Genomic DNA, 57,671 nt, shown 5'->3' on the forward strand with positions numbered 1-57,671 from the left:
GATCCCTCCAGTCAAAGCATTCAATCTGAAGTCTATATCGAAGGTTGCCTTAACTAAGGTGGCAACATCCATTAAGCAGAAAAATCCGATCACAACAGAAGGGAAGTTTGCAAGCATCTCAATTGCAGGTTTTACTATCTCTCTTACTCTCGGAGATACAAAAAACGTAATATTCAAGGCGGCTAAAATAGCTAAAGGCGCTCCGATTAAAATTGCTATGATTGTAGTCTTTGCAGTTCCTATGATCAAAGGTAGAATACCAAATTTAGGAACAGAAGAAACGGGCTGCCATATTTTGCTGAAAAGATTTTCGAAAAGAGAAAGTTTTTCAGGTTCTGGGGCAGTTACAGCAACAGGTTTATTTAATTCTAAAGTATCTCCATCAGGATTATATTCTGCAGGAGCATCCGAACTGGAGTCAGGATTGTATTCCGTTGGCGCTCCGGAGCTTTGGATAGTAGAAGTGGCTTGCGGAGAATCCGAGAAGAATAAGGAAGAAGCTTCTCTAAAGACAAAGAAAAAAATAAGAAGAATGATAAGGATGGAAGTTGCAGCGGTTCCTTTTACTAAGGTTTCCGCGAAAACGTCTATTTTTCTTCTGCTCGGATGTAATAGATATCTCAGCAGAGGATCGAGTTTGCTCATTGATTATTCCGAATTCTGGATTTAAGAACGGCTCCCATTACTGAGAGCCGATCACACAATATTACTTTTTCTTAAGAGGGAAGTAACCTACGTCCTTCACAACTTTTTGTCCGTCTTTTCCGATTACCCAATCGATAAACTTTTTAGTTTGGTCTTTAGGTGCTTCTCTCAGATAAAAATATAGATATCTGGAGATCGGATATTTATTGGTCAAAATATTCGCTTCAGTTGGAAGTTCTGCTTTAGAGTTTGCGTCAGCAGCAACTGCAACGTCTTTTACTCCGGAAGCGTAAGCTGCTCCACCATAACCGATTCCCCATTTATCTTTGGAGATTGCGTTTACTAGTGCTGCAGTTCCTACCATATGTTGTGCAGAAGGATCAAAATCTTGTTTTTCCAAAGCGTGTTCTTTGAAATACTCATAAGTTCCGGAGTTATTCTCACGGCTATAAAGTACGATTTTATGATCTTCTCCGCCAACTTCTTTCCAATTGGTGATCTTTCCAGTGAAAATCTTGCGGATTTCTTCCAGAGTTAGTTTTGCAACTGGATTCTTTTTGTTTACATAAAGAGAAATACCGTCGATTGCAACTTTGATTTCCACACCGTTGGAATTGTATTTTTCCTTTAATTGTTGGATTTCTTGAGGTTTTAGAGGGCGAGAAGCGGAACAAATATCTGTAGTTCCGTTGATTAGAGCAGCAATCCCAGTTCCAGATCCTCCTCCAGTAACTTGGAATTGAACGGATTTATCCGGGAAGGTTTCGGTCCATTTTTGAACCAGGATAACCATTGTATCGGATCCTTTAATGGTGATTGTCTTTTTCTCTTCCCCGGATACGGAAAATGAAGAAAGAGCGAATGCTAATAAGACAATAAGTCTTAAACCTATCTTTTTCATCTGTTTGATATTTCTCCTGAAATATTTTTGAATCATAAATGAGAACCGTTACGAACGGATTTCTCGAATATTACAATCCTGATACACTCTATTCTGCTGCATAGATTTGGCATTTTAGCGCATTCTATGAAATAAGCCCCTGGCCGCAAGAAAGTACAGGGGCTTTTTATTGTTAGTCGGTAGGAAATCCTACCGCCGATTTAATCTTAGTCCCACAATCTCCCCCTGCTTGCCCCAGGTTTGGATCACAGGTATAATATTTAAAATTCACAGGACTTGCATTTGTAGGAATTCCTGAACCCAAAAATCCCAAGGCACCACAAGTTTGCTTGGAAAGAGCGGATTTCCTCAGTTCTGTATCGAGAGAATGTCCAAACATTATATAAAGATAATAATTGGTCGGAGAGATTGTAGAATTAGAAGTTCCCAAAACGGTGAAATGGTCGTAACATTCTCCCGTATAATCAGTGAAATTTCCTGCAACCTCTACCACTACGATTGAGTTGTTTCCGTCGTCAGGAGTTCCGATCAAGGCTCCTAGTAGTGCCGAATCTTCCTTTGTATTGGAAGAGCAAGAAATTGCTAAAAGTCCCAAAAGTGGAAGTATGAATTTAAGTTTAGATTTCATAATTTGCTTTCTCCTCTTCTTAATCTAATCTGCTGTTCAATTGGTCAGGTGTAACCATTCCGGTCCAGAAAGTTGCCTGAAGTTGGAAGTAGAGGGTTTGATTATTGATAGTTTCAGGTTCTCTTGTTATAGGATCTATTCCCAATTTAAGAACTGGGATTTGATAGAATAATTGTGCCTTAAACAAGTGTTTGTCCCCGAAAAGATTCAGACCGACCCAATAATATCTTTTAAGATCGTTATCTTCAATCTTACCGTTACGATTGAAATCTCCTTTTAGGAAATCGTATCTGAAAACAGGCATAATATAATATTTATCGAATATTTGGATATTATATCCAACTGTTGCCTGCCATCCTGAAAGATTGTTGGAAGCCGCTCCAGTATAAGTAGTGTAAGCACCACTTAGATAAATACCATTCCAAGTCATGGTCCCGTCGTAGGTATAACCCCTTAGGTCCAGATTTTTTTGGCAATAACTGGTTTGGTAGCTTGGAACAGTACAATCTGCAGTACTATTATCAGCAGTAGTTTGAGTTGTAAGAAGATACTGAGTAGGAGCGCCTCTTGGGATCGCGCCGTCCACAGCCAGAGTGGAAGCAGGGCCAGAACTAAAGCTTACATTCTTAGTTTGCATAGTAGCAGCACCTAAGGAGATTTTCAGATCTTTTTGGAAGATCTCCTCTCCTTCTTGCCAGCCAACGTTACTACCGTTTTCCTTAACTAAACCACCTAAAACGTTCCATTGAACTCTCGCAAAATATAAAGGAGAATTCAGAATAGGTTGGTTCGGTCTACCAGCAACGGTAAGATCCTGGCGTCTACCAGTTCCGTAGTCACCGCCACCACCATGTCCGTTACCTGCCATCAAGTCGACAGTCAGATATTTTTCATACTTTCCTTCGAAAAAATCTTTTAAAGGAGAAAGTCTCAGGTTTACACCCATATCGAACTGAGGATAAGCATTTGTCATATAAGAACGTTCTAATGCGATGAAGTTTGCAGAAGACATCAAATACTCTCTATGGAATTGAGTCGGTAATTGGCCGAAACTCAATCTTGCTCCTAAGATAGGAATATTCACAAAAAGGAATGCTTCTTGGATATAACCTCTTCCTTCTTTCAAAGAAACGTTCGTTACTTCTCCAGTAGAATTTTTGGTTTGGGTAACATAAGGAGCGTTCAGCATGTTCTCTCCCCTTAAGTTCAGGGCCATTCCCCACCAGGAATTACCTTGGTATTGTAATCCTAAACGAAGACGTCTAAAGTTCCAATCCACGGAATTGAAATCTTCGTTTCCGTTATTATAATTGGATCCAGTCTGAGCGGAGACTCCTCTAAATTGTATCCTACCTGTGATGGTAAGTCTTTCTTTTTGGAGTTCATCCGGTCTACTAGTGAAATGGTTTGGATAAGGATTGAACTTAGGCTCGTTCTTGTTGATGGCCTTATCCATCTTACTCTTAAAACGACCTGGACCAGGTTTGGTATATAATTGCCCATCCTGATCTTCATATATAGTGAATTCTTCTTGTTTTGGCTTTTCCATTTTAGGAGGCTCACCTGCTTGCGCAAGTTCTGCTCCTGGTGGAGTTCCTTGGGAGAAAATCGTCTGGGAACAGACGATAAGCCCTAGAATAAGAAACTGAGATCTTATCCCCTCTAAGTTCTTTCTATTTTTAGATTTCTGCTTCATTCAGAGTTACCTTTTCGATTCGCTTTCTGGGTTTTTTCCCCAGCGAATTCTGTTTTACGTTCAGGTAACAGAATGGCTTCTTTTGGTTACAAAATGATTACAGTATGGAGATGATTTGGTTACAGGCCTCCTTTGGAGAAGTTTTATGCAATATTGGTATCATTTAAGTTACAGAAATAAGACTAAATAATCTAATCATATGATTAGTTTCAGGCTTTTCCCTCTAAACTTTTCTTCATCGCAGATGCATCCTGGGCAAAACTTCTGGAAGCTAAGAATACAAATAGGGAAGTTAATAACACTGTCACAGGAATCAGATAGAGAGAATCATGCAAACCGATTGCCTTAAATTGTTCGGTCATCTCCGAAGCACCCGAGCGTAACATTGCAGATCTGGTTAAATAATCCGAAAACCAGCCGACAACTGCGGGACCAGCCGCTCCGCCTAACAGATACATTGCTGCAAAATAGATCGCCATTGCAGTTGCTCTTAATCTAGGTTCTATCACGTCTTGTATCGCAGGGTAAACGCAGGTATAATAATTATACGAAAGTAACCATCCAAAGCCGAGTAGAAGTGAGAAGAATAAAACTAATTGTTCAGACTGGAGCAATGCTAAAAAAATCAGGATCCCGGAAACGAACAAATTGAATGCACCGAAAAGAAGACGACCTCTTTCTGATCTTTGGTGGATCTTATCTGCAATCCAACCTCCGACTGTTAGTCCGATTAGACCTGTGATCCCTACTATAAATCCAGTGGTGATTGCAGCTTTTACCAAAGTGAAATGATAATATCTTTGTAATAAAGAAACTAGGAAACTATTCACTGCATAGGCTGCAAAATTGAAAGTAAGACCAGATAGGATGATCCACCACATAGTAGGGATCCTTAATACTTTTTTGATGGGTTGGGAAGGTGGGACTTTCGATACCTGGATAGATTCTGCAGCTCCTCTTTCAGGTTCTCTGATAAAAAAGAAAAATATGGAAAGAAGAATTCCTGGCAATGCTGCTATGAAGAATGGAGCTCTCCAAGATCCGAAAGCTTTTACCATTGCTCCCACAGTGAAGAATGCAAGGACAAGACCTAAAGGAAGTCCCAACATAAAAATACCAACTGCTCTTGCTCTTTTATGAGAAGGAAAAAGATCTCCTATAAGAGAGTTCGCAGCAGGTGCATAACTTGCTTCTCCAATTCCAACTCCCATACGAACGGAAACAAAAGATAAATAATTCCAAGCGTATCCATTTAAAGCAGTAAACGCGCTCCAGATCGCGAGTCCCCAACCTATAATCTTTTTGCGGCTCCAAGAATCTGCGAGTCTTCCTAATGGTAAACCGGCGATGGCATATATTACAGTGAATGCAGAACCTACGATACCTAATTGGAGATCACTTAAATCCCATTCATGTCGAATAGGCTCTATGATGATTGCTGGGATCGTTCTATCGAAGAAGTTGAGAAGGTTTGCCAAGAATAGAAGGATTAAGATCCTCCATGCATGTTTGGCTTGATTCGAGTTGGATTCCATCGCTTTGTATCTCCCGAGGGCCGTAATTACCCCTGGCCAGGAAGAAAAAGCAAATCATAAATTTATAATTCGAACGATTGTTCTGAGATAAAAATATAAAGAATAGTTAATGAACTGGTGTTAGGTGAGTAATTAGAACCTCTTCTTCTTCCAAACGGAAGAAGAAGATTATATCAATAGAGAGAGAAACGAACTGGAACGTAAACTTTTACAGTAATCTTTTTTCCATCCAGGACAGAAGGAGAGTAACGTTTTTTATAGAAGGCTTGGATTGCGGATTCTTCTAATCCATATCCTAAGGTTTTACCAATATTACGTACTCTTAAAACTTCTCCTGAGTCGGCGATGATCACTTCTAAAGTAAGAGTTCCGCCTATACCTGCAGACTGAGCGTCTTTGGTGTATTCAGGTTGAACGTTCGGAGAAAGGTCGATCGGCGCAGTGGCACCAGATACGATCGCATCCTGAGCTCCTGCAATTCTAGAGTCCTCTTTCTTTTTTAGAGTGTCTGTAACTTCGAATTCTCCGTCGTCAGGAGCTTCTCCCACGTTTGGATCTTGGATCACTAAATTATCCACGAAGGCGACTTCATCGATGAGTTTGTCCAGATGGTCATAAGTAGTTGGAGGAGTGTACCAGAAAAGAAGTGCTGCGATCTGAAGAAAAGCAGAAGAACCTAAGAAGGTTTCCATTCTGTAACGATCAACAAACCTACGAAGACCAGAACGTTTTTTGGAAGAAGGAGGAGAAGCAACTTGGTTCATTTCAATCCTCCTCCTTGAGTGGTTTTAGTCACGAGGGAAACTTTTAAGGCTCCCGCTTCTTTTAATAATTCGAATACATCGTCGAGACTTGCATAATCCACATCCTTATCCGCATGGATAAGCACCTTAAGGTCTGGTGTAGTGGCAAGCTTTGCTCTTACGTTATTAATCGCTTCATTAAGAGGCATACGGATCTGGTTGAAATATATTGCCTTATCAGCACCTATATACAAGTTCGCGATCTTTTTGTTGAGCTGCTCACCTCCCGGAACATCCGGAAGAGCAAGTGGAAGATCTGGATCCGTATCAAGGACCGAGGTCACCATAAAGAATACCAAAAGAAGAAAGGCGATATCGGCCATAGAGCTGACCGGAATGGAAGGTGGAGCTTTTTTCTTTTTAAGTGCCATAACTTATTTTAATCTTTTTACGGAGACTTGTTTAAATCCTCTCAACTGCACTGCAGAAAGAGCATCTAACATATTTCCGTACTTCGTTTCGCCGGTCGTTTTGATCAAAGCAACTTTTTCATCGAGATTCGGGATTTCCAGATCATTCAGATCTTTTCTGAACTCTGCCAAATCTTTGTAATCACGAGTGCCGAGGACTTTGTTCCTCATCTTGATCGTTTCGCCAGCCACCAGTATCTCGTAGATATTCTCTCTTAAGATTAAGGTGGGGTTGGAGTTTTTGCGGGGAAGTTGGATATTCAAACCCTCCTTCACGAAAAACACCGCGGTCACCATAAAAAATACGAGAAGAAGAAACGCGATATCCGACATAGAAGAGGCTGAAATCTCTTCCAAACCTCTTTTTTTCTTAAGCTGAATCATATTCCGAATTCCTAATAAATGGAAGAGCTAAGATTAAGCTCTTGCGTTACGTTTCAGGAATTCTTTGTAAATTCTGTTTGCAGCTTCTTCCACTTCGGATGTGAATCCGTCAATTCTGGAAGTCAGATATTGGTGGAAAGTCATTGCAGGAATTGCGATAATCAAACCAGCAGCAGTAGTGATAAGAGCTTCTTTAATACCACCCGCTACCACTTTCGCGTTAACTTGGTCAGCATTTGCGATCGCGTCGAACGCGTTGATCATACCGGAAACCGTTCCTAAGAACCCGATCAAAGGTGCGATAGTAGATACAGCAGCTAAGATCACAAGTCCTCTTTCCAGAACTACGATCACTTCTGCAGCTTCTCTTTCGATACCTTTTGCAAAAATTTCAGCGTTACCAGCAGATACATCGATACCGTTTTTCAAAATATCAGAAATTTTATAAGAAGGGTTTGCATCGATGAATTCTTTCGCTCCATCAAAACCTTTCTCATCAACCTTCTCTCCTAGATCGATATTAAAACCTTTAGGAAGAAGTTTGGAAGTAGTAAGGAAGTAGATCCTTTCAAAAATAATTGCAAGAGCAATGATAGAAGAAAGAGCCAATGGATACATTGTCCATCCACCCTTATTGAACAGATCTACAAATCCCCAAGTCCCACTTTTTTCAGCAGGAGCCGGAGCAGGTTGTTCTGCAGGTGCAGTTTGTTCGGTTTTATTTGCGTCGGTGGGTGCCGCATCTTGAGAAAAAGTAGGTAAAGTTGCAGTTAGAACGAATCCTCCTACAAGTGCAATGGCGATCCATTGGCGTAGAGAGAGATTAGTATATCGATTATGCATAGCTTTCGAAAGCTCCATAAGAAGTAATGAGACATTTTTACGAGATTTGAGTTACATATTTATTACGAAGTAGTTACGGGTTGGTTAGTTTGGGGAGGCATTCGGAGAGTGGGAAGGAAGGGTATGGTGTAACTAGCGGAGGATGATGCGGGATTGTAATAGTAGGGGGAGGGGAATATTGAAAGAAATAGCATCGAAACAAGTTTAGAATCCTTGTTTCGATGCCATCTGTTTAGCATTAATTCTTTGTATAAGCAGTCGTGGTATTTGTCCACCAAGACCATTCTACCTTCCAGATGAACGCATAAGAGGTCGCAGTAAACGTTCGAATAATCCCTGAATTTGAATAAATTGGAGTCGGGGGAGTTTCGTTTTTACAAAAATTCATAGCGTCTTCATACAACGAAGCGGAAGGAGATTGGCAATACATAGTCGTGAGCCATGGCGAAATTAACGTTTCCTTCTGTCTTAAATAGAATTTAGCGTATCCATATGGTTTATATCCATTTCCATAACAACGTGGGTCCCAGGGATTTGTAAGCAGATTTCCTGTGCAATCACTTGTATATGCCCCTGCATCTATTACGGGTTTTTGTATCCAATTAGCAGCTGCAGTAGAAGGGACCCCAGGTAATTCGGAGCTTGTTGGATTCGGTTTGTATTTTGCAGCGTCTTTCATTGGCACGAGTAATTTTCCAGATTCTAAAACTTGGTTAAAATACTTAGCACTGACTGTAAGTTGTGTTGTGTCAGTTCTAGAGGAACCTTGGCATGTGCCAGGCGAATCTGTAATGGAAAATTCTATCGTGTAATTTCCCGGAACATCAGGAGTGAATTTTATAACGCTAGATGTAGAATCTGTAATTTGAAAATTTGCATTTGATCCTACAGGTTTACTGATCCATCTCCAACTTCTAACGTATGTATTCGGATTCACCGAACAAGAAGTCATATTTGGATCGAAACTTCCCCTTGATGAAATTGTGGTTTCTCGATTCACTCGAATATTTTGAGGCAAATTATTATCAGAAGAATTTGTAATTTCTAATAATGCAACAGGAGGATCGTTTGAATTTTGTTCTGCAACCGTTGCAAAAGAAGTAACTGTTTCTGGGAGCGAGATTGTTTGTACGCTTGATGAGTTTAACTGGCCCGTCCCTGGATCTATCAGGAATGAATTTATTTTTGATCCAACTGAGTATAAATATCTTCCTGATTTTTCTGCGAAAACACCTATGTTCCAATCGGTAACAGAAAGTCTTTGCAAGACAGTTCCAGCTGCCGAGGGGTTCGGTAAATTCAAAACGGTGATTTCATTCTGGTTTTCTATTTCAGCCCAGCCCGACACATAAACGGCTTTTCCAGTTGCAGATCCACTTACTCCGAGTGCAAAAGTATTAACGGTTGGTGCTTGATTGAATCCGCTGACGGATTGTCCAGTTAGTGGAGCAAACACTACTGAAGAAGCTGATTTTAATCCAGTTTCCGACTCGGTTGAAAGAGAGTTTGGACTTACAATGAACATTGTATTTCCATTGCCCAGGTAATCAAAGGCATAAGGGGCAGCAGAATTTAGTAATGAAAAAACAGTTTGTGTTGTTGAAATTCTACCATTTAAAGGGTTTATTAAGAAATTTTTAATGCTTCCGTAGGTAGATTGTGAATCTCCCGTTGCCCAAATATAGCTAATCATACTACCATTTGGGCTCACTTTTAATCTAGAACCTGTATCCCCTATGCTTGGCGTTGGAAGGAATGTTTGATCAAGAACAATTGTCTCCAGAGTTCTGTTTAAATTCCATTTTAAGATACTGAAAGCAGATGGATTACTTTTATATCCTGCAGCATATATATAAGATCCGGTAGGATCCATTGTCAATCCATACACTGAATCTAAGAGTGTGCTTGAAACATAATATGAATATACTGTTACCAAACTTCCGTTGGCTCGGTTTATTTTTGCCAATACTAGATTTTTTGTCTGCGTATAGTATATTAAAACGTAACTTCCCAATGGATCGGCTGTTAAAATAGTCGGTATATTTCCTGAAATAAATGTATTACTATTTTCTAAAGCACCAGTGAAAGGATTTATTGAATATGATAAAACCTTGTTTGCACTGGTTTGAGTTGCGTAAACAAATTTTGCGAGTTTAATTCCATCTAACTGGTATGATGCTGGAGTATATGGATCGCTAACGTTTCCTGCGGCATCTTTGGTCCAAAGATATAAATTGTAAGAACCACTTTTTGAAAATTCTTTGAAATTTGGTTTTATCGCAGACCATTCACTAAAGTAAGAAAGTGGTTTTTCATTTGTTGATGTAAGCGCCCAGCCGGTAACGGATACGTTATCGGTAGCATTTGCATCGAAAGTCATATATGGATATGTTGTAGGAGTTGATCCAGTATATTGAAATTGTGTAACAATCGGTTTTTGAGAGTCTGCGTTACTTGGATCAGTTCCATTAATTAATTCGATTGCATCCGATAGACCATCTCCATCCGTATCCGCAGCTGTCTCAAGAGAAACTCTAGAAACACCACCAAACAAATCGGACAGGTCCGTACTTATTTCAGTCAGATCTGAAAGTCCGTCTCCGTCTGTATCTGTTCCGGTTTGCAATTGTACGGTAGCTAAGCCATCGTAATTGCCATTATTATCCAAAGCAAAAACAGAATAGTAATAACTGGCTCCGTTTATTAATCCTGTATCAGTGAATGCTTGATTATGGGGAGAGGAGCCGGATGGAGCTTCGCCAGATCCAGGTGTTAAAGGAGGAAATAGAGGACTTCTTCGAACAAGTATATTTGTCGCTTTTGGATTATCCGGATTTTGCCAAACCAGTGTTGCTGAATTTTGACCTGGTAGAATTTTCAAATTTGTTACCTTTTTAGGAAGATTAAAACTACCTGGATTCGAGCATAATAATGAGGAAGGTACGGATCTTCCTTCTGTTCCAATAGGTTTTATAATTACCCAATAATTGGATTGAATTGCATTACTTGTTGCGCCTTTCCAATTTCCTCCTAAAGACACTTCGCTTCCTTTTAGATAGGAAGTATTATTTCGATATACTTTGTATCCGTTACCTGCTGAAGGAGGATCCGGATCTAGACCAATATCAGTCGTATAAATATAAGCATCTTGGATTTGAGTAAATCCAGCCTGTAGCCAATCGGCATCTTGGCTGGAATCTGCGGCAGAGCTGCCTCCTCTGGTGTCATAAAGAACGTAAACATCTATATCAGTCCAAGCAGTAAATCTAATATACTCTGAGGAAGTAGAATATTTATGATTTGCATTCGCCCCACAATCTCCTCCTCCTTGGCAGGTTGCAATTGCAAGAGCACCTTCGAAACCTAAAGATTGAAAGCTTCCTGCATCTCGTTTAACATAATACGCTCTATCCTTTAAATATAAGAATCCTTCGCCAGTTGTAGTGAATACTGCTTGAGAAATTCCATTATCGTCTCGAACCCCCTCTAAGTTTATGAATGGAAGGTCAGCATTTAAGCAGGCAGGAATAGTCGCCAAATCAGTACCATCAATTTTTGGCATGGCAGTTAATATAAATGAAGTGAAGTGCGAGGTATATGCTTTAACTTGAGAATTAGCTTCATCATATAAAACCTTTTCCACTTTTCTCCATCTCTGCTCTAGTAAATCGAAATACCAAACTTGGAATTCTTGGTTAAAACCTTCGCTCTCTAATTCCGCTTTATCGATGTTAAACGTTAATTCAGCTAGGTCATTTCCCGGAAAATAGACTTGAGTGTATTCTATTGTTTCAGGATTAAAGGGGGTAATTTCAAAACCGTCTATGTTAACTTCATATACTTCACCGATCGCCACGAAATTAGAAGGGAAGGTATCAGGTATAGTGATCTCTTCGGAAGAGGTAATAGAAACCTTGGAACCATCAAATCCTTCGGGAAGTTTTGCGCTTGGGGGAAATGATATATTTTTAGGACTAGGCAACCCATTTCCAATTCCTAGAAAATATAACATTGAATTATATGAATTAGCTTTCGGAAGTAAATGCATATCTTTAAGGGAAGAGCATTGTTGGGAAAGTAATATGGCAATCAATACAAAGAGATACTTAACGTTGCGCATGATTTGGCCTCCGGATCGTTAGGCCTTAGATTTGATATTTTGTATTTGTTGTATTTTTAAAAACGATTTAATCTGTTACGAAACGGTTAAATTTTGAAAAGAAGAATATTTTAACGTTATGCGAAATATATTTATTAATATATTATAAATGGGTAATGAGTGGTTAAATTTTCTGATTTTATTAAGATTTTTTTTGTCAGGATCTTTTTTGATTCGATTTTATATCTAACTTTGGGTATAAAATTTTATTGTTTTACTGAAAGGCTTGTGGCACCACAAGAACTGTAATGTTAGAAATATGGGGTTTGTAGAAGCTGCTTTGAGACAGGTCCCCTAATCAGGAAAAAGTTTTTTTTCCGAGGTCTCGATTGCCCCTTTATAACGAATCATATCTCATTTGGGGAAGGTGGAGTTAACGGCGAGAGATCGCATGGAAAGGGGCGGCAAATAATTACGAAGCGTTTAAAAATAAGGCAAGGAGAATGCGTGGCAAAAAAGGGATAAAAGATCCTGAAGTTCTTAATATAATTAATATACCTGCTGAAAAATATCTGAAACAGGTTGGAAAATTTTAATAGTGGTTTTAATATTATAGTTTATTTTAAGAATCGAACACTTTTGAGGACTTAAAAATTTTGAAAATTTCTGTAGATGATTGGGGAGGATTTAAGTTTGTTAATCTTGATTCATCGAATATCGATGAGTGTATGAAGTATTATTTTAATGGTCAAGCAGATGGCATTATGGTCCATCCTTATGGTAAGTATAAAAAGAACGACTTGGCTTTTTTGAAAAAATACAAAAATATTAAACGCTTCATTATAAGTTATGGAGATAAGATTGATATATCTTTGCTTCCATTGTTGCAAGAGGTTGAATATCTTGGGGTCTTTGATAAACAGCAAGCAATAGATTATCGAATTTTCAAAAATCTAAAAGAGCTTCGAATTACTTGGCATAAACGAGTTGATCTTCCGGAAAAATCAAATCTTTTAACAAGCCTTTATTTACATGCTTATTCTCCTGCTAATAAATCTTTAGCAGCGCTTCCGGATTATCGAAATTTAGAAAGTTTAGAATTTCTTGGCGGCAGCATAGAAACTTTAAGCGGATTTAAACGATTTCAAAAGTTGCAGAATCTTACTATTATCCGATTATTGAAACTGAGGAAAATATTTAAGATAGAGAAACTTTCTGGGTTTATAAATCTACATCTCGAGTTATGTAAAAAAATTCAAGATGCAAATTGCATTGCTAAATTGGAAACGTTATTTTATGTAGATAATGGAGAATTATCGTCGATAAAGTTTCTTTCCAAAATGAAATCTTTGGAAAAGGTTTTCTTAAGGGACGCTAACGTTTTAGACGGAAATGTTTTACCTTTATCAAAACTGAAGATAGCTGGCTTCTCGAACAAGAGACATTATTCTCATACTTCAGAGCAGATCGATGCTCTGATAGAATCTAATAAAATCATCTGATGAAAAATATTCGAAAGAAGATAGAGAATAGTAACTTCTATTTGCATCTTTGAAAGAATACAAATGCCAAAAAGATATATGTCTTGGATTATGGGAAGGTGTAATTGAAAGTCTCTACAACGAATTGGGGTGATTATACATTTGTTATTATCCGTTCTGGAAATATTGACGAATGTATGGATCATTATTTTAATAAAGGTGGGGATGGTATCTTCGTTAATCCATTCACTGGATATAAAAAGGCAGATCTTTCCTTTTTACTTAAGAATAAAAATGTTAAACGTATTGTAATAACTTACGCTGATAAGATTGATATAAGTCATTTGGCGGCCTTGGAAGGGGTGGAGTATTTAGGAGTCTTTGACTCGAAACAGAAATTTGATTTTGGGATCTTTCCTAGTTTATTGAATCTAAGATTAAGCTGGCATAAAGGCTTAAGTTTACCTAAAAATTCAACCATATTGAAACATTTGTTTCTGCGAGAATATTCTCCGCATGATAAATCATTAGAGTCTCTCCCTAATTATGGGAATTTGGCTACTTTAGAGCTTGCTTTGGGTAATTTGCAGACTTTGAACGGAGTTGAAAAATATTCGAAATTAAAAGAGCTGGAAGTAGTTAGAATGTTGAAATTAAAGAGTATATCTTCTATACAAAGCCTTTCTAAATTACAGAGCCTTCATCTTGAGCTTTGTAAGTCGATTGTTGATATAGAAATAGGGATTGAGGGATTATCTAATTTAGAAAAATTTAAGTATATAGATAATGGACAAGTAGCTTCTTTGAGCTTTTTGCAAAATTTTAAAAAGTTAAAAACAATACTATTGGGCGATACAGTTGTTACTGATGGCGATTTGTCTCTCCTTTTAAAAATGAAAGCGGCAGGATTTCATAATAGAAAACATTATTCTCATACGACTGCGGAAATCGATGCCATACTTGGCAGAAAGGAGTTAATAGTGGGAAATAAAAATTGGCCTTTTAAAGATAAGAAAAATGTTATGTGCATTACAACGGATAGGATTTTGGCAGGCCGTAAAAAAATTCTATCAATTTGGCATGATGAAGAAGATGGAATGTGGCAATTTTTAGATGATATGGAATTATCTGAAGAAGATGCAGAGATTGTGAGTTTGGAGGAGATGTGGCAATTAGACCCTTCCGTTGGTGATATTGCGGATCTTCCTCTGGGATGGATGGCTTGGCGAAAAAAGGTTGGTGGTAATTGGACTCGGGAAATGCAATAAATCAATGTAAGCCGATTAATAGAGAACGCACATTTTACCAAGAAAGAATTGGAAGTGTTTCGACCTGATTACCGTTAAGGATAAAAGAGATTTTCGTTCCCTATGATCGTTAATATGAAGAAGCTGAAAGTATGAAATCTATGAGGACACAATTTCATGCTGACCGGAATGAGCTATTTGATTTTGCAAAGATGGTAATTGCGAAGTTTAGTCTTCACTTTGTTCTCGTTAAACATCGACCGTTTGCGGTTTTTTATGAAGATGAGTTTGAAGATATTCTCGCATCGGATAGCTTGAAGAACGATATTAATTCCATTTTGTTTACTTATAAAAAGATTCAAAGAAAGAAAAATAACGACCATTTTATCGATAAGGTTAATAATTATATCGAATTGGAAATAGGAAAACAATCTAAGGATTCTTTATTGGAATCTTTTTTCGGATTTATGTCTGAGGATTTGAAGTTAATTGAGATCGGAAATAAAGTTGGAAGAGAATTAAAAAAGATAACGGTGGCCGGTGTAATCGGTGTGAAGCCTAAATCTGGAGCTACCGCTTTTTATAGTGAGCATCGATATACGCAAACTGCGAAGGAATTGGAATTGAAAGGAGTTAAGATTCTTCCGTTTGCTGGGATCGCAATTATAAAACTCAATTTTAATAAGGAAAAGTAGTTTTCGAATATTTTATTGTGTCTTTATTTCTGCTTCTTATGCATGAAGGTTTTCTCGAGACCGTAAGATAAAAAATCCCCCAGAAGACTTTCTTCTGAGGGATTTTTTGTAAGCAGCAAATTAACTATTAATCTTAAAGCTTATAAGTAGCTTGGAACGAGTAACTCACACCAGTTCTGTATGAAAGGAAGAGTTCTTTTTCACCAGTTAACTCGTTCTTTTGATATACTCTATATCGAGTGTCAAAAATATTCTGAGCGGAAACTTTAAATTCTAAATGATCTCCTCTTTTTGTCGTAAAGACAACATCAGTCAAACCGACCGCTCTTTCATACGCATCAGGCAATCCATTTGCACCCACTGAATAAAGACGATCGCCAAAGTAATTGTAATAGAAACCTAAATTGTGTCTCTTTTTTTCATCTAAATGGAAATCTAATTTGATGTTAAATACGAATGGAGATTGTCCTTGTAGGGGGCGAGATAGATTTGTCGGGTTATAAGTTGCCGCTTTAGATAAAGGATCCAGTATCCCTGTTTTTGCAGCAATGTATTGCTCCCAAGGAATAACGTCAACTCTCGACTGAATGAAGAACATATTTGTCTCGAAACGAATACGATCTGTGATCTCTTTCCTAAAGTCGAATTCTATCCCCCGGATAGTACCTTGCTCAGCATTTACATAAGTGAAACGTTGGCTAATACTTCCTGCAACAGGTTGACCAATCATTTCGATCGGACTTGATATCTGTTTGAAGAAAGCTCCGACTCCGATATAATCCGAAGATGACAGATAGTATTCGTATCGGATATCATAGTTGTGTATGTAAGATCTTCTTAGGTCAGCGTTACCAAATACACGATTCGCTCCGAAATAAGGAGTAAATCCGAAAGGAGATAATTCTCTTAGATCGGGACGAGTTAATGTCTGGGTAGCTGCGATACGTAGAATTTGATTTTCCTTAAATTCCCAGTTAAGGTTAAAGGAAGGAAGTGTGTCTTTTGTCCTTAATTCACCAATACCGTTATTTGTTGGGTCACAAGCATTGTTTTTCACTAAAGCAAGACGAACGTCTTCATTGCGGACACCGCATCCATAATCTGCTGCAAATAGAGGATTATTGACATCTCTAGTTACATAAGTTCTTACTTTTTGATAACTGTCTTCGTAACGAGCACCAAAAAGAATTTTTAATTTTGGAAGTATTGGTAGTTCTACCTGAGAATAGTAAGCTTGCAATCTTTGGAATGCATCGTAAGCGTTCGATTCAACCTGTCTTTCCGAGAACGTATATGTGTTCTGTTGGAAAAGAAGAGGATTTGAATAAATTTCTCCAGGGATTGGATAATATTCCAGAGAAGAGATAGGTACATTGGTTTTTTGTCCATATTCATGGAATCTAAAGTTCTTATCTCTTTCTAATGTATAACTTCCGAGCTTGAAAGTTGACTTTAGACCGCTCCATTGGTCAAAAGGAATCTCGTAGTTAAATTTAGCGGTGCGGCTATTATCTATCGAGTCAGAGAAGAATCTAGAAGCATCCGGGTTGTTCCCTAAACGTGTATAATTTAGAGGATTAGGATCCGAAAAGGACTTTCTCCACACTTGTTGTTGTAAATCCGGTTGTTCTCTAACTGCTTGCGCAAAGTTTATTCTCCAATCGAATTTATGAGCTCTATCTCCAAACCAATTTAAAGCATGGTCCCCCCCAAATGTATTATGGAAGACTCGACTACTTGTGTATTGTGTAGTTAAAGATTTAAAATCAGCAGAATTGATATTGTCCTGACCTACTGCATTTCGAACTACTCCTTCTCCTTGTTGTGAGAAAAGGGTTTTCATAAATATCTGTTGGCCTTTGGTAATTTCGTATGCCAAGTTTAAGTTATTTCCCCAGTTCCTTTCCTCAATGTAAAGATCTGCATCCTGCTTTTGTTGCTGGATCAATCTAGTCCCGGCAGGAGTGAGTTCTGAAATTTGGCTTGCTTGGTAGGTTCTGGAGCTTTCTTCTCTGAATCTATAGTTTCTATTATAGGTAGTCCCCACTAAAATTCCTAATCTAGAAGTACTTCCTATTTTGAATGTATCTCCGTAATTTAGAGAGAAGTTCTTATCAAAGGGAGCAGGACCTGAATTTGGAGTCCATTTTTGATTAAATAACGCTGGTCCAGCCTGCGTAACTTCAGGAGGAATTCCGCCAAATATACTTCCTGGCTCAAAGACTAGTCCTTGGTTTCCTGAATCGGCAAGAGGGTTTCTTTGGTTAGAATTGACACCACCTAACATAGTCCCTTGGTTCATATTCATGAATTTGTGACCAGTAGTGTTATAATTTCCACCTGCACCGACTGATACGCTTAGCTGTTTTTCTTCAGGATATTCTTGGGTTTCAATTTTAACTAGACCTCCCGAAAACTCAGCGGGAAGTTCAGGAATAAATGTTTTAATAATCCTTACATTCTTTAGAACTCCAGACGGAAAGATATCCAGAGCAACAACTCGTTTATCTGGTTCTGTAGAAGGTACTAAGGTATCGTTTAATTCTGTGTTAGAATAACGTTCTCCAAGACCGCGAACGAATACGAACTTACCGCCTACTAAGGTAATACCGGTAACTCTTCGTACAACTTCTCCAGCAGATGAATCCGGACTTTTCTTAATAGCTTCTTTAGAGATTCCGTCTGAAACTGCGGAAGACTTTTTCTGTAATGATAAGAGGGCAGCTTCTGCATCGTTTAAAGCTCTACCTTTTACATCCACTGTCTCAAGAGTTTGCAAACCGAAAGTAATATTTACAACTTGCGGTTTTCCTGCGGTTACAGTTACCGAACGTTTTTGTGCAGAATATCCTAACATTTGAAACTCAACTTCATGAGTTCCTAAAGGAAGTTCTAGATCATACGCACCGTCAAAATCTGATTTGGCGAATTTTTTGATGGATCGAACAACAATAGTTGCACCAAAAACGGCTTCTCCATTGTCTCCATCTACGATTTTTCCTCGGATTTTTCCTACTCCTTGCCCCCATGCAGGTGCAGAAAGAGAAGTCAGTAGGAAGAATATGATAATCTTTTTAATTTTCATACGTTTATCTTTCATTTTTTTATAAATTAAGCTCCAATAACGCACAGCTTGAACTTTCCTTTATGTTCGATTACTAATCGTATTTGTTCCAATGAAATGGATCTATTTCCGACTCGTATAACTAGGTTTCCAACTCTATGGCCTTTTAAGACGTTAAGTTGACGTACCTGGTCTCTCCAGGTTAAGGTTTCGATCTTGATCGGTTTATTTTTTTCTTTTTTTAAAACATCTTGAAGTTGTTCAAGTGCTACCTTTCTGCGAAGCTCAGTAATTTCCCAAGCTTGCTCTAACGGCATATTGGATGTAAGAGTGCTTTCTTCTAAAGTATTAGGTAAGAATACATCTAAATACTCTTGTTTTGTGCAGAGATACTTATCTGTTTCTCCACGGTTTACAGCATCTAAATAATTTGAAACTGCAGCATCCCTTGTTGGGCTTGTTTCGCTTATATCATAGCTTTCTTTGATATGAGCTTTTAGGTAGTTACGGGCTTCTTCCACTTTTTTCTGATATTCTGGATCGCCCTCTGGTTTTTCTTTTTTGCAATTATAGGATATTATGATTAATAAAAACGTTATAAACAAAAGTTTGTATATACGGTTCATTCAGACTTTTTCCGGAAATTTTATTTTTTGTATAATTTGTATAAAAAGACCTCCCGCTTCGGGGAGGTCTTTTTAATTCACAATTGTATTAAACTTAGCTTAGCGAGCTCTCCAAACGGTCCATCCAGCTGGCCAGTTTACCGGCACGCTTACTGAATCTACTGTTGCACTCAGGTTCAAAGGCACACCACCGGTGTTACCACTTGAAACAGAAGCTGAAGTTCTTAGATCTGGTTTTGTACCAAAGCCACATCCTACAGCATCTTGAACAGATCCAATATCAGTTACTGGGATAGAAGTAAGTGATGCAGTTGCTGATAAAGTCAGAGATGCACTTGCTGCTAATGTATCTGGGGCACTGTCAGAAATCACTGTAATGTTTGAGATAGTATTTGAGAAACCAGATGCCTCTCCTGCGTTTATTCTTGTAGCAAAGCCGTAGATTAAACCTTCAGTAAAAGTTCCTAATAATCCTTCTCTTGCACGCATACCAGCTCCACCGCTGATTCCTAAACCTAATGTAGTAAAGTTAGCTACAGTTGGGTTGGAACAATCGGTAGTTGCAGGGTTTTGGGTATTTGTACAGGTGCTGGAATGTCTTCCGTCCATCTCAAATCCGTGAGGATCTGTAGAAGCAGAACCACCGCAAGCTTTAGGGTATTTGATTGATACAAGATACTGCAAGTTTCCAGAGAAACCTTCATCCATATCGAAGTCATCATCCATAGAGCCTGAACCGATCATGAATTTCATGTCATGAGTACTTGGAGATTTACCGCCACCCCACCATTCGAAGGAGTCATCCAATCCTCTATGAGCTTGAACGAACTTATAGTCGATTGTGTTAACTGCGTATTGAGAAAGTGAGTTTAACTCGTCTCCAGGTGCTACCTCATTTCCTGCAAATTCTACGATAGTATATCTAAGTTTTACACTCATAGAGTTCGCGCCAGGATATGTTTGCGGAGTAGTTCCTTCAGTAGTAGAAGTACGTGTTGCGTTTCCGTTTCCGATGAACACGATTCCACCCCAGTCTCCAGGGAATCTGGATCCATGTCTCTGAGCAGAAGTGAAACATACTGGTTCAGCAGCAGTTCCTTTTGTTTCTAATTCTCCACCTTTGAAGAAGAGGGAAGATCCTCTTTCTCCGTAGATTACGGAACCTTTTGGAACAGTAACTTTTACGTTATTAACAAAAACAGTTCCTCTTAATAGAGTATATTTACCTAAAGTAATTGGGCTGTTGATGTTTCCTTGGATAATTGTAGGGCTTCCTACTGAATCACAAACGTCTTCTCCAACAGTCGCGTTAGGATTAGAATATACACCAGTAACAGTTACAAGAGCGAACGGAACAGAAGTTTGTCCGTTTGCAGCAACTATATGCACTCCAGCTTCGTTTGCGATAGTAACAGTTCCTACTGCATTTGGATCAGAAGAGTCGATACTAAATGCAAAATCAAATGTTCCAAGTGGAACGGTGTAATTTGCAGGATTGTCTAAAATTGCATTGTATTCAGCAATTCTGGCAGAAGAAGCAGCAACTCCACTATCAAATAATCCACAGCGACCAGCAGTTGGGTCAGAAGTCCAAGCAGCCGCAGAGGTTCCTGTTCTGGATTTGTCTAATTCATCGCAAGTAAGTTCGCGCAAAGTATATACTGTTGCAGATACTGTCGCATTAGCAGATGGAACACTTAAAACAAAACCGAAATCACCATTATCGGCCGGAGCAGAACTGCCCGCGCCAGATGCAGTAGTAGTAAAGTCTTTAGAGATACCTGCTCTAACAAGAACAACTTCTCTACGTGTTTCAGGAGTTGTAGCAGTTGCTGCCGTTCCTGTAGAAAGAGCTACATCGGAACCGACATCTCCTTTTCTAACTTTTGCGGCGATAGATGCTTTAGCGTAAGCAGTATCTCCACCGCCTAACCCTGCTAGAGCAAGCGCCGCGCCGTTGCTTCCTCCGCCGGAATCACAGCCTACAAGAGCAATAGCAACTACAAGAGCGCTAACTGCTTTCGAGACTTTTTTATTTAAAGATTTCATGGATCGAATTTCTCCTATTCATTCTGAAAGAGGCCGAAATCCGATCGACCTCGTGGATTATGTTAGATAAAATACTTTACGACTTGATTACGTACCTGTTAAGGTTTTGGTTCTTTAGGGTAAAAGTAGTATTACCAAGAAGATCCCACCGAAAATTGCATAATCAGTATATCGTTCTTTATCAGGATAGCTTTCCTGATCCTTTTGTTTCCACTCTACAGGTTTTGCTTCAACAGTAACGGACGTTCTGTCAAAACCTCTACGGGAGCCGTCTTCGAACTCAACGATTACACCCTGTTCTGTCTGAGTGGTTTTTACGTTCTCTATCACTTCTTTAGTTTTTGTATTGGTGACCGTGTCCGCAGAAAGGGTTCCCAAGCATATTAGAAAAATTGAAATTGTAACAATAGTTCTCGTAATCATAATGTAATACTTCCGATTTACTGTATCCTCCTTATGGAAAGTATGGATACTCGCGCAATTCGATTAAGCCGAGAACTGTTACAAACAGATTAAATGTAATAAAGTAAAAGGTAGGAAAGAGTAGGGACTAATCGAATCAGATTAGTCTGAGATATAGTGAAAGAAGTTTTAGGTTTGAACGAACTCTTCCAATTCTTTTAAAAGGATTGGTTTGCTTAAGAAAAATCCCTGTGCTTCATCGCAGCCTAAGTCTTTGATCTTTCGCATTTGTGTTTCGGTTTCTACACCTTCCGCTGTGATGCGTAGTCCTAAACTTTTTCCTAATGCAACGATCGTTTTGGAAATCGCCAGAGAATTCGGGTCTGTTAGGATTTTGCGTACAAAGGATTGATCCACTTTTAAGGTTTTGAGCGGGATTTTACTTAAATAAGAAAGGCTGGAATATCCTGTTCCGAAATCGTCCAAAGCTAGAGAAATCCCCCAGGAATGCAATTCTCCCAAGATTTCCAAAGCGGACTGTATATTAGTAATTAAGCTGGATTCTGTGATCTCAAGCTCCAGATCCTCTACACTTAAGCTATTTTTCTCTAAGATATTCATAACTTTCTTAGAGATATTCTTATCTTCTAATTGTTTTGCTGATAAGTTTACAGAGATACGGATTGGAGGAAGTCCTCTTTTTTTCCAATTTCCCAAGTCTTCCATGGATTTAGAAAGGACCCATTCTCCCATTTCTCCAATGATCCCACTTTCTTCTGCGATTGGTATAAAGATAGTAGGGGAGATGACTCCATATTCAGGATGATTCCATCTTAGTAATGCTTCTGCAGAGATCTTTTTGCCTGTTTGGACTTCTATTCTTGGTTGGTATTGGATGAATAATTGGTTTTTAGAGATCGCAAGTCTAAGATCTTTTTCGAGAAGGTATTTCTCCTTCATTCTTTCTTTCCATTCGGAAGAATAAGTTTGGATCTTAGGAGTTCCTGAAAGTTTTGCTTGGTTTAATGCAGTTTCAGACTTCCATAAAAGTTGATCAGATGATTTTCCATCATAAGGAAAAACTGATATTCCAATTCGGATCTCAGAAGAGATCTGTTGGTCTACAACGTTTAAAGGAGAAGAAATACTATTTTGGATCTTCGTAGCCCAAATTTCAGAATCAGTTTCTAAAATTTGAGAAGAAGAAGGTAACGGAAAGAAGGAGAATTCTCCATCTCCAGTTCTTGCAAGAACAGTTTCTGGTCCAAGCATTGTTTCCAATTTTTGGACGAGAGATCTCAAATACAGATCTCCCATATGCACCCCAAAATTGGACCTGATCTGTTTTAAGTGAGTAGCTTCTAAAGAAAGAACTGGAAAACTCAATATTTCTTCTCTCATGGAAAGTTCATGAAGGGAATTGCTTAATCTTTCTAAGAATAGATCTCTATTCGGCAAACCTGATAGTCCATCGTAGTTCGCCATATAATGGATGAGTTCATCCAGTTTACGCACAGTCGTGACAGTATCTGCCATTAAAGAGCCTGCTTCGTCCTGGAATACTGTAGGTAAATTTGGGATCTCTCTTTCGCTAAGATATCTGTTTAGAGATTTGGAAGTGAGTACAACTGGAGTTAAAAGTTTATGTAATGCAAGAAGTGTAAGTGCGGTTCCTGCAAGAGTAGCCACAAGTGCAATTCCTAAAATTTTTAGGGCAGTTTGCACATCTTGAACAGTGGATATTACAAAAAATAATAAAAGTGTGATGAGTGGAACATGGGTCCCTAAGAACGCCACCAGCATAATTTTGCTAGAATAAGTTTTAAGAATTCGGATCTTGCTAAGATAGGAATAGAAATTTAATCCGTTAAGACTCATCAAAGTTTCCTTCTGATTGTAACGTTATACGTTTTCGCGTGGATGTTGTGCTTTTCGTCTTGTGAGGGAATGTTTTCTACTTATAAACCATGCTTTTGAAGAGACCTCCCTAAACAAGGACAAAAAATCAAAGGCCTAGATCGAAGTATTTAGTCGATAATTTATTTTCATATATAGAAACTCCTACATCGGCTACTTAAAGAAGTTCTCACGCGAAGCTGCTAAGTAGAAAAGATTCACCCGTTGGATTTCCAATATCTTCTTATCTTTGCGACTTTGCGTGATTCCCCCGCGGAAGGGATACGAAGGGGAAGTCCGAAGGACCGAAGCCCGTAGTAGCCCGGTCCGAGCAAAGCGAGGAGCCGCCCGATCCTTTTCTTTGGCTAAATTGCCGATTCTATTCATTTTAAAACAATTGTTAGAAAAAATATAGTTACGAAGATTTTTTTCTTGCCCCAGATTGGGTTTATGTTATAATACCAAACGTTCGAAATAAATTAAATAACTTGATTTTCCCGAGAAATGCGGGATAGGAGAGAGAGATGAGTGTAGGGAAAAGATTATCCTTCTTGATCGCATACCTGATCCCGGGCCTGGCTGTGGTAGGTTACTATTTGGGCGGCGGTTTTAATTTTTTAACTTTGGCGGTGGTGTTCGGAATTCTTCCAATCATGGATCTTTGGATTGGGCCGGACGCAAGCAATCCACGGGAAGAAGATGTACCGGAGCTTCAAAAGGAATTTTATTTTAGATTTCTGACCTATGGTTGGGCGTGGATCCAATTTGTTTTGGTGATTTGGGCCCTGTGGGAGGTCCAAACTCAAACTCTTTCCACATTGGAGTGGGGAGCTTTTGTTATAGCGATTGGTGTGAACACTGGCGGGATCGGGATCACTGTCGCTCACGAACTTGGGCACAAGAATACTAAGATTGAACAATGGTATTCAAAGTTCATTCTTATGACTGTATGTTATATGCATTTCTTTATCGAGCATAACCGAGGTCATCATGTGAATGTTTCTACTCATGAAGACCCAGCTTCCAGTAGAAAGGGTGAATCATTCTTTGCATTTTATCCAAGAACTGTTGTAGGAAGTTTAACGAGCGCTTGGAGCTTAGAGAAAAAAAGATTGGGCAAACTTGGTAAGTCAGCTTGGACTTTAGACAATGAGATGATCACATCTATGATCATTCCTGTTTTATTTATTTCTGCTGTGACTGGGATTTTTTATACGATCACTGGAAATTTGAACTGGCAGGTGCCTGCATTTTTCTTTATTCAAAGTTGGATTGCATTCTCTTTATTGGAACTTGTGAATTATATTGAACATTATGGCTTAGCCCGTAAGGAATTATCTCCTGGAAAATTCGAGAAGGTTCTTCCTATACATTCATGGAACCAAAATTTCAGCCTGTCTAACGCGTTTTTGTTCCAACTACAAAGACATTCTGATCATCATGCGAACGCTGGAAGAAGATACCAATCTTTGAGACATTTTGAAGAAAGCCCTCAGCTTCCTTATGGATATGAATTGATGATACTTCTGGCTTTATTTCCTCCACTTTGGTTCAAGGTGATGGATAAAAAATTGGAAGAATGGAAAAGACTGCATGGAGAATCTTCTGCAAGTCCTTCCGGAAAAAGGGAACCTGCTACTGCATAATCCTGTCTAAAAAATAGATCTTTTTGGTAAAGAGTTAGAGGCTGCCCTCTAACTCTTATTTTTTCTCAGAGAACTAAGATGGTCTTAGTTTTTGTATTTTTCTAAAACCTTAAGAGTTCTCTGCATATCGTCTCTTTGTTGTTGGAGATCCTTCTTTAGTAGTTCTGGAAGTTTTTTATTTTGATCCAGAAATCTTTCAGTCCTTTTTAACAAATTCGGATCCGGTTCGAAAGAAGGGAACATCATATGACCGAATGCAGAAGCAAAATGAGGATCTCTTGTTTCATACACTGAGATCACTGACTCAAAATAAGAATCAGTATAAGAGACCAATAGTTGCTTTTGGTGATTCCACTGGAATCCTCTCATTCCGTATCTTAAGAAGTCAGTAGAATCTCCTTCTTTAGGTTTCAAAAATCTTTCCCAGGATTCTTTTTTGGTTTTAGGATCAGGGAAGGAAATTTTAGCTAAGAATGCTTTTTTGGCTCCAAGATCAGTATTATCTTTGGAGGTTTCTTCTTCGATCCTTTTCGCAGATTCAGGATCTCCATACGCGCTTAGCCGGGATAGAATGACCCAACGTCTTTCTTGGTCCATTGCAATGCCTGGAATACTTTTTTTCTGATCCAATAATTCTTTCAGATAAGAAAGTTGTTCAGTGGATTTAGAAGTATTTTCTAATATTCTAAACCATAAGATTTGTTCTTGTTCCGGGTTTTGTGCTAAGAGAGATTTTTCTTTGGCAATTTTGTTCAGTTTGTCTGACCAGTTTCTCTTTTCCGCTTCGGGAATATAATTATCGATTACTGTCAGGGCTTTTGTGAGTATATGGCTGTTTCGAACTGAAAGATCCGGTTCCTTTAAGCCTTGGTCCAAAGCTAACTCCAAAAATTCTTTGGGAGCAAGTTCTGCATCTCTTACCATCTGCCATAAACTTCCCCATACAACTCTTCTGGAAAAACGATCCTTTAAAGTATGTAGGCTTCTTTTTAAGATAGGAAGTGATTCCTTACTCAGATAAGTTTTAGCATAAGCAAAATCTTCTGTGTTTAAAAGTAGAAGGTCCGCTTCTCCCGAATAATTTTCTTCGAGTAGGGTTTCTTTTCCTTTTACGAGTACTCTTTTTTTCCAGACTTCTTCAAGACTTCCGTTCTTTTCTCTGAATAGGGATGCTTGTAAAGCGTGTGTGCGTAAAAGTCCGTTGGTCGCAGAAGGTCCTTGGTGTAAAAATAATCTACCGTCTTGTCGGACTGGACTGAGAGTATTGACTCCCGTTGTCTCTAACCATTCTTTACTCCAACCTCTGATATCGATCCCGCTTGTTTCTGACATACAGGAAAGAAAATCGTTTAGAACTGTATTCTTCTCTGCATGTCTTTTGAAATAAAGTCTCATCGCATCTCTGAATTTTTCCTCACCCACGTAATACATCAATTGGCGAAGAACGGATGCACCTTTGGAATAAGAGATCCCGTCGAAATTGCTGATTGCTTCTAATGTGTTCTCTGCTTTTCCTGCAATTGGATGAGTTGTGGAAAGTTGGTCTTCTCTATAAGCCCATTCTTCTCTTACATAAAAATGTTCTAATGCATCTGGAAAAATTTTCCCGTTAGACATTGAATAATAAGAAAGATAATCCGCGAAACTTTCATTCAGCCAAAGATCATTCCACCATTTCATTGTGACCAGGTTTCCAAACCACATATGCACCATTTCATGATACACTGTGTTTGCTCTGTTTAAATATTCAGAATAGATCCGTGGTCCGCGGAAAATATAACTTTCGGAGAATGTGACTGCTCCCACATTTTCCATGGCGCCCATATTGAATTCTGGAACGAAAATCTGGTCGTATTTTCCATAAGGGTATGGAACTCCAAAATATCCTTGGAGGAATCCGAAGGCTTCTTTTGTGATCGCAAATAAATTCTCTGCATCCATATATTTGGAGAGAGATTTTCTGCAGAATATCCTAAGAGGAATTTCTCCTGCTTTATCTTCCCAAACTGCGTAAGGTCCAACGATCAAAGAGAATAGATATGTAGAGAATTTTTTAGTCTTATTGAACTTTATGTTTTTATAATTCCCTTGGGTCTCTTCCGATTTCGGGACTGTATTATGGATATAAGTCCATTCAGAAGGGCCCGTAATCTCGAGCTCATACGTTGCTTTTAGATCTGGTTGGTCAAAAGAAGGAAATAGTCTATGAGCTTCGAATGGTTCGAAGTCTGTATGCATATATTCTGCTTTGTCAGAAGGATCTGTAAATTTATGAAAACCGGAACCACTATGATCAAATGCGTTTTTGTATTTGATCTTAAGTTCGTTTTTACCTTCTGCTAATGACTCTCCGGATAGAAACAAAGCAGATTCTTTCTTTTCGTAATTTGTTTCTTCTTTTCCGTTCAGCCAAAGGATCTCGATCTTCTTAGATACGAAGTCTACTTTGAGCTTTCCTTTTTTGCCGCCGCTGTAAACGAATCTAACTGTAGTTTCTCCCTCGTATTCTTGGGATCCTTTTTCCAGTTTTAATTTTAAGGTATAGTCCACTTCCGAGATCTGCCCGGAGCGGAGCATTGCTTCTTGTTGGGTAAGAATATTGTCCATATTAAACCGTTATATCCTTTAGATCCATTTTTCGAAGACGAGGTGAGATTGCGGTAATGATCCCTACAGTTAAGAGAGTGAGAGTTCCTCCTATAACCACAGAAGGAACGAGGCCGAATGCTTTTGCGGTAGCTCCTGACTCGAATGCTCCTAGTTCGTTAGAAGAACCAATGAATATATTATTCACAGCGGAAACTCTTCCCCTCATATGTTCTGGAGTATACATCTGAACAATTGTATGACGGATTACAACACTTACCATATCAAAGGAACCGCTTACGATCAGAGCTGCGCAAGATAAGTAGAAGTTTCTGGAAAGTGCAAATACGATCATACAAAGTCCAAAACCGAATACACTACTGAGTAATATTACTCCTGAATTTGTTTTAGGAGGTTTTACTGCGATAAACAATGCGCACAGTACTGCGCCGATCGCAGGAGCGGATCTTAAAATTCCGTAATATTCAGGACCCATTCCTAAAACTTCTCTGGAGAATGTAGGAATAAGTGCCACAGCTCCACCGAATAATACTGCAAATAGATCTAAGCTGATCGCGCCCAAGATCAACTGGTGACCGAACACAAACTTCCAGCCGGTTCCTAAACTTTTCCAAATGGATTCCTTCTCTCCTTGTTTTTCAGGAACAGGTTTAGAAGGAACAAGTAGTAGAATAAATAAAGAGAATAACATGATGCAGAAGTCTGCAAGAAAAGCAGTTTGAACTCCGTTAAATCCAGTTAGAAGTCCACCAAGCATTGGACCTAAAACTGCGGAACCCTGCCAAGCAACACCACTCCAAGTAGCAGCATTCGGAAAAATTTCCTTAGAGACTAACTGAGTTTGGAAGGCGGCAATACTTGGAGATAAAAATCCTCTACAAATTCCGGAGAAGAATATCACAGAATAGATTGGATAAACCCAATATTTTTCGATCACCCACTCAAAACCTGGAAGAGTGAATAATAAAAGTAAGAAGGAACTAAAAGTCAGACCAGTTAAGGAAAGGAAGATGATCTTCTTCCTTGGAAAACTATCCACAACCAATCCAGAAAAAAGAGAAACTGCTACGTTAGGCACAAGCTCTGCAAATCCTATCAAACCCACGAAGAATGCATCGTGAGTGATATGGTCTATCTGCCAGAAGACCACTGTGGATTGCATAACGAATGAAAGTGTGACCAAAAATTTTCCGGCCAAGAAGTTCCTGAACTCAGGGACTTGTAAAGAAACGAATGGGCTCGAGTTTGCGGATTTTGTCATGAGATAGTTCTACTTCTTCTTTTCTCCGTATTTTAAAAAGAATAATCCAAATGCTGCCACGACCATTGCGTGGTGAAGGATATTTTTCTCTAAAATTTCGGGGATTTTGTTTAATGGATATTGATACACTTCTATTTGTTCGCTTTCATCCAGTTCCTGCCCACCCGGATGAGGATAAACATTTCTGGCGATATAAGTATGACACCAATTGTTCATGAAGGCAGGATTTGCGGAAACCTTTCCTAAATATTCCCAATCGTCTGAGATAAAACCAGTCTCTTCTCTTAGCTCTGCCTGCGCAGATTCTAAGATAGAATTTTTTTCTGCGATCCCGCCTGGGATTTCCAAACAATAAGAATGTAATCCGTGTCTGTATTGATCGATCAGGATTACATTTTCGTCTGCGGTGAGTGCGATTACATTCACCCAATCCTTAGATTCTACTTTGAAAAAATTGCCCGAGATTGTTTTGTCTGGAGAAACTTTCGGAACGGAGATTAACTCAAAAATTGGGGTTTTGAAGAGGTGAGTTTTTTTTCCTTCTTCCCAAAGATTGGAATCGGGGAGGTAATTTTCTGGGCGGAATTCTTGCATATCTGCCGTTTCTTCCAGTTTTTTGAAATCCTTTCAGATTCGCAAACCTTTGCCTGTACGCGGTTGACAAGAAGAGAAAAATCAGGATTATGTCGCTTATACTAGGGGTTCGAAAAACCAGGTTTTTCGGATCCTGAAATTATTTTGCCCTCATAAAATCTGATGAAAGAAGATACAAATCAAAGTCTGGATCTATTTTCCCATTTGGAAATTCCGGAACAAAAACCGGAGGAGCCTGCGCCTCAGGATTTACCATTACTTAGCTTTGCAGAAGGTCCGCTGGTGCTAGGAACTACTGCTTCTTCTCCTCAAGAAGAAGTACTAGAGGAATCCTACGGTTCTTCTTTTTACGAAGAAGACGATTTTTCGGAAAATCAGACTCCTGAGTTTGTTTCCAGTCCGGTAGAAGCATCAACCGAAATCGACGAATCCACCGACCAAGAGTCAATGGTAGGAACTCCAGATCTGGAAGAAGTCACGGTTTCCACCGCGGTTCAATCTGAGAATTCTGTTTCAACCCAGGTCCAGTCTGATATTCAAATTCCAACTGAGATCACTGAATTATTAGAAAAACCTTCTGCTCCCAAAAGAAAAAGAGAAGAAAGGCCAAAGGAACCTAGGGATTCCGCTGCCATTTTTCTAAGTTTGTCTCCGGAACAGGCTCGTGCTGTCCAAACAATCCAAGGCCCTCTTTTGATTTTTGCAGGTGCAGGTTCTGGAAAAACAAGGGTGATCTCGAACCGGATCGCGCATATGATCCAGGACCATCATATTCCTGCTGGAAAGATCGTTGCATTGTCCTTCACAAATAAAAGTGCAAAGGAAATGGGAGAAAGGGTTCGCAAACTTATTCCTAGAAATTTATTAAAAGGGATTACTCTTTCTACATTCCACTCTCTTGGACTCGGAATATTAAAAAAACATATTGAGAAGTTGGAATATAAACAACCTTTCCTTCTTCTGAACCAAGCAGACCAAGAAGGTCTTGTGACAGGAATGCTTGTGGCCCAAAAGTTAGAGCCAAAACGTCCTCAGATCATGGAAGTTCTTTCTAAAATTTCCAGGATCAAAAACTCAGGAGAAGATTATTTAGCGGATATGAGGACCTCTATGAATGAAGGGGATCTTCTGGCTGCTTCTCTTTTCCAACAATACCAAGACACTTTAAAAGAACAGAACTCCATTGACTTCGATGATCTTATCCTTCTGCCTTCTAAACTTTTAAGACAGTTTGAAGAAGTTAGGGATGAATATCATAAAAAGTTCCAATACTTTATGGTGGATGAGTTCCAGGATACGAACCCGATCCAATATGAATTTTTAAGAGCTCTTATGGGAGAATCAGACAATCTATGTGTGGTAGGCGATGATGACCAATCCATCTATGCATTTAGAGGTTCTGATGTAAGTTTGATCCTCGGATTCGAAAACGATTTTAAAGGTGCGAACGTTATCCGTCTCTTAGAGAATTATAGATCTACTGATATCATTGTATCCGCAGCAAACTCTCTGATTCGTCATAATCTTTCCAGAAGATCCAAAGAACTTTTCTCCAAGGTGCCTGGTGCTCTCAAAGTGAAGTATGTGGAAAGAAGTGACGAGAAGGACGAAGCAGAATGGGTTGCAGATAGTATTCGAGAAGAGATCATCAAACAAGCTAGAAAAGGAAGTCAGATCGCGATCTTATTCCGTACGAACTTCCAATCCAGACCTTTTGAAGAAGCATTCAGAGCCAGGGAAATGCCTTATAAAGTAGTGGGTGGTTATAATTTCTTCGATCGTAAAGAAGTCCGAGATTTGATCTCTTATATCCGTCTCATCGCAAACCAAAAGGATGATGCGTCTTTATTAAGAATTATTAATTATCCGAAACGTGGGATCGGTGCTGGTTCCATCTCTCTTGTGCATGCAAAAGCCGCTCAGAACAAGGAATCTCTTTATGAGACATTATTCAGGGTCTGCGAATCTCCAGATTTTATCCCAGATTTGAACCGCAAAATTTCTTCTGAGATCTATAATTTCGTAAATTTGATCGAAAAGGCTAAGAAAAAGTTCTCTTCTTCTCCAAGGTTATTCTTCGCATTACGAGAGTTAATCGCGGATCTGGGCCTTGAAAAAGAGATCGCGCTCGAAGAGAAAGAAGAGAAGGTCGCAAAGGCTCGTATCTATAATATGTCCGAGCTTGTGAACATGCTCGCATTCTTCGAAGAGAATAATGACTCGGGTGAAAAGCCTACATTATTCGACTTTATCAACCGTTTGGCGATGCTTATGGAAGATGAGCCTAATGATGAGAAGGAAGATAATCGAGTACAGTTACTCACCATTCACCAATCCAAAGGGTTGGAATTCGAGTCTGTTTATGTCGTAGGATTAGAAGAGGGGATCTTACCTTCCGGAAGAGCCACCGTAGAAGACCAATCTGTGGATGAAGAGCGCCGTTTGATGTATGTAGCGATGACTCGGGCGAAGAGGCATTTATGCTTGACAGGTGCCGCTAATCGCCGCAAATTTGGGGAGCAATTGGCCTCCGAACCTTCTCGCTTCCTTAAGGAGATAGATCCGGAGACTTTGGACTGGCTTTCTAACGAGGAAACCAGACAACAGGAGACTAGTGATTTCCTGCAAGAACTCGAAAAATTGAAAATCGGATGAGAAAATGAGTAAATATCTGACAATATTGTTTATCGGAGCTCAATTCCTCCTCTACTGTGCAAGTACACAAAAAGAAGGGGCGGTTTCCGCCAATTTAGAGACCCAGGTCCGAGCGGAAATCAAGGGAATAGACCAGCAATTGACTGATCTGCACCCTGAAGACAAAAGACGTTCCGAACTACTTCTCCAAAAATCCAAACTTTTACTAAAAATCGAATCTTTCAAAGAAGCTTCCCTCGTATTGAGAGAAGTTCAAAATTCTAAAGATGGTCGTAATCTTCAACATTTGGACCATTATTTAGGTTCTGCTTATCTCGGGATCAATGACTATGATAATGCTATCGTTCATTTCCGTAAGTCGGACAATGTAGATCGCGATTTTGAGTCTGTTACCCGCAAAAAGATGTGGGCAAAAGCGTATTTCGAAGATGAGAAATACGGCCAGGCTTTGGGAATTTTAGGCAGAGCTTCCAGAGAGAAAAACTTCGAAAAAGATCTATTCTACTATGAAACCGTAGTAGTCAGCTTCTACAGAATTAAGGAATACAAAAGATGTCAGTTGGTTCTGGAAGAGGGATTACAGAAGTTTCCGGAAAGCCCAGTACTGAAGGAAACCTCGGAGAAAATCAGCCAGGTTCTCCAACGGTAATTCACCTCAGAATTCCCCTCCTTAAAAATCCATTATTTAAGAAAGACAGCGTTTCGTTTCAGATCGCTGTCCCAGCTAAACTGTATCGATTTGTATCTTCTTCTTTTCATAAGATACAGACAATCACTGAAAAACCTTCCTTTAGAAAGATCTCAATTGCACTGATAGTAATCTTCCTTCTTCTTGCAGCGGCAAAAGAAACTGCAGAATGGTACTTCGTAAGAAGAGTGCTGGATTTACGCGGGGTGAAGGAACTCGCACGCGGATTTATCAACGAAGAATTGGACAGGGCAGTCACACTGGGAGTTGTAGAATACGAATTCCCAAATCATGTATTTATAGAAGATCTTAAAATTTCCAGCGATGAGGACTTTGCCTCTCAGAGAATGATCTTTAAAGCAAATAAAATAGAATTATTATTAAGAGGTCTTTGGAAAGGACAACCTTCTGTAAAAGCGATCCGAGTGCGTAATGCACAATTGAGTTTCGATCTGGAAGACAAGATCTCAGGAGAAATTTTATCCTATATCCATAAGATCAATATTCCTGAGATCAGATTAGAAGATACAACAATCACCGTTTATAAGGGCGGCAAGGTCCTTTTGGAGAATGTAAAAGGAATCGATTTTAATATTCGGAAAGAGGATACTAAGATCAATGTTCAAATTTCTGATTCTCTATTTCCTATTCCTGGATTTAGATATGTGAACGGAAAGTTCAGCACAGATATCGGAAGTAAAAATATGAATCTGGAAATTCTGTTTAAGAATGCAAAGGCAGAATCTTCCGGAGGTTTGTATTCTGAGTTTTCCCAATTCTATCCCAAAAAAGGAAAAATTTCGGGCCGTGCTGTTTTAGAATCTGATGGAACTAGTCTGAAGGTCCAAGGTAAAACAGAATTTTCTAATGTAAAAGGGATCGTTTTACAAGAGCTTCCTTTGCAGAGCGAAGTTTGGGAATGGAAAGACATAGATCTGGAACATGAATGGACTCGCGATCAAAAAGGTGATGTTTTTACGGAAGAACATAAAGTATTTTCTGGAGAAGATAAACTTACTCTTCTAAAATCTAAAAATGAGAAGGGACTGAAGTCCTGGGATTTAAGCCTGACTGTTCAGGATTTAGATGATATTCGTAATTTTCTGCCTGTTTCTTCTGATCTAAAAACTCTGGGTGGAAGTCTAGATCTACATTGGAAAGGGACTGAGACTGGATCTTATGGCGACTGGTTGAAGTCAGAGGCAAAATTTTCTCTCCAAGATTTTGTGTGGAAGGATACTTATTTGGATCTGGAAATCAAAGATGGGGAACTTGCTTGGAACCTTGCTGGAATTTTAGAAGCTAAGTTAAAAGGAAAACAATTTGGTCTTCCTTGGTCTGCAAATCTAAAAGGTAAAACTGGATATAGGAAAGGTGTAAAGGGAGATGGGACCGCTTACTTTCCTTTGCAGGGAGAATATAATCTTGAGTTAGAGACTGACTCGATTGTTCTTTCTAACTTTTTTCCTTTGTATAGTTCCGTTCGTCAATGGGTGAGAGAAGATATCCATACCAGAATGGAGAAGTTGATCCCTGAAATTAATTTTACTAGAACTCCAATCTATAAATACTTTTTAGAAAATCCTACAGGTAATCTTAAACTTACAGCCAAGGAAGTGAAATGGGATCTTGGGCTTCCAAGCATGGGTAAGTTAGATCTCGGGTTAAAATTTGCACCTTCTCAATCTAGATTGGATGCAAGTATTGCCGGTTCTGGAACTGCTAAATTAAATTCGTATTTTACATATGGTACTGATAATCCTTATTTCGGAATAGATTTCGAAACGATCAATTTGGCCTGGGGAGTTCCAAGCTTTTCTTTTTGTGGTGGAGATTTGATCCCAGAAAGTTTAGATGCAGACGGAAATATACGATTTAATGGAAATAATTTCCTAGACATTCACGATAGAATGTACATCACCATTGATAAGGTGAAACTTTCGAATACGATCTGGAAAGGAAAGGGAGAATTTCCTGTTCCAGTTCCTCCTAAATTCGAGATGGGATTCGATTATTGGAATCCTGGTAGCCCGCCTAAAAGGAACGTTTATTGGAAGGGCGGAAACGTTAGTGCTACTGCAAACTCTTATGTAGATTCGGATTCGGTTAAATATTTTGTAACTGGAAACACTTATTCATTTTCTAGCGAATCCAATTCTGCAGTGCCAATTTCAGCATTTGCATTTAAGATAAAAGAGAATAGCGCTGGTTGTGTGAAAGAGTAGTGCGGGCCCCGCCCTCTTTGGGTGGGGGCCGGTGCGGTGGTACAGCGAGTCTCATATCACAAAACTCGGATCCTTACAAACAATTTTTGTATCAGAAAACGTGTTGGAGTTCCTACACTCCGACTGGCTTTTCTTTCAAAAATTGTAGAATTGCTCTACTCGCATTCTTAGAACTATGCTCTTCGCCTAATGATTCTTTTACAGATTTGATCTCTTCTATCATCTGGTTCCTGTACTTTTTGTTTTTCAGGATGGCCATTGTTTCTCTCACGGTTTCTTCCGGAGTACATTCTGCTTGGATGAGTTCCTTCACCGTTTCTCTACCACTTAGGATATTGACGAGTCCTATAAAAGGTGTGCGGATCAGAAGTGCAGAGATAAAATAACTAAGTAAGCTGACCTTATACAAGATCACCATTGGTTTTTCAAAATATACAACTTCTAAAGTAGCAGTTCCGGAAGTTACTAAAACGATATCTGCGGCTTCAATACATCTCAAAGAACGGTCGAATAAATACTCGATCTTGATTCCAGGATGAGATTCTTCTGTTTCTTTAATTTTAGTTTGGATGTACTCTTCTTCTTTTAAGTTGATGTTCGGAATTAGAAAACGTACATGTTTTCTTTCTGTTTCCGCTTCCCTGTGAATAAGTGCTGCAGATTGGAGTAAAGTATCCAACATTCTATGGATCTCTCCGGAGCGAGATCCTGGCATTAGAGTAATTGTTTGTAAATGAGCTAGTTGCTTTTCATCCACAGGAATAGGAGCTTCTTTTCGGATCTTCTCTTTAATCCTTTGAGCGATTGGATGTCCTACAAATACGGATCGAACTCCGTAATCGTCATAGATTTTTTTCTCGAATGGAAATAATACCAACATTAGATCTATAGTTTCTTTGATCTTATAGATCCTGCCGAAATTCCATGCCCAAAGTTGTGGAGAAACATAAAAGATTACTTTGATCCCTAATTCTTTGAGTCTGGCTGCGAGCCTAAGATTAAAACCGGGATAATCGACTAGGATAGCATGTGTGCAAGAACGCGCCACGGCTTCTTCTACCAATCGATCCATGAGAGCTTTTAGGAATTTGTATTTGAATAGGACTGCAGTGAAACCGATTACAGAAAGTTCTTCCATGTCTTCGATGGAATCAAAACCTTCTTCCAACATTCTGGGACCGCCAATCCCGAAAAATGTAAGATCCGGATCATGTTTTTTAAGTTCTTTTAATACTTCTGCGCCTAGTAGATCGCCGGAATGTTCTCCGGCTAATATCATAAATACGGGAGAAGAAGGTACGGAAACATTTTCCGTCCTAATTTTGTCCCCTGCCTTCTTAGGCTTTAGGGAGCTTTTTTTGGGTAGAGTTAATTTTCGAGACGTTGCCACGGCCGATGCTCAAGATATGGATTTTCAATTTTTCTGCAAGGTTAATAAATTCGGAAGGATTTACAATTATGGTCTCTCCTTCTCGAAAGGCGAGTGTGTCGCAGTTATTCTCGCTCATTACTTTTAAGGTTTCTATTCCGACTGTAGGTAGATCGAATCTTGGGTCTTGGCTTGGTTTGGAACTTTTACAAACGACTGCCTTTCTTTTTTTAGCAAAACCTCCGCCTCTTCGAATGGCTTGATCCGTTCCCTCTACTGCTTCTACCGCTAATACTGATTTATCTACGACTACTACTGCTTGGCCTATATCTAGATGAGCGATCTTTTCCGCATATTCCATTCCGAAGATCACGTCCTCTATCTGTTTTTTGTCCAAGGATCTTTTAGTATAACGTCCTTCTGGAAGTAACAAAGATTTCAGATAGGTTTTTTGGGAGATGATATGAATTCCTTGTTTTTCGAAATCTTCTGCTACTGTTTTGAAGATAGAATAGTCATGACGATTCACCATTCTTGCGAGTAATGCGAGAGCTTTTAAGTCAAAGTTCAGGCTTTTAAAGATAATCTCTTTTTTAACTTTTCCTAATAGAAGAAGCCTATCTATCTGATTTGTTTTACAGGCTTTTAATAATCCGCCGATCTTTACGATCCGAATTGGGATCACTCTGTCTGGATAATTTCCCGGAGTAAAATCAGACTCGGCTATGGAGAGAAAGAATGGATCTTCCCCAGCAGCAAGAGCTTCTTTCATTCCTATTTGAGGAAGATTTCCTCCTCCCGCTAATATTCCTAAACGTCCCAAACTTAGTTGGAAGAGGAACCGGAAGAACCGGTGGAAGATTCAGAACTTTTGGAAGAGGATTTATTGTCTGTTACATAGAATCCGGATCCTTTGAAAATGATCCCTCCTACGTTGGAGATCAATCTATCTACTTCTCCAGTTTTACCACAAAGAAGACAAGTTGTGATAGGATCGTCCTTCATGGATTGAAAATGTTCAAAAGTCTGCCCGCAGGCCTTGCATCTATAATCGTAAGTAGGCACTGATTTTCCTCGCTCGATCGTATGATCAAAATAAAAACTTAAATTGGAACGCTGCCGCATTCGAATCGGACTTTTTATCCGCTTGTTGCAGGCAGAGTTTGAATAGAGCTCCCTCTATTGAGGTTAGTTCTTCTTCAGGAGAGATACCTTGTAATACGGTTTTTTCTCCTACTAATAGAGACGCTGAGATCGCTCCGTTTGCAGAAAAAATTCCAAGTTGGAATCGTTTCTTTCCGCCTGATCCAAGTATATACTTGTTCCTATTGATAGAAATACTCTCTCTGTCAAGGTCGATTTGGTAAGCAGACTTCCACTCACCAGGTCTTCCTGAGTATAGTTTAAAAATCGGAACTGCTTCTTCTCCGCTTAAACTTGCTGTTAAAAATTCTAAGGATCTAAATGGTTCTTCTACTATCCTACAAATCTCTTTGTATTTTCCAGTTTTAGATCTATGTAATACGATCCCGTAATCTCCATCCAAGGCTAACTTATCTGTTGGAATATATTCGCCGTGAAAACCAGGAGGGATCTTATCCTCTGTCCAAAATGCAAAGTCCCAGGCCTGGCTTTTTTCGGATTGGGAAAATTCTGCAAAAATTTCTTCGGCTTTTGCAGAAGGATACGGATCTTCTTCTAAGAAGTGAGAGAAGATCCAACCTGAGATCTGTAATTCAGGAATATATACTTGGATCCAATTTCCTTTTCTTCCTTGGACTGTTTCGGAACGAGGATCTTTATCTAATGCGTAAAGTAGGAGTCCTTTTTTTAAACGAGCCTTTCCTGGGTTTTCAGTTCCAGGACCAGTTCTGAGGTTCGTATTTTCACCTGTGTTCTTAAATCTGGAGCCGAGTAATGTAGAATCTTCTCTTACTGAAAGAAAACCTAATAGTTCGGAAAGTTTATTCTGATCTCCATCTGAAAGTTTTGTCTCTCTTCTTAAAACTTTTTTAAGCACGGAAGAATAAGAAGAAATTCCTAATGTGACAGGGTTACTTTTGATGAGTTCTTTTAGATCTCGTAAGAATAGAATATCATCTTCCCATTCTCCTGCGATCTCTGCTCTGGAAAGAATTGCTTTTTGTCTCCAGTATCCACCTGGCCGGAGTTGTAGGATAAAAGGATCTTCGAATACTGGAAATTCACCTTGGGATTCTAAAGATTTTCCTGAACCGATCCCGTTTTCTTTTTGGAGTCTTGCGGAAATTTTAGCTCTATCTTCTGCATCCTTAGTGATCAGTTCCGCATTCAATTTAAGAAGAGATTGGGAACCATAAAAAAGATCTTCGGGTGTAGGGGAGTTGGACTTTTTTACGAGAGAAATTACCTTCTCCCATTTTTCCTTTTTATAATATTCGTAAATAGTGTCAGATGGTTTGGGCCAAAAGCGAATGGTAAGCCAAACGATCAGCCCTAATAATACGATCCCGATTATAGAAAGAAAAAATCCGCGTTTCAATGAGAACTACGAAACCTATTAATCCAAATGCGGAATAAGTTTTTCAGCATCCAGGTCGAATCTTTCTAAAAGCATGTTCTTCGCGATATAGTATCTCATTAGATCTATATTGAAATTTACTTTTGCTTGAGTAAGGCTGAGCTGGTCTCTCACCAAAGTATCCAAAGCATTTTTAACTGCGACTGCATCCGCTCGTCCTTGTTGGAAGCTTCGGACAACACCGTTATAATAGTTTTGTGTTTCTTTTTCGGTGACTATTGAATTCTTATAAATCTTATAACTAGCTTCTAAAGAATCGATCCTTCCTCTTAGATCGTCTCTTACTTCATTCTTAACTTCGGTTTCTTTTAGAGTAGCTTGGCGGACTCCGATCTCGGAATCTCTTCTTCCCGCAGCAACTCCTTTATCAAATAATGGATAAGAGAAACTTACTTTTCCGTTGAAGTCTTTGTAACGCGCAGATTGGACACCATCTGTTGCATCTGTAAAATTTTTATCAGGGCTTGTGATTGTCTGAGCCTGAGAAGAAGCAGAACCAGAAAGTGTAAGAGCAGGTAACTGATCACTTTTTGCATTTTTAAGCATAAGTTCAGCGATCTCTTTTTCTCTGACTGCATTTAGATAATCTGCTCTCTTTTTGTAAGCGATATCCAAATCTTTTGTGTAATCAGGTTTCTCAGGAATTTCTTCCATAAGATCTGTTTCTTCTGAAAGGTCTGAGTCATTATCTAATTTTAAAGTACGAGATAGTTTTCTTTTTGCTTCGTCTTTTTGAACAACTGCAGTTTCTAACTGGCTATCAGCTTGCGCGAGTAATGCGTTCCATTGGTTGACTTCGAATCCTTCTGAAAGTCCTAAACCTTGTTTGCGAACTGTAAGATTTCTAATATTGCTTACGTTCTCTTTTAATCTGCGGAAAGTTTTTAAGGACTGTAGTTTAACGGAATAGTCCCAGAAATCCACAAGTGATCCTACAATCGCTTCCGAGATCTGAAGGGAAACTTGGCTTTTCGCCATTTCTTTTTGGTTGTCCAGGATCTTTTCCTGGTTTCTTCCCTTATAACCGAATGAGTTTTTCAATAAGTCTTGGGAAACTGTAGCAGTGATAAATCCAGTATAAAGAGGAGGAAGTGCGAGTCCTGAGAAACTGGAAGTAAGAGGGTTACTCTTATCTTCGAAAGCGTTCGAGTCGAATCTTCTATTTCCTGCTTCTAACTTGAAGTAGGTCCCAGTAGCACGGATTGTTTTTTCAATCCCCCCTTTGATCGTATCATCGGAAGTTTTTGTTCCGGTGAAGACGTTGTTCTGGTTCAAAGGAAGAACTGTTTGTCTGAAACTTCCGTCAGCTACTAATCTCCAAGAATATTGGGACTCTGCTTTCAAGTAACTCGAATCAGTTTTTGCTAATTCGTATCTTAAGTTTTGTAGTTTGAAGTTACTATCTAGAGCTCTTTTAACTGTCTCCTCAGTAGTTAACTTCAGGATTTTTCCGGATGATTTATTCTCTTGGGAGAATACTCCGGAAAATCCCGAAAGGAGGATGAGGCTCGAAACCAAAAAGACAGAGATTGTCTTCCCGCTTATTGTTTTGGTCCAAAAATTCCCATTTTCTAATTTCATAACCTTTCCTCCGATCTAAAGTATTAGATTAACCTAATGCTTTTTTCATTTTTTCGCCGACTTCGGCGATAGATTGGCAAACAGAAATACCTGCATCCTGCATAGCTTTCATCTTAGAAGAAGCTGTTCCCATTCCTCCGCTGATGATCGCGCCAGCGTGCCCCATCCTTTTTCCAGGAGGTGCAGTTTGGCCTGCGATAAATCCTACTACAGGTTTTTTAACATGAGCTTTGATATAAGCAGCAGCTTCTTCTTCAGAAGTTCCGCCGATCTCTCCGATCATTACGATACCTTTGGTTTCAGGATCTTCATTCAGAAGTCTAACTGCTTCTGTGTGATTCATTCCTGGAACCGGGTCTCCACCGATACCAATTACAGTGGATTGTCCCAAACCATGTTGGGTCAACTGCGCAACTGATTCGTAAGTTAAGGTTCCAGAACGAGAAACGATACCTACGTTTCCTGCTTGGTGAATAAAACCAGGCATGATCCCCATTTTAACTTTGTATTTAGGAGAGATCACACCAGGGCAGTTCGGTCCAACCAGTTTGGTTTTGGAATTGCGAAGTGCGCTGTACACTTTAAGCATATCGTGTGTTGGAATTCCTTCAGTGATACAAACCACTAGAGGAATTTCATTGAAGATACCTTCTAAGATCGCATCTGCTGCGAATGGAGGCGGAACGAAAATGATAGAAGCATTTGCTCCTTCTTTAACGATCGCATCTTTTAAGCTATTGAATACAGGAACGTTTTTACCAGCGAGTTCTACTGTTTGCCCGCCCTTGCCTGGAGTTACTCCTCCTACTACGCTCGTTCCGTATTCTATCATTTGAGTCGCGTGGAAAGAACCTTCTTTTCCGGTAATCCCTTGAACTACAACTCTTGTATTGCTATCTACTAATACTGCCATGTTATATTAAGTTAACCTTATGTTATTTATTTAATGGCATCTGCCACTTTTTTAGCCGCGGTACGAAGATCCTCTTCTCCGATGATGTTTAGACCGGATTCGTTCAGGATTTTTTTACCTTCTTCCGCGTTGGTTCCTTTCAAACGAACTACTAATGGAACATTGATGTTCACAGCTTTAGCAGCTTCGATGATCCCCAGAGCAACTCGGTCACAACGAACGATCCCTCCGAAAATATTGATGAAGATCCCTTTAACGTTTGGATCTCCCAGGATCAGTTTGAATCCGTTAGTAACAGTAGTAACGTTAGCTCCACCGCCCACGTCTAGGAAGTTTGCAGGTTCTGCGCCAGCAAGTTTAACGATGTCCATGGTTGCCATTGCAAGACCAGCACCGTTAACCATACAGCCGATGTTTCCATCTAACTTAACATAGTTGATATTGTATTCGCTGGCTTGGACTTCTAAAGGATCTTCTTCGGAAACGTCTCTGAAGGCAGCGTTTTCTGGATGGCGATAAAGTGCGTTTTCATCTAAGTCGATCTTACAGTCACCTGCAATGATCTCATTTTCTTTTGTAAGGATCAAAGGGTTGATCTCTAATAAAGATGCATCTTCTTTAATATAAGCATTATAAACGGAAGTAAGAAGAGCTTTGAAAGATTTATGAGATTCAGCAGGAAGTCCAAGATCAAAAGCAAGTTGAGAAGCTTGGTTTGGTTGTAATCCGATTCCTGGATCTACAGCGATCTTCAGGATTTTTTCAGGATGAGTTTCCGCAACTTCTTCAATCTCCATACCACCTTCAGTGGAAGCCATGATGATTGTTTTGCGGATCGCGCGATCTAATAACACACTTAAATAAAATTCCTTCGCGATATTAATCCCTTGCTCAAGATAAACTTTTAAAACTTTTTTACCTTCAGGTCCAGTTTGAGGAGTGATAAGTTGCATGCCTAGGATCTTGTCTACTGCAGCTAATGCGTCTTCTTTAGTTTTGGTAACTTTAACTCCGCCGCCTTTTCCTCTACCACCAGCGTGGATCTGGGCTTTTACGACTACAACAGATGCTCCTGTTTTGGAAGAAACTTCTTCGTGGGCTTTTGCACCGTCTTCTTTTTTATCAATTACTACGCCGAAAGGAACTTTGGCGTTATGGCGTCTCAGGATTTCCTTGGCCTGGTACTCGTGAATTTTCATGAATCAACCTTGTTTTTTTGGATGTGAGTTCAGTTTGGAATGCTTTTTCTAAGGATTTTACCTGGAAGAATCCTGTCCATCCCCTTTCGGTAGGAGTTCCCACAGGAGCATTGAAATGAAGAATCAAACCTAAGTCCAAAGTTCTCTGCGGCTTAGCGTCTCCGCGTGAGATAGAAGCTATTCAGATTAAAATTTTATAAATGATTCGGGTCCGGGGTTCGTAAGCAAAAAGATTCCCCGGAGAGGGGGTAGTGGAAGACGCGAATGCGTCTGAAGCGAGGGGGACACGTCCCCCTTCTATTTCAACCCGAGACACTTCTGTGACAATACTTTGGAAATCGGTCTAATATATTTTTCGTTATCACGTCTTATTTTCTGCTATATTGTATGTTTCTGCTGATTTTTGGAACGGTTCTAAGCAGAAAGGGTTAACCCGTGGCTTGCCACGTTAGGAGAAATATAAATGAAGGTGATCTATATTGGGCTGGTATGCCTATTTTTGGGGACGTTTGTCTCCTGCGATTCAGGAGGTGGAGATTCTAATTCCGCTCTAGCGGTATTGGCCGGTTTTGGAAATGCAATTCCGGTCAGTTCTGCGGCGGATTTAACAAATGAATCTGCGGCTTCTTATGATGATAACGAATGGGGGCTTGTAACTTCTTCTCGTTTGGAATCTTGGGTAAGCGATTGGCAAAACCAAAAGCCATCTCATATCAGTGGAAAACTTGTGATCTTGCAGAGTAGCCTCGCGAATAATTTTTCGGGAGATACAAGTGGGAGATCCTACATCAAGTCTGACAACGCTAACGGAGTTTATGTATATCATCTGGACGATTTCCAAGCCGGATTTCGTTTTAACCAGCAAAGAGATACTGGACTTATTCGTAACTCAGTTCGTTACCAAGCAGACGGCCAAACTGTGGACCAATGGTTGAAAGTATTCGGGATCAATTTGAATAAAGACCTGGTAGTTTTTGCAGTAGGATCTGCGAACAATAATGGTACCGCTTATACGAATGGAAGCCAAACCCAGGATATCACCAGGGGAATTTATTGGCTTAGGTATTGGGGAGCGGATATCAAACATCTTGCGATCTTGAACGGAGATATCAGGACCAATTTTACGAATGCGACTTATCTCTCTGCGAGTAAGGATGTGGCTCCGAATGAAAATGGAAGTTTCAGTGTAAAACAACTTCGTGTAGATAATACGATTATCACTCTTACCCTGGAAGATATCATTAAGATTGCTAAGAATAATGGAAGCGCATCTATCAGTGGACTTACCGGAACTCAGATCATTGTGGATGCAAGACCTACAAACCAGTTTGATCAGACAGTTGGAATTACGAACTCTGGAGCGAATCATATCACAACTGCATGGAATGATTCAGGTGCACCTGCTGCAGGTGTGAGTGGAACTCCTAAAAAATATGTTCTGTTCGAAACTAGGATCAAGGGAGCAAAAACTTTTCCTTGGGCATCTCTATTAGATACTTCTGCGACCGGTTATAGATTTAAGGATAAGGCGACTCTTGCTGGTATTTTTGCGAATACTGGAACTGGGGGAGCAGGTTATACAACTGGAGCTACAATCGTTTCTCAATGTAGAACGAATTTTGAAGCACAGGTGAACGGATTTGTTTCTCAGAATATATTAGGATATCCTACTGTATTCTATGATGGTTCTTTAGTGGAATGGACTTCTCTTGTTGCGGAATATCCTGATTCTACAGAAGGGACTAGTTTTAATAAACTATCTTTAACTTCTCCCTTTAGAACGGACACGGTAGATTTGAGTTATGCCCCAGGTGGGAACATTAATTATAATTCACATTCTTCTGGCGGAACTGGAAGCCCTTATGTGACTGTGGCTCAGGCGGATATTGATCCTTCTTCGACTACAACTCGTAAGGCACAACTGGAAGATAAGGCTTATAAGTATTAAATCTAAAAATCCTTAGTGGTCTTTGTGCCTTTGCGTGAGTCAAATTAAATAAGAGTTCCACGCGAAGTCGCTAAGAAAAGAAGGTTTTAGTTTAAAAAGAAAAGGCTCCGAAAGGAGCCTTTTGTAACTTGAATATTCTATATTTATAATGTTTAGTTTAGAGAAGAAAGGATCGCAAGATCCAAAGAGTAAGCTCCTCCACCTACGATTGCGAGTGCGATCGCAAGTCCGATAGCCAAAATTTGGAATTCGTAACCTTCTCCTTTTTGAGCTCCGAACCAGTTTATGAAAAATCCATGTTCTCTATGAACGAGTAAGGCCGCTCCAAGCATGATGATTCCAATACCAATTGCGGAAACTCGAGTGAGTAATCCGAGGATTAATGCTACGGAACCGAATGATTCACCGATGATAACTAAGAATGCAATGATCCCTGGAAGTCCTGCAGTTTGCGTAAAATAACCATAGGTTCCTTTGAATCCGTAACCGCCGAACCAGCCCAATAATTTTTGAGCGCCATGTGGGAAGATTACGATCCCGAGGGTTAATCTTAAGACCAAAGGAACGATGTCGCTACTGGTTGCTAATAATGTTTCTAACATTTTGAATACTTCCTTCTATTAATTCACAAATTAATAGTTTATTCTTAAAGTATATTACTTTGAATATGAAGTATTTCTTACAAGTTTTTTTCACCAGGGTCGGCCAAAAATCGGAAAATTTTACAGGTAGGAACTCCTTATCCATGTTTTGAACCAGATAAACTGTCAGAAATCGCCGATTTAGCAGGAAATTTTCGACTTTTAGAGATGATCAATATATGATTCTATGGCTCAGTTTATTAGCCTGAATTTTTAGCAAAATTCAATATAGCAGAATTAAATCTGTTATTTATGAGGTTTGGATTTGGGATGGTCCTGGAGATCTTTTAGTACATTCAGAAAAGATCGGGAGAGAAGATGTCTGAAGTATTCCATTGGATAATCTCTGTTTTATTTTTAGGATTTATTCTCGGATTCCCATGGCTTGCGGGAAGTCTTTCTGGAAAACATAAGTGGTTGGGATTTTTAGGTCCGGTCGTTCTATGCTACGCGTCCGGAATTATATTGGGTAATTTGATCCCAAGTGAGTTTTTACCTAAAAAGATCGCAGAAACAATTTCCGAAATTTCTATCCCGATAGCAATCCCGCTCTTACTTGCTTCTTCTGATTTTTTGAGAGGTATCAAAGAGGCGAGACTTGCATTATTCTCCTTCTTCTTATCCTGTATTGCGGTCGCAATCTCTTCTGTTTCCGTAGGATTTTTCTTAAGCTACTTACATCCGGAATCTTCTAAAATAGGTGGTATGCTTGCCGGTTTGTATACAGGAGGAACTCCAAATTCAAACGCGATCGGTTTGGCTCTGGATACAGGCAAGGCTACGATTGCACTCGTAAATACAGTGGATCTTTTGATAGGAGGAACATATCTTTTATTCCTTCTTAGTTTTTCCAAAAAAGTATATTCAATTTTCTTAAAGCCGGAGTTGGCAAGCGGAGTAGAAGGAGAGGTTTCTTTGGAAATTCAGGTTTCTCCTAAAAATCCTGTTTTACGTTTGTTGATAGGAATTATTCTCTCTGTTTTGGGACTTGTAGCTTCTCTTGGGATCTCTAATGTAATTTTAGGAACTGCTTCTGCTCCTCTGATCCTTTTAGGGATCACCACCTGGGGAATCGGGATCTCGTTTTCTAAAAAAGTGAGAAGTCTGAATACTTATCCTATGGGATATTATTTTATTCTAATATTCTCCGTTGCCATTGGATTTTTGGCAGATTTTGGAAGTTTGGTAAAGGGTGCATCCGGTGTTCTTTTGATAGTTCTTGCTACAATGTCGATTGCCATCCTTCTTCATTTACTTTTCGGGATTTTATTTAGGATCCCGGTGGATACTTGGATCATCACTTCCGTTTCTAGCATTTATGGCCCTGCGTTTGTTCCTTCCGTTGCGGCAGCAATTGGTAATAGAGGTGTATTAATTTTGGGGATTTTGACTGGGCTGGTTGGTTATGCAGTTGGGAATTATTTAGGCCTGGCTGTGTATTGGTTTTTGGCGAGATAAGAGGAGAGGCGCGGAGAAAAAGAAAGCTTGCGTCGAAAGATTTTTGTGATTCTCTTGCCGGATGATTTTACGTTTCCGCAGGTTTATAGATTGGGTCCAATTAACCAAACTCACACAAGGTCTCAGTGACCAAGAAGCACGAGCCATTCGCACCACTGGATCTACTCAGTTCATAATATTTGTTATCCCGGTTCTTCTCGCGGTACCAATTTATTTTACTGAGCCTCCCGAAACGCATCTATATTCCTATTCTGTGCTTACTATCTTCCTGATAATTCTCGGAACTGGGCGATATCTACTACACAAAAGGATCCAGACTGCTGCTGCGGTAACGACACTTGTAGCGCTGAATTTCGAATTTACGGTTCTCACAATGGCGCAAGCGGATGATCCTGCGCCTCTAGGATTTTTGATCAGTTCCATATTGCCATTCCTAATGATTTTGCGAACTCGGACGAAAACCATTTGGAGCCTTGTGATCATTCCAGTCGGGCTTTTCCTGGCTGCTCAGTATTATTATAGAGTGTTCGGTGGTTCTGCGATATTTGGCCCTCCTAGATGGGTTGTGCCAGCGGATTATCTGATGCCTCCTCTTGTTCTTGTGGCGTTAGCAATGATTTTGATCATTTATCAGTTCGTAAAAGCGGTCAACACTGCCGAAGACAAATTGTCGAAGGAACATGCTCAGTCTGAAAAACTTCTGCTGAATATTTTGCCCAGAGAAGTAGCTGATGAACTGAAGGAGAAAGGAATCAGCAAACCTAGGCATTTTCCTTCTGCTACTGTTTGTTTCACCGACTTTGAAGGTTTTACAAAAATTTCCGAATCATTGGAACCAGGCGAACTTGTAGCGGAATTAGATAGATGCTTTTCTTATTTTGATAATCTGATGGATCGATACAAACTAGAAAAACTCAAAACTATCGGCGACAGTTATATGTTTGTCGGTGGTATTCCGAATAGCAGTTCTACTCATGCAGTAGATTGTGTGTTAGCAGCTCTCGAGATCCAAGCATTCATGAATCAGATGAAGGAAATTAAAGCCTCTCAAAATCTTCCCTACTGGCAGCTTCGATTGGGAATTCACTCAGGTGACTTGGTTGCCGGAGTTATAGGTGAGAAGAAGTTTGCCTATGATGTTTGGAGTGATACAGTAAATACTGCGAGTAGATGTGAATCTTCAGGCGCTACAGGTAAAATTAATGTTTCAAGTGCAACTTATGCACTGATTAAAGATTTTTTTGATTGTGAGTATCGCGGTGAGATTGCAGCAAAGCACAAGGGTAATATCGGAATGTATTTTGTTCACGGTCTTCTCCCTGAATTGCATAGGGCAGGGGAGCCGATGATACCAAACTCAGAATTTGAAAAGCGTTATGCTGCCTTAAAGATTCTTTAATATCTCTCGGATCAGTTCCCCTGTGTCCGTAAAACTTTGTTTTTTTAGGATCTTCTCTACTTCCTTGAGAGCGGATTTGTCTTCGAAGCCTAATTGAACAAGCGCTTGGACTGCTGTTTCTTTAAAACGATCTTCCGGAGAAGGAAGTCTTTCTTTGGAAGTTTCAGGGATAGAAGGATCTTCCGGGCCTGCTTCTAAAAACAATTCCAGTTTTTTGAGATTTTGTTTTACTTCGAAAAAGATTTTTTCTGAGGTTTTGGCTCTTACCTTAGGGATTTTTTCCAGGTCCTTTGCTTCTCCGGAAGAAGCAATCTTATGTAATTCCCAAGGACTGAAGAAGGAGAGTACTTTAAGTGCAGTCATTTCTCCTATTCCGTGCAGGCCTTTCATCACTTTAAAAAATTCTTTATCTCTTTCTTGTAGAAAGCCAAAAAGTTTTTGGCCTCTTTCAGTGATGGAATGATGGATATGAAGCCTTACTTCTTTTGCAGAAGTTTGGAATTCTTTCAGTTCCCAATAGGTCTTGAATGAAATTACGATTTCATAAGTTACTCCATGAACATCTAAGTTCACTGAGCCTACTTCCAGTTTTCGAATGGAACCTTGTAATCCTGAGATCATGTCTGGAAGTTTAAAAAGTGATGCCTGCGGAGGCAATCATTTCCACAAATCCGAAATTCTGTGTGGCGCGATCTTTAGATTTTCCATTGGTGTAGATGCTTGTTAGGTCTATGTATCCACCTTTTGCTCCGAATTCAAAGAAGAAGGATTTAAATAAATCGATCCTTAGTGCTGAATATCCAGAGACTCCGTAACCAGAAAGGTGGAATCTATTATTATGACCTTCTCCAAAAAGCCTTACATCACTTCTACAGACTACAGGTCCAGCTCCGACCGAACCTACTAAACTAAATGCATTCTCTCCATTTGGAGAAACCCAGAGTGGCGCCACATAACCAACATCTACGAATAGATAATTCAGACCGTCTGTATGTTCGAATTTCAGGAAGTCTGGAGAGATATTGACTGTTTCTCCTCCATGGTATCCTGCGAATTGATTTATATTATTCGGAAATAATAATGCATAAGGAGCAGACTCGAAAGAAGTATGAAGTCTTGCCCATTCTATTGCATTAGGATCTATATATCCGCTGATACTTGCAGCCTGTCCTCTCGACATTACATATTTCATATGATCTTGCCCGAAAGCGATGAACAAATTGTCTGTGAAATAATAAGTAAGTTTAAAATTATACTGAGGAATTTCCCAAAGAGAAGGATTCAGATACACATCTGTGGAAAATCTTTCCGGTTTATCTCTGGCAACCACATCTTTTAAGGTAAAAGAATATCCAGGTCCCTTGAAGTTGATATCACTTTGAGTATAAGAGTCTCTATTATATCCCCATTGGAACGACCAACGGCCTTTTCTTTGGTCTACTCTTCTTTCTTCTTTTTTTGTTTGTTCCGGTTGGGCGGACGTTTTTGCCTGGGCCGGGCTAAGAGGATAGATTTTTTCTTCTCCTCCTACAGCATATAGGGAAGTGGAGAAGGTCAGTAATATTAAGATAATATAATGTATGAAAGATGAGGATTTAGTTTCGGATCTCATTTTGGATGGAAAGCCTCCGGGACACAGTTCTATGCCAGAATTCAGGAATAGTTCCGGGAGGCTATGTTTTTTCTTAGGATAGAAATTTCCAAATCATTCCAGGTCTATTCCGCTTCCGATAGTCCATGGTACAATTTTTACCCCGTCTTTAGTTCCCCAGGAAATTCCATCGGAACTAGGATTGATCCCTTTTGTATCAGGAGAAGTTGGAAAGGAGAGTCTTTGTTTGAGGTCCAACATAGGCTCTTTCGGTAGATCATCTCCTAAAGGAAATGTTCCCCAATGGATAGGAGCGAATGACTTTGCATTTAAGTCTTTGGTCGCCATCAAAGCTTCCTGCGGTCCAATATGAGCGTATTTCATAAACCATCTAGGTTTATAAGCTCCGATGGGAAGAAGTGCAAGATCGACCGGCTTTCCCAAACGTTCAGAGATATTTTTAAAATGAGAAGAATATCCAGTATCTCCCGCAAAATAGATGATCTTTCCCTGAGCCTCTAAAGAATAACTTCCCCAGAAGTATTGATTTGTATCTGAGATCCCCATTCTACTCCAATGATGTGCAGGAAGAAATGTGATCTTTACAGATTCTTTTGTAGTAACCTGACCCAACTCTTGGGAAACTGTGGCTCCTAAATTTTCTTCTTCCGAAAACGATTTCATTCCGGAAGGAAGAAGTATCTGTAAGTTCGGATTTTTACTTCTCAAATAACGTAATGTATCTCTATCCAAATGATCTCTATGAGCATGGCTCACTACTACAAAATCCACAGGAGGAAGATCCTCTTTTGGGATAGGAAGTTTAACAAGTCTCGTCACTAAAATAGGTGCATCAAAAATAGGATCTGTTAGAACGTTTACTGTTTTTCCCTTTACTGTAGAAGATATCCAAACTGTAGCATGCCCGAACCAAACCACTCTGACTTTTCCTTCCGGAGCGATTAGATCTTTAGAGTTTCTTTCTAACACCGTAGGAAGTTCTTCAGTAAGTCCTTCTACTGCAGGAGGATCTTTAGGCCCCCAGACCTTCCAGCGTAGGATAGCTAAAGGTGACTTCCCCTGCAATTCTTCATCTGGATCTATATTATGATATCTGCCTTCCTTATAGCTAGGGGACTTTACCCTGTCCGGATCCAATGGAAAACAATAGAAAGATGAAATTGCGAGTAAGAGAGTCGCAGAATGGAATAATAAACTCATATTGTTGTTTTGGACCTCTTGTAACGTTTTTGGAGCCGAATTTTTTCTAAAAGAATGGAACCGAATCAATTTATTTCTATTCTTTCGGACTGTATAAGAATCGAAACATTTTTTTTCAAACCGACCGATGTCGCCGAGCCTTTGTTTAGCAGGTTGCTTGCAGAAAATTCAGCTCTCATCCGTTCTATCCTAAATGGAAGCTTCAATACAGATCAGGGACCTGCCATTTGCGAAAAATAGAATACTTTCGCTCGTGGTCCTATTTTTATTTATCAGCTTCCATTTTTTGTTACCATTGGGACTATTATTTGGTAACTTTCCCTATTGGGCAGCTTGGGTTTTTGCCGCTTCTTTGGGACCGGTGTCCTATACTTTTTGGAATTTGATCCATGAAAGTATTCATGGGAATTTTTCGAATGAAAGAAAGCAGAATCATTTTTGGGGAAGGTTTCTTTGTATCGTGTTCGGGGCTCCTTATTCAGTTCTGAAATGTAGTCATCTGATGCACCATAAGTTCAATAGAGAACCTGGTGATAGGATCGAATTTTATGATCCAAATTCTCGAAAGCCTAGATGGTTCCAGAGTTTGAATTATTATTTCAGAATTACTGTGGCCACTTACATTTTCGAAGTAGGGACAGGGCTTTTACTTTCTCTTCCTTCTCGTTGGACAAAGCCGATTGTGGATCGATTCATTGAGTATCCTATAGAAGAAGGCTTTTTTAAATGGATCTATCGTCCTGAAATTTTGGAAGAATTAAGAAAAGATATTCTTTGGATACTGGCCTTCTATATTCCCAGCTTTTGGTTATTTGGAAATAATTGGCCTTTGTTGGTATTCCTACTTCTAAGCAGGTCCTTTTTTATATCATTTTTCGATAATGCGTATCATTACGGGAAAGAAATTAATGATAAAAATTCGGCCTTTAATTTAACTCTACCGAAAACGGTAAGTGCTTTTTTTTTACATTTTAATTATCATAGGATTCATCATAGATTCCCGGGATGTTCCTGGGATCGATTACCGAAACAAATGGAGGTTTGCGGAGAAACCTGGGACAAAAGTTTTATTAGACAAGCATGGAGCCAATGGGGCGGGCTCTTAGAACCTTTGGATGGAAAAATTTCTAAATAAAAAGAAAAACATATGAGAACAATAATACAATCTTTTATTCACAATAGACTCTTCATGTATTTGGGGATTATATTCATAGTAGTAGCGGGAGGATTTGCTCTCTACAATCTGCGTAGAGATGCATTTCCGAACGTGGACATGAAACAACTCGTAATTACCACTAAATTTCCTGGGGCTTCTCCTGCGGATGTGGAGTTGCGGGTAACGTATCCGATCGAAGAGAAGATCAAAGAAATAGACGGGATCGATGAGATCCGTTCTTTCTCTCGGAACTCAGTATCAGACATAGATGTGCGAGTCAGCTTAGATGAAAAAAATCCGGAGAAAGTTCTGGATGAGATCCGTAGAGCAGTCGACAATGCAATTGCCGATTTTCCGATCCAAGTAACCGAAAAACCTAAAATTACCGAAAGAAAATCGGGTTCTTTCCCTATTATGGACTTCTCCGTATATGGAGGAAGAGATGAAATAGAACTTCATTCGGTCGCTGAATTTATAGAACTAGAATTGGAAAAAATACCCGGGATTGCCAGGGTTGATGTATTCGGAAAACGTGATAGAGAATGGCATATTCTAGTCAACGCAGATAAGCTGAAACAATATCAATTGGATCTGTCGGATATCACAAGAACGATCAGAACTAGAAATATCAATCTTCCTGCCGGATCTGTGGATTCGGAAGACGCTTTCGATCTTCGTATCGACGGAGAATTTAAACAACCATCCGAGATCGGGAAAATTCCTGTCCGTACTAACGATATTTTTAGTACTGTGCGGATCGGAAATTTAGCTAGGGTCGAAGATACATTTGAATACCCTAGATTCCTTGCGATCGCAAATGGGCAGCAGGGGTTAATACTTTCTGTAATCAAAAAGGAAAGAGCAGATGCGATAGAAGTCGCGAGTATGGTCGAGACCAGGCTTAAAGAATTAGAAAAAACTTATCCGGAAGGGATCAAAACTTTCAAATTGAATGACGAGGCAAAAAGGACAAAAAATCGTCTGAACGTAGTTTCGTCTAACGCTCTAATCGGGTTTTTGATCGTTTTCGGGATCTTGTTTCTATTCCTGGATTTCAGGACCGCAACTTTAACATCGATGTCTTTGCCGATATCGATGCTTATGACCTTTGCAGTGCTTCCTTTCTTTGACGTATCTTTTAATATGATCTCCATGATGGGTTTGATCATTTCACTGGGTATGCTCGTGGATAATTCGATCGTAATTTCGGAAAATATTTATACATATTTAGGCGAGAAGATGGACCGGACCTCTGCGGCATTAAAAGGAACTACCGAGATGGTGGTCCCAATTTTTGGTTCTTATCTTACAACCGTTGCGGCCTTTCTTCCGATGTTATTTATGGCCGGGATCATGGGGAAATTTATCTGGCAAATCCCTCTTGTGGTGATCATCGCATTGACTGCGAGTTTGATAGAATCTTTCCTTTTTCTTCCGGCAAGGATTGCTGCGTTCGCAAAAACTCCGGACGAATTAAAAAGATCTTCAAACTTCAGAAGATCCTTAGATGAGTTTTTCGGAAGAATGGAAGAAAGGTTTTCCGATTTCGTCGCATTAATGATCCGAAATCGGAACAAATCCTTTTTTGGGATCATCCTGATTGTATTGGGATCATGCGGGACAATGATGAATATGGATTTTATCCTTTTCCCGAAAGAAGATATCGAGATTTTCTTAATTAAGGCAGAATTTCCACCTTCTTCTAGGATTTTCCAAACTAGGGAGAAGATGAAGTATATGGAAGATATACTTAAAAAAATCCCTAAGGAAGAATTGGTAAGTTACTCCACTAAAATCGGGGTGCAACAAACGGATCCGGACGATCCACTTTCTAGATTCGGAGAGAACTTGGGAGTCGTGATGGTATATCTGACCCCGGAATCCAAACGAAAAAGAAAGGCATCCGAGATATTAGCTTCTATAGAAAACGATATTCGTAAGACTCCAGGATTATCAGACGTATATCTGGAAGAAATGGCGATGGCTCCTCCAATCGGTGCGCCTATTACGATCGGAGTTCTTGGAAAGGATTATGAAGTTCTAAAGAAGGTTTCCGCTGATCTTCAATCCTTTTTAAAAGGAATCAAAGGAGTACATTCGGTTCGGGATGATTATCGTAACGGCCGAAAGCAGATGTACATCAAGTTGGATGAGGGCCTCGAAAGTTTTACCGGAATATCCACATTCTCCGCGGCGAATTTGCTGAGGACTGCGTATGATGGTGAAAGAGCTGGTAATGTTCGCCAAGGAAAGACGAAAATATATCTGAGAGTGATGTATGATAAGAGCTTCCGAAAGAATCCGAATGAAGTAAGAACAATCCCTCTTAGAAATAAGGCAGGGAATATTACGAACCTAGCCAAAATTTCTAGAATGGAAATACAGGATTCTCCTGAACTTCTTTCTCATAGGGATTTTGAAAGAGCGATCACTGTAAACGGCGATATCAAAATTGAGTCCGGAATGACTTCTCTGGAGGCGAACCAAAAGGTTGCCCAAGAATTCAAACCTCTGATCGAAAGACAATATCCGGGTGTCTCCATCGTTTTCGGTGGAGAAGAAAAGGACACCCAAAGATCCATGGCATCTCTTGGAAAGGCGGCAGTTATGGCTCTTTTGGGAATTTATATTATTCTTGCATTGACCCTGAAAAACGCGATTAAACCTTTCTTGATCTTAAGTACCATTCCTTTAGGCTTCGTAGGAATTGTTGCCGGGTTTATTTTATCCGGAAAAGCATTTAGTTTCTTGGCCATGATCGGTATCATTGGGCTTGCGGGAGTTCTTGTGAACGCTTCGATCGTTCTTGTGGATTGTATTGATTCAATACAGAAATCTTCTAACGAACCATTGGATGAGATCTTACTCGAAGCAAGTCGCAGAAGATTCCGCCCAATCTTATTGACTACATTAACAACTGTTGCGGGACTTCTTCCGACAGCATATAGTGTGGGTGGATCAGATCCAGTATTGATACCTATGACCTTGGCATTAGGTTGGGGACTTGGATTTGGAACTCTAGGAAGTTTACTCTATGTTCCTGTAACACTTTCAGTCTTCAGTAATCTGAGAACTAAGATGGGTTTCACATCTAAGCCAGTACCTAAGCACCATTAAAATAAGAGGCGCAGGGGTTTACAAGACCCTAAGACGACTTTTCACGCAGAGACGCTAAGACGCAGAGAGAATTTGGATTTTAGTAAATCCTAACTCTGCGGCTCCGCGACTCAGCGTGGGAAAACGCTGCGTCTCTTTCCCAAACTACTTCTCTGTGTGAAACACGCTAATTCTCTTGCCTCAGGGTCCGGCCAGATCAATCTGTCCAGAAAATGGCGTACGAGCATAAGAATATCCTGGATACGGACCAGTTCTCCAAAGAGGATCTGGACTTTTTAGTCGAGCGAACTCGTGAGATGGAAAGGCTGGTCGAGCAAAATAAGGCTTTTGGAATTTTAGAAGGCAAACTTCTGGCTTCTCTTTTTTTCGAAGCTTCTACAAGGACCAGACTTTCATTCGAAGCTGCCATGGAAAGATTGGGGGGAAGGGTAATCTCCACAGTAGGGTTCCAATTTTCTTCCATATCTAAGGGCGAAACATTATATGATACCATGAAAATGGTAGAAGCTTACGCTGACATCGCTGTGATCCGACATCCAGTCGAAGGTTCTTCCAGAATTGCAGCGGGCGCAGTTAAGATCCCAGTCATCAATGCGGGAGATGGAGCAGGACAACATCCTACTCAAGCACTTCTGGATCTATACACGATCATTTCCGAAAAAGGAAAATTAGACGGACTTACTCTTGCATTCATCGGTGATCTAAAATATGGAAGAACGATCCATAGTCTGATCAATCTTCTCCGCCATTATAAAGTACATCTTTACTTGATTTCTCCACCTGAACTTTCTCTTCCTGAGTCTTATAAGAAGGGACTTGCAGGATTCCCGATCACTTTCGAAGAATCAGATGATATCAAAAAAGTTTGGGAATGCGATATCGCTTATGTGACTCGCATCCAAGAAGAAAGATTTCCGGATCATAAAGAATACGAAAGATTAAAAGAATCCTTCAAATTGAACAAAGAATTGATACTAGCATCTAAAAAAGAGACTACAGTGCTTCATCCTCTTCCAAGAGTGAATGAACTCTCTACAGATGTGGATGATCTTCCGAATGCAGCATACTTCCGTCAGGCAAAATACGGAGTAGTTAGTAGGATGACGTTACTTTGCCTTTCACTGGGCGTTCGTTTTTAAACGGAGTATAATGGAACGTAAGATCTGGACATACGAAGAAGCACGTAAAATTCTACCATATGTCCGATCCATCACGGAAGAATTTTACGAAACCGTTGGAAAGGTTCATCAAGAACTGAAAAACGGTTTATACCAAGAGAATGAACAGGAAGCCAGAGAAACGAAAGTTGAAGAACTGCTGGTTGAATGGTCCGGAAAAATCCGAGAACTTGGTATAGAAGTCAAAGGGCTTTGGCTCGTGGACTTTGATAACGGAAAAGGTTATTATTGTTGGCATCTGGGAGAAGAGGATCTTCTTTTCGAACACGGATACGACGAGGGTTTTGCAGGACGCAAACCAATCCAAAACATAGACGAGGATTACGAATAATTCAATGGCAAATATAAACGAAAATTATCTGAAATTAAAAGCGGGATATCTTTTCCCTGAGATCGCAAGAAGAGTAAAAGTTTATTCTGAAAAACATCCTAACTCAAAGATCATCCGACTCGGGATCGGGGATGTTACTCTTCCTTTGGCTCCATCTGTTGTGGACGCACTTGTTTCTTCTTCCAAAGAAATGGGAACTCCGGAAGGATTCCATGGTTATGGACCTGAACAAGGATATTCTTTCTTACTCAAAGCGATCGCAGATAATGATTATGCTCCTCTTGGTGTAAAACTGGACGAGAGCGAAATTTTCGTATCTGACGGATCCAAATGTGACTGTGGAAATATCCAAGAAATATTCTCCCAAGACGCAAAGATCGCAATTGGAGATCCTGTATATCCAGTCTATGTAGACACTAATGTGATGGCAGGAAGAACTGGAGAAGCAGGTCCTGATGGAAGATATGCCAACCTGATCTATATGCCTTCTACAAAAGAGAATGGATTCCAGCCTGATTTTCCTAAGGAAAGACCAGACCTGATCTATTTATGTTTTCCTAATAATCCAACTGGAACAGTTGCTTCTAAAGAATCTCTCAAAGCTTGGGTAGAATATGCTAAAAAGAATAATAGTATCATTCTTTATGATTCTGCATACGAAGCATTCATTTCTGAACCAGGAGTTCCAAGATCCATTTATGAGGTAGAAGGAGCTAGAGAGGTCGCGATAGAATTCCGCTCCTTCTCCAAAACTGCAGGATTTACCGGGCTTCGTTGTGCTTATATAGTAATCCCTAAAGAATTAAAGGGAAAAACTAAAGACGGCCAAGAGGTTTCCATCGGACAACTTTGGAGCAGAAGACATACTACAAAGTTCAATGGTGTTTCTTATGTGACCCAAAAAGCTGCCGAGGCAATTTATTCCCCTC

General features: G+C 39.6%; 44 protein-coding genes (2 of these 44 cut by a window edge). 15 read left to right on the forward strand and 29 right to left on the reverse strand.

Translation table 11 applies throughout. The annotated features are described in order from the left end of the window. From pstC to EHQ52_RS13075, 10 genes are all read right to left on the reverse strand, one after another. Positions 1-645: the 5' portion of a phosphate ABC transporter permease subunit PstC gene (gene pstC / locus EHQ52_RS13030; RefSeq protein WP_135615561.1), read on the reverse strand. 438 nt of this gene lie to the left of the window's left edge; the window shows 645 of its 1,083 coding nt (coding positions 1-645); it begins with the start codon at positions 643-645; its stop codon lies off the left edge, out of view. Positions 646-706: 61 nt separating this feature from the next. Continuing rightward, positions 707-1,546, reverse strand: coding sequence for a phosphate ABC transporter substrate-binding protein (locus tag EHQ52_RS13035; RefSeq protein ID WP_135615562.1), 840 nt, complete (start codon positions 1,544-1,546; stop codon positions 707-709). Positions 1,547-1,718: 172 nt separating this feature from the next. Continuing rightward, positions 1,719-2,174 carry an LA_3150 family lipoprotein gene (locus EHQ52_RS13040; protein WP_135615563.1) on the reverse strand — a complete coding sequence of 152 codons (456 nt, stop codon included), beginning with the start codon at positions 2,172-2,174 and terminating at the stop codon, positions 1,719-1,721. Between the two features lie 19 nt (positions 2,175-2,193). Continuing rightward, a complete protein-coding gene (locus EHQ52_RS13045) occupies positions 2,194-3,870 on the reverse strand; it encodes a hypothetical protein (protein ID WP_135615564.1) in 1,677 nt (558 codons plus the stop codon). A 209-nt stretch (positions 3,871-4,079) separates the two neighbouring features. Further along, positions 4,080-5,405, reverse strand: a complete 1,326-nt coding sequence (locus tag EHQ52_RS13050; RefSeq protein WP_135615565.1) for a spinster family MFS transporter — start codon at positions 5,403-5,405, stop codon at positions 4,080-4,082. A 173-nt stretch (positions 5,406-5,578) separates the two neighbouring features. After that, positions 5,579-6,169 (reverse strand): energy transducer TonB, encoded by a 591-nt coding sequence (locus EHQ52_RS13055; protein ID WP_135615566.1) that lies wholly within the window; start codon positions 6,167-6,169, stop codon positions 5,579-5,581. Then, positions 6,166-6,579 (reverse strand): ExbD/TolR family protein, encoded by a 414-nt coding sequence (locus EHQ52_RS13060; protein ID WP_135615567.1) that lies wholly within the window; start codon positions 6,577-6,579, stop codon positions 6,166-6,168. The genes EHQ52_RS13055 and EHQ52_RS13060 overlap by 4 nt, the downstream gene beginning before the upstream one ends. Before the next feature lie 3 nt (positions 6,580-6,582). Next, entirely contained in the window at positions 6,583-7,002 is a 420-nt protein-coding gene (locus EHQ52_RS13065; protein ID WP_135615568.1) for an ExbD/TolR family protein, read from the reverse strand. Positions 7,003-7,035: 33 nt separating this feature from the next. Then, on the reverse strand, positions 7,036-7,845 hold the full coding sequence (locus tag EHQ52_RS13070; RefSeq protein WP_135615569.1) for a MotA/TolQ/ExbB proton channel family protein: 810 nt from the start codon (positions 7,843-7,845) through the stop codon (positions 7,036-7,038). Positions 7,846-8,083: 238 nt separating this feature from the next. Then, on the reverse strand, positions 8,084-11,857 hold the full coding sequence (locus EHQ52_RS13075; protein WP_167492205.1) for a thrombospondin type 3 repeat-containing protein: 3,774 nt from the start codon (positions 11,855-11,857) through the stop codon (positions 8,084-8,086). Between the two features lie 743 nt (positions 11,858-12,600). Between EHQ52_RS13075 and EHQ52_RS13080 the strand changes: the two genes are divergently transcribed. The 3 genes from EHQ52_RS13080 to EHQ52_RS13090 all read left to right on the forward strand — a co-directional run bounded on the left by EHQ52_RS13080 (position 12,601) and on the right by EHQ52_RS13090 (position 15,367). Continuing rightward, positions 12,601-13,446, forward strand: coding sequence for a hypothetical protein (locus EHQ52_RS13080; RefSeq protein ID WP_135615571.1), 846 nt, complete (start codon positions 12,601-12,603; stop codon positions 13,444-13,446). Between the two features lie 104 nt (positions 13,447-13,550). After that, positions 13,551-14,693, forward strand: a complete 1,143-nt coding sequence (locus tag EHQ52_RS20185) for a hypothetical protein (RefSeq protein ID WP_208653485.1) — start codon at positions 13,551-13,553, stop codon at positions 14,691-14,693. Positions 14,694-14,824: 131 nt separating this feature from the next. Beyond that, positions 14,825-15,367 (forward strand): hypothetical protein, encoded by a 543-nt coding sequence (locus tag EHQ52_RS13090; RefSeq protein ID WP_135615572.1) that lies wholly within the window; start codon positions 14,825-14,827, stop codon positions 15,365-15,367. A gap of 133 nt (positions 15,368-15,500) precedes the next feature. Here the strand turns inward: EHQ52_RS13090 and EHQ52_RS13095 are convergent, their stop codons facing one another. The 5 genes from EHQ52_RS13095 to EHQ52_RS13115 form a co-directional block, all read right to left on the reverse strand. Next, positions 15,501-18,452 (reverse strand): carboxypeptidase regulatory-like domain-containing protein, encoded by a 2,952-nt coding sequence (locus EHQ52_RS13095; protein ID WP_135615573.1) that lies wholly within the window; start codon positions 18,450-18,452, stop codon positions 15,501-15,503. 26 nt (positions 18,453-18,478) lie between these two features. Then, positions 18,479-19,057: a hypothetical protein gene (locus tag EHQ52_RS13100; protein WP_135615574.1), complete on the reverse strand. Its 579-nt coding sequence runs from the start codon at positions 19,055-19,057 to the stop codon at positions 18,479-18,481. A gap of 99 nt (positions 19,058-19,156) precedes the next feature. After that, complete coding sequence (locus EHQ52_RS13105) at positions 19,157-21,106, reverse strand: hypothetical protein (protein WP_135615575.1); 1,950 nt, start codon at positions 21,104-21,106, stop codon at positions 19,157-19,159. Between the two features lie 114 nt (positions 21,107-21,220). Continuing rightward, a complete protein-coding gene (locus EHQ52_RS13110; RefSeq protein ID WP_135615576.1) occupies positions 21,221-21,529 on the reverse strand; it encodes an LIMLP_04285 family protein in 309 nt (102 codons plus the stop codon). Between the two features lie 168 nt (positions 21,530-21,697). Continuing rightward, complete coding sequence (locus EHQ52_RS13115) at positions 21,698-23,386, reverse strand: putative bifunctional diguanylate cyclase/phosphodiesterase (protein WP_135615577.1); 1,689 nt, start codon at positions 23,384-23,386, stop codon at positions 21,698-21,700. A gap of 542 nt (positions 23,387-23,928) precedes the next feature. On the opposite strand from EHQ52_RS13115, the gene EHQ52_RS13120 reads away from it, so the two are divergent. Continuing rightward, positions 23,929-25,050: an alkane 1-monooxygenase gene (locus EHQ52_RS13120; protein ID WP_135615578.1), complete on the forward strand. Its 1,122-nt coding sequence runs from the start codon at positions 23,929-23,931 to the stop codon at positions 25,048-25,050. Positions 25,051-25,134: 84 nt separating this feature from the next. Here the strand turns inward: EHQ52_RS13120 and pepN are convergent, their stop codons facing one another. From pepN to EHQ52_RS13135, 3 genes are read right to left on the reverse strand one after another with little or no spacing between them, the layout of a single operon-like run. Then, complete coding sequence (gene pepN, locus EHQ52_RS13125; RefSeq protein ID WP_135615579.1) at positions 25,135-27,657, reverse strand: aminopeptidase N; 2,523 nt, start codon at positions 27,655-27,657, stop codon at positions 25,135-25,137. A gap of 1 nt (position 27,658) precedes the next feature. Then, positions 27,659-28,918, reverse strand: a complete 1,260-nt coding sequence (locus EHQ52_RS13130; RefSeq protein WP_135615580.1) for an MFS transporter — start codon at positions 28,916-28,918, stop codon at positions 27,659-27,661. Positions 28,919-28,927: 9 nt separating this feature from the next. Continuing rightward, positions 28,928-29,512, reverse strand: coding sequence for an NUDIX hydrolase (locus EHQ52_RS13135; protein ID WP_135615581.1), 585 nt, complete (start codon positions 29,510-29,512; stop codon positions 28,928-28,930). Between the two features lie 678 nt (positions 29,513-30,190). Between EHQ52_RS13135 and EHQ52_RS13140 the strand changes: the two genes are divergently transcribed. Genes EHQ52_RS13140 through EHQ52_RS13150 form a run of 3 tightly spaced genes read left to right on the forward strand, consistent with a single transcriptional unit; the run spans position 30,191 to position 35,080 of the window. After that, positions 30,191-32,167: an ATP-dependent helicase gene (locus EHQ52_RS13140; protein ID WP_425269396.1), complete on the forward strand. Its 1,977-nt coding sequence runs from the start codon at positions 30,191-30,193 to the stop codon at positions 32,165-32,167. A gap of 4 nt (positions 32,168-32,171) precedes the next feature. Continuing rightward, positions 32,172-32,816, forward strand: a complete 645-nt coding sequence (locus EHQ52_RS13145; RefSeq protein ID WP_135615583.1) for a tetratricopeptide repeat protein — start codon at positions 32,172-32,174, stop codon at positions 32,814-32,816. Further along, positions 32,720-35,080: an LIC_12586 family protein gene (locus EHQ52_RS13150; RefSeq protein WP_244244866.1), complete on the forward strand. Its 2,361-nt coding sequence runs from the start codon at positions 32,720-32,722 to the stop codon at positions 35,078-35,080. Before EHQ52_RS13145 ends, EHQ52_RS13150 begins: the two co-directional genes overlap by 97 nt. A gap of 112 nt (positions 35,081-35,192) precedes the next feature. Here EHQ52_RS13150 and lpxB read toward each other — a convergent pair whose 3' ends face one another. From lpxB to sucC, 7 genes are read right to left on the reverse strand one after another with little or no spacing between them, the layout of a single operon-like run. Beyond that, on the reverse strand, positions 35,193-36,359 hold the full coding sequence (gene lpxB, locus EHQ52_RS13155) for a lipid-A-disaccharide synthase (protein WP_425269389.1): 1,167 nt from the start codon (positions 36,357-36,359) through the stop codon (positions 35,193-35,195). Between the two features lie 58 nt (positions 36,360-36,417). Continuing rightward, a complete protein-coding gene (locus tag EHQ52_RS13160; protein ID WP_135615585.1) occupies positions 36,418-37,272 on the reverse strand; it encodes an LpxI family protein in 855 nt (284 codons plus the stop codon). A 2-nt stretch (positions 37,273-37,274) separates the two neighbouring features. Further along, positions 37,275-37,514: an FmdB family zinc ribbon protein gene (locus EHQ52_RS13165; protein ID WP_100707925.1), complete on the reverse strand. Its 240-nt coding sequence runs from the start codon at positions 37,512-37,514 to the stop codon at positions 37,275-37,277. 25 nt (positions 37,515-37,539) lie between these two features. Continuing rightward, on the reverse strand, positions 37,540-38,970 hold the full coding sequence (locus tag EHQ52_RS13170) for an SH3 domain-containing protein (RefSeq protein WP_135615586.1): 1,431 nt from the start codon (positions 38,968-38,970) through the stop codon (positions 37,540-37,542). Between the two features lie 18 nt (positions 38,971-38,988). Beyond that, positions 38,989-40,590, reverse strand: a complete 1,602-nt coding sequence (locus EHQ52_RS13175) for a TolC family protein (RefSeq protein ID WP_135615587.1) — start codon at positions 40,588-40,590, stop codon at positions 38,989-38,991. A 28-nt stretch (positions 40,591-40,618) separates the two neighbouring features. Further along, on the reverse strand, positions 40,619-41,503 hold the full coding sequence (sucD, locus tag EHQ52_RS13180) for a succinate--CoA ligase subunit alpha (RefSeq protein ID WP_135615588.1): 885 nt from the start codon (positions 41,501-41,503) through the stop codon (positions 40,619-40,621). A gap of 26 nt (positions 41,504-41,529) precedes the next feature. After that, the gene (gene sucC, locus EHQ52_RS13185) at positions 41,530-42,702 is read right to left on the reverse strand and encodes an ADP-forming succinate--CoA ligase subunit beta (RefSeq protein WP_100709321.1); all 1,173 of its coding nucleotides are present in this window, start codon (positions 42,700-42,702) and stop codon (positions 41,530-41,532) included. Between the two features lie 463 nt (positions 42,703-43,165). On the opposite strand from sucC, the gene EHQ52_RS13195 reads away from it, so the two are divergent. Then, positions 43,166-44,650: a sulfurtransferase gene (locus tag EHQ52_RS13195; RefSeq protein WP_135615590.1), complete on the forward strand. Its 1,485-nt coding sequence runs from the start codon at positions 43,166-43,168 to the stop codon at positions 44,648-44,650. Between the two features lie 152 nt (positions 44,651-44,802). On the opposite strand, the gene EHQ52_RS13200 is transcribed toward EHQ52_RS13195, so the two are convergent. Next, positions 44,803-45,252, reverse strand: a complete 450-nt coding sequence (locus EHQ52_RS13200) for a DoxX family protein (RefSeq protein WP_135615591.1) — start codon at positions 45,250-45,252, stop codon at positions 44,803-44,805. Between the two features lie 357 nt (positions 45,253-45,609). On the opposite strand from EHQ52_RS13200, the gene EHQ52_RS13205 reads away from it, so the two are divergent. Both EHQ52_RS13205 and EHQ52_RS13210 read left to right on the forward strand, forming a co-directional pair. Then, positions 45,610-46,749: a DUF819 family protein gene (locus tag EHQ52_RS13205; RefSeq protein ID WP_135615592.1), complete on the forward strand. Its 1,140-nt coding sequence runs from the start codon at positions 45,610-45,612 to the stop codon at positions 46,747-46,749. Positions 46,750-46,810: 61 nt separating this feature from the next. Next, complete coding sequence (locus EHQ52_RS13210; RefSeq protein ID WP_135615593.1) at positions 46,811-48,148, forward strand: adenylate/guanylate cyclase domain-containing protein; 1,338 nt, start codon at positions 46,811-46,813, stop codon at positions 48,146-48,148. Here the strand turns inward: EHQ52_RS13210 and ruvA are convergent. The 3 genes from ruvA to EHQ52_RS13225 all read right to left on the reverse strand — a co-directional run bounded on the left by ruvA (position 48,134) and on the right by EHQ52_RS13225 (position 50,960). Further along, positions 48,134-48,769, reverse strand: coding sequence for a Holliday junction branch migration protein RuvA (ruvA, locus tag EHQ52_RS13215; RefSeq protein ID WP_167492214.1), 636 nt, complete (start codon positions 48,767-48,769; stop codon positions 48,134-48,136). The genes EHQ52_RS13210 and ruvA overlap by 15 nt on opposite strands. A 10-nt stretch (positions 48,770-48,779) precedes the next feature. Then, positions 48,780-49,760: a hypothetical protein gene (locus EHQ52_RS13220; protein WP_135615595.1), complete on the reverse strand. Its 981-nt coding sequence runs from the start codon at positions 49,758-49,760 to the stop codon at positions 48,780-48,782. A gap of 93 nt (positions 49,761-49,853) precedes the next feature. Further along, positions 49,854-50,960 (reverse strand): MBL fold metallo-hydrolase, encoded by a 1,107-nt coding sequence (locus EHQ52_RS13225; RefSeq protein WP_135615596.1) that lies wholly within the window; start codon positions 50,958-50,960, stop codon positions 49,854-49,856. A 193-nt stretch (positions 50,961-51,153) separates the two neighbouring features. On the opposite strand from EHQ52_RS13225, the gene EHQ52_RS13230 reads away from it, so the two are divergent. From EHQ52_RS13230 to EHQ52_RS13250, 5 genes are all read left to right on the forward strand, one after another. Beyond that, entirely contained in the window at positions 51,154-52,095 is a 942-nt protein-coding gene (locus tag EHQ52_RS13230) for a fatty acid desaturase family protein (RefSeq protein ID WP_135615597.1), read from the forward strand. A gap of 12 nt (positions 52,096-52,107) precedes the next feature. Then, positions 52,108-55,233, forward strand: a complete 3,126-nt coding sequence (locus EHQ52_RS13235) for an efflux RND transporter permease subunit (protein ID WP_135615598.1) — start codon at positions 52,108-52,110, stop codon at positions 55,231-55,233. Between the two features lie 212 nt (positions 55,234-55,445). Then, the gene (gene pyrB, locus EHQ52_RS13240; RefSeq protein ID WP_135615599.1) at positions 55,446-56,372 is read left to right on the forward strand and encodes an aspartate carbamoyltransferase; all 927 of its coding nucleotides are present in this window, start codon (positions 55,446-55,448) and stop codon (positions 56,370-56,372) included. Between the two features lie 10 nt (positions 56,373-56,382). Then, positions 56,383-56,742 (forward strand): DUF2203 domain-containing protein, encoded by a 360-nt coding sequence (locus EHQ52_RS13245; protein WP_020770201.1) that lies wholly within the window; start codon positions 56,383-56,385, stop codon positions 56,740-56,742. Positions 56,743-56,746: 4 nt separating this feature from the next. Continuing rightward, positions 56,747-57,671 carry the 5' portion of an LL-diaminopimelate aminotransferase gene (locus EHQ52_RS13250; protein WP_135615600.1) on the forward strand. It continues 302 nt past the right edge of the window, so the window shows 925 of its 1,227 coding nt (coding positions 1-925); its start codon is at positions 56,747-56,749; the stop codon falls past the right edge of the window.

Source organism: Leptospira koniambonensis (assembly GCF_004769555.1).
Taxonomy (GTDB): Bacteria; Spirochaetota; Leptospiria; order Leptospirales; family Leptospiraceae; genus Leptospira_B; species Leptospira_B koniambonensis.

Excerpts from the sequence above, each read along its gene's own strand:
- EHQ52_RS13095 (WP_135615573.1), bottom strand. The coding sequence starts at position 18,452 with ATGAAAATTAAAAAGATTATCATATTCTTCCTACTGACTTCTCTTTCT.
- EHQ52_RS13100 (WP_135615574.1), bottom strand. The coding sequence starts at position 19,057 with ATGAACCGTATATACAAACTTTTGTTTATAACGTTTTTATTAATCATA.
- pyrB (WP_135615599.1), top strand. The coding sequence starts at position 55,446 with ATGGCGTACGAGCATAAGAATATCCTGGATACGGACCAGTTCTCCAAA.
- EHQ52_RS13090 (WP_135615572.1), top strand. The coding sequence starts at position 14,825 with ATGAAATCTATGAGGACACAATTTCATGCTGACCGGAATGAGCTATTT.
- EHQ52_RS13075 (WP_167492205.1), bottom strand. The coding sequence starts at position 11,857 with ATGTTATATTTTCTAGGAATTGGAAATGGGTTGCCTAGTCCTAAAAAT.
- EHQ52_RS13175 (WP_135615587.1), bottom strand. The coding sequence starts at position 40,590 with ATGAAATTAGAAAATGGGAATTTTTGGACCAAAACAATAAGCGGGAAG.
- EHQ52_RS13210 (WP_135615593.1), top strand. The coding sequence starts at position 46,811 with ATGATTTTACGTTTCCGCAGGTTTATAGATTGGGTCCAATTAACCAAA.
- sucC (WP_100709321.1), bottom strand. The coding sequence starts at position 42,702 with ATGAAAATTCACGAGTACCAGGCCAAGGAAATCCTGAGACGCCATAAC.
- EHQ52_RS13150 (WP_244244866.1), top strand. The coding sequence starts at position 32,720 with ATGTCAGTTGGTTCTGGAAGAGGGATTACAGAAGTTTCCGGAAAGCCC.
- pepN (WP_135615579.1), bottom strand. The coding sequence starts at position 27,657 with ATGGACAATATTCTTACCCAACAAGAAGCAATGCTCCGCTCCGGGCAG.
- EHQ52_RS13115 (WP_135615577.1), bottom strand. The coding sequence starts at position 23,386 with ATGAGTCTTAACGGATTAAATTTCTATTCCTATCTTAGCAAGATCCGA.
- EHQ52_RS13245 (WP_020770201.1), top strand. The coding sequence starts at position 56,383 with ATGGAACGTAAGATCTGGACATACGAAGAAGCACGTAAAATTCTACCA.
- EHQ52_RS13200 (WP_135615591.1), bottom strand. The coding sequence starts at position 45,252 with ATGTTAGAAACATTATTAGCAACCAGTAGCGACATCGTTCCTTTGGTC.
- EHQ52_RS13070 (WP_135615569.1), bottom strand. The coding sequence starts at position 7,845 with ATGCATAATCGATATACTAATCTCTCTCTACGCCAATGGATCGCCATT.
- EHQ52_RS13110 (WP_135615576.1), bottom strand. The coding sequence starts at position 21,529 with ATGATTACGAGAACTATTGTTACAATTTCAATTTTTCTAATATGCTTG.
- EHQ52_RS13235 (WP_135615598.1), top strand. The coding sequence starts at position 52,108 with ATGAGAACAATAATACAATCTTTTATTCACAATAGACTCTTCATGTAT.
- EHQ52_RS13135 (WP_135615581.1), bottom strand. The coding sequence starts at position 29,512 with ATGCAAGAATTCCGCCCAGAAAATTACCTCCCCGATTCCAATCTTTGG.
- EHQ52_RS13105 (WP_135615575.1), bottom strand. The coding sequence starts at position 21,106 with ATGAAATCTTTAAATAAAAAAGTCTCGAAAGCAGTTAGCGCTCTTGTA.
- EHQ52_RS13205 (WP_135615592.1), top strand. The coding sequence starts at position 45,610 with ATGTCTGAAGTATTCCATTGGATAATCTCTGTTTTATTTTTAGGATTT.
- EHQ52_RS13045 (WP_135615564.1), bottom strand. The coding sequence starts at position 3,870 with ATGAAGCAGAAATCTAAAAATAGAAAGAACTTAGAGGGGATAAGATCT.
- EHQ52_RS13055 (WP_135615566.1), bottom strand. The coding sequence starts at position 6,169 with ATGAACCAAGTTGCTTCTCCTCCTTCTTCCAAAAAACGTTCTGGTCTT.
- lpxB (WP_425269389.1), bottom strand. The coding sequence starts at position 36,359 with ATGATATTAGCCGGAGAACATTCCGGCGATCTACTAGGCGCAGAAGTA.
- EHQ52_RS13145 (WP_135615583.1), top strand. The coding sequence starts at position 32,172 with ATGAGTAAATATCTGACAATATTGTTTATCGGAGCTCAATTCCTCCTC.
- EHQ52_RS13065 (WP_135615568.1), bottom strand. The coding sequence starts at position 7,002 with ATGATTCAGCTTAAGAAAAAAAGAGGTTTGGAAGAGATTTCAGCCTCT.
- EHQ52_RS13225 (WP_135615596.1), bottom strand. The coding sequence starts at position 50,960 with ATGAGTTTATTATTCCATTCTGCGACTCTCTTACTCGCAATTTCATCT.
- EHQ52_RS13120 (WP_135615578.1), top strand. The coding sequence starts at position 23,929 with ATGAGTGTAGGGAAAAGATTATCCTTCTTGATCGCATACCTGATCCCG.
- EHQ52_RS13050 (WP_135615565.1), bottom strand. The coding sequence starts at position 5,405 with ATGGAATCCAACTCGAATCAAGCCAAACATGCATGGAGGATCTTAATC.
- EHQ52_RS13230 (WP_135615597.1), top strand. The coding sequence starts at position 51,154 with ATGGAAGCTTCAATACAGATCAGGGACCTGCCATTTGCGAAAAATAGA.
- ruvA (WP_167492214.1), bottom strand. The coding sequence starts at position 48,769 with ATGATCTCAGGATTACAAGGTTCCATTCGAAAACTGGAAGTAGGCTCA.
- EHQ52_RS13040 (WP_135615563.1), bottom strand. The coding sequence starts at position 2,174 with ATGAAATCTAAACTTAAATTCATACTTCCACTTTTGGGACTTTTAGCA.
- EHQ52_RS13220 (WP_135615595.1), bottom strand. The coding sequence starts at position 49,760 with ATGAGATCCGAAACTAAATCCTCATCTTTCATACATTATATTATCTTA.
- sucD (WP_135615588.1), bottom strand. The coding sequence starts at position 41,503 with ATGGCAGTATTAGTAGATAGCAATACAAGAGTTGTAGTTCAAGGGATT.
- EHQ52_RS13130 (WP_135615580.1), bottom strand. The coding sequence starts at position 28,918 with ATGACAAAATCCGCAAACTCGAGCCCATTCGTTTCTTTACAAGTCCCT.
- EHQ52_RS13195 (WP_135615590.1), top strand. The coding sequence starts at position 43,166 with ATGAAGGTGATCTATATTGGGCTGGTATGCCTATTTTTGGGGACGTTT.
- EHQ52_RS13035 (WP_135615562.1), bottom strand. The coding sequence starts at position 1,546 with ATGAAAAAGATAGGTTTAAGACTTATTGTCTTATTAGCATTCGCTCTT.
- EHQ52_RS13060 (WP_135615567.1), bottom strand. The coding sequence starts at position 6,579 with ATGGCACTTAAAAAGAAAAAAGCTCCACCTTCCATTCCGGTCAGCTCT.